We start from the raw sequence: 56631 nt of genomic DNA on the forward strand, positions 1-56631 counted from the left end.
CACCTCGGCGAGCTGCCCCTCGGATGCCCGAGGCACCGAAACACCGTCGACGAGGATGCCCAGCACCCGCGACTCGGTCTGCAGCTCGTTGTACCCGGTGAAGACGGTCTCACCCTTGCCGCGCAGCTCGCTGTACACGGACAGGTCGGCCAGCTGGCGCTTCTTCGCCTTCGCGTCGGCCTTGGCCCGCGCCTTCTGCTGCGACATCAGCGAGTCGAACGCCGCGCGGTCGACCGTGAGCCCGGCCTCCTCCGCCATCTCCAGGGTGAGGTCGATCGGGAAGCCGTAGGTGTCGTGCAGCAGGAACGCGGTGTCTCCGGCGAGTTGCGACTTTCCTGAGGCGCGCGTGTTCTCCACCGCGGTGTCGAGGATCGTCGTGCCGCTGGCCAGCGTGCGCAGGAAGGTGTCCTCCTCGGAGAACGCCAGGTGCGAGATGCGGTCGTAGTCGTTCTCCACCTCGGGGTACGTGGACTTCATCGCGTCCCGTGACGCCGCGAAGAGCGTCGGGAACGTGGCGCCCTCGACGCCGAGCAGACGCATGGCGCGAACGGTGCGCCGCAGGAGGCGGCGCAGGATGTACCCGCGCCCCTCGTTCGACGGGGTGACGCCGTCCGACATCAGCATCAGGGCGCTTCGGACGTGGTCGGCGACCACGCGCATCCGCACGTCGTCCTCGTGGTCGGCGCCGTACGTCTTGCCCGACAGCTCCGCCGCGCGGTCCAGGACCGGCCGGATCTGGTCGATCTCGTAGATGTTCTCGACACCCTGCTTCAGGAACGCGACGCGTTCAAGGCCCATGCCGGTGTCGATGTTCTTCTTGGGCAGCTCGCCGAGGATCTCGAAGTCGGTCTTGCCGCTCCCCTCGCCGCGCAGGTACTGCATGAAGACGAGATTCCAGATCTCGACGTATCGGTCGTCGTCGGTGGCGGGCCCCCCGTCGACGCCGTACTCGGGGCCGCGGTCGAAGAAGATCTCGGAGCACGGTCCCGCCGGACCCGGCACCCCGGTCGACCAGTAGTTCGTGTCCATCCCGAGACCCTGGATGCGGTCATCCGGGAGCCCAGCGACCTCTTTCCAGTACCCGCGCGCCTCGTCGTCGTCTTCGAAGACCGTGACCCAGAGGTCCTTCGGGTCGAAGCCGAGCCCGCCGTCGGCCTCCGGCGTCGTCAGAAGCTCCCAGGCGTACCTGATCGCCTCCTTCTTGAAGTAGTCGCCGAACGACCAGTTGCCGAGCATCTGGAAGAACGTGCCATGCCTCGGCGTCTTGCCGACCTCATCGATGTCCAGCGTGCGGATGCACTTCTGCGAGTCGGCCGCCCGCGGATAGGGAGCAGGCACCAAGCCGGTGAGGTAGGGAACGAACGGCACCATGCCGGCGATGGTGAAGAGCAGCGTCGGATCGTCGCTGACGAGCGACGCGGACGGCACGATCGTGTGCCCGCGCTCGGCGAAGAAGTCGAGGAAGCGCCGGCGGATCTCTGCTGTCGACAGTGGGGCGGTCTGCATGGTTCCGTTCGTTCGGTCGGGATGGTGCGTGCTCAGGACAGGTCGGAGATGACGTCTTCCGCCTGATCGATGGCGGTGCGCAGCTCGGCCTCACGCTTGCGGTACCCGTCGCTGACGGCAGCACCGAAGTCGTGCGCCTTGCGGTCCAGTTCTTCGAAGAACTGCTTGCCCTGATCGGTCTTGTTCACCTGGTGTGCGATCGCGAAGCCGGCGGCGATGCCGACGAGGAACCAGAGGAAGCTCTTCATAGCGGATCTCCTAGTGGTCGTGAGCGTAGTGATGGTAGTCGGAGTTGTCGTACGGCTGCGGCGGCGCAGCTCAGTGCGGGGATTCGCTGCCGGCCTTGCCGCCCCGGCCGAACCGGAAGGCGGCGCGCACAGCGGCGCTGAACCCGGCCAGCTTGATGAGCGGACCGCCCACGGTGGCGGCGAAGAGGGCGACCAGTGCCGAAACGTTGCCGGTGACATCCTCCACGTTGCGGGTGATGGCATCCACCCGCGCCAGCTGCTTGTTCGTCTCGCGCAGTGTCTCGGTCGTCTCCTCGAGGATGGGCGTGATGCCGTCGCTGACCTCTTTGATGGAGTCGGTGGTCTGGTCGAACACCTTGCCCAGCTTCACGAGCGGGATCGCCATCAGCGCGACCAGCACGGCGAAGACGCCTGCGGCGATCAGGCCCGCGATGTCTCCACCTGACACGGTGCACCATCCATTCCGGAACGGGAATATACGTGAAGGGCGGGTCGCGTGAACGACCCGCCCTCCAGCGTAACGGCATGGCTAGCGCGCCGCGTAATACTCCACCACGAGCTGCACGTCACAGGTGACGGGCACCTCTGCACGCTTCGGACGGCGCACCAGGCGGGCCTGGAGCTTGTCGAGCTCGACCTCGAGGTACGCGGGGGTCTTGGCGAGCACGTCGGCGTTGCCACCTGCGGCGGCCACCTGGAACGGCTCGGTGCCCTCGGAGCGCGCCTTCACGTGCACGAGCTGGCCCGGCTTCACGCGGAACGAGGGGCGGTCGACGATGCGGCCGTCGACCAGGATGTGGCGGTGCACCACGAACTGGCGAGCCTGCGACATCGTGCGGGCGAAGCCGGCGCGGAGAACGAGTGCGTCGAGACGCATCTCGAGCAGCTCGACGAGGTTCTCACCGGTCAGACCCTGCGTGCGGCGGGCCTCTTCGAACGCGATGCGGAGCTGCTTCTCGCGGATGCCGTACTGAGCGCGCAGACGCTGCTTCTCGCGCAGCCGCACGGCGTAGTCGCTGTCAGCCTTGCGCTTGGTGCGGCCGTGCTCACCGGGAGCGTACGGACGCTTCTCCATGATGCGAGCGGCCTTCGGGGTCAGGGCGACGCCCAGCGACCGCGACAGGCGGGTCTTGCTGCGGGAACGTGATGACACGTTTTTCCTTTCGTAGTTCTTCTCGCTTGTGCTGCCTCCTGCGGTGTGAGTACCGCGGCAGCCATTGGCTGATCCGGCGACGCATGTCACATCGACATGCGCGGTGTCCTGCCGTCAAGGGCATGGCACCGCCATGGTCGCTTTCGCAATGGGAGGGATGGCCGGGGATGCTCGGCTACAGAGCGCTTCCCTGTCGAAAAGGATGCCCGCAGCCGCACGGAATCCTTCTTCTCGGCCCGTCAATGGTAGCAGAGCCGAGCTGGGGATCACTTCCCCTTCGTGATGCGTCGCAGCTTCGCGAGCCGCGCCGCGATCTCCCGCTCATTGCCGTGCTCCGTCGGTGTGTAATAAATGGAGTCCTTCAAGGCATCCGGCAGGTACTGCTGACGCACGACGCCCAGCTCGTCGTCGTGGGGGTACACGTACCCCTTGCCATGGCCGAGCCGTTTCGCGCCGGGGTAGTGCGCGTCGCGCAGAGGCTTCGGAACACGGCCGATCTTGCCGGCACGCACGTCGGCGATCGCGGCATCCAGCGCCATGTAGGCGGCATTCGACTTCGGCGCCGTCGCGAGGTGCACAACGGCCTGTGCAAGGGGAATGCGTCCCTCCGGCATGCCGATGTACTGCACCGCGTCCGCGGCGGCCACCGCGACGCCGAGTGCTGCGGGATCGGCCATGCCGATGTCTTCGGAGGCGAGAACGATGATGCGCCGGGCGATGAACCGCGGGTCCTCCCCCGCCTCGATCATGCGGGCGAGGTAGTGCAGTGCGGCGTCCACGTCCGACCCGCGGACCGATTTGATGAACGCGCTGATCACGTCGTAGTGCTCGTCGCCGTTGCGGTCGTACCGCAGCAGCGCCCTGTCGACGGCGGATGCCACGAGTTCGGCGGTCACCACGGGCTTCGCGGCCTCGTCCGCGCCCTCCTCGGCCCGCTCAGCGTCCTCGCTCCCCCGCGCGTTGTCGACGGCCGAGTTCGCCGCCGCCTCCAGCGCGGTGAGCGCACGCCGTGCGTCGCCCGAGGCGAGCCGGATCAGCGCCGCGCGGGCCTCGGCGTCGACCGTGACGGCATCCTTCAACCCGCGCTCGTCGGTCAGGGCACGGTCGATGAGCGTTCCGAGGTCGTCGTCGGAGAGCGGCTCCAGCGTGAGCAGCAGGGAACGGGACAGCAGAGGAGAGATCACCGAGAACGACGGATTCTCCGTCGTCGCCGCCACGAGGATGACCCAGCCGTTCTCGACGCCGGGCAGGAGGGCATCCTGCTGCGCCTTCGTGAAGCGATGGATCTCGTCGAGGAACAGCACCGTCGAGACGCCGTAGAGGTCGCGGTTGGACTGCGCCTCCTCCATCACGGCGCGCACATCGCGCACGCCGGCGGTGACGGCCGACAGCTCGACGAAGCGGCGGCCGGAGGAATGCGCGATGACCTGGGCCAGTGTCGTCTTTCCCGTGCCTGGCGGTCCCCACAGGATGACCGAGACGGAGCCGCGCTCCCCCGTCGTGTCTCCCGCGAGCGTGACCAGCGGGGAGCCCGGGGTGAGCAGATGGCGCTGCCCTGCGATCTCGTCGAGCCGGCGAGGGCGCATCCGCACGGCCAGCGGGGTGGCGCCCGCGCGCAGCCCCTGCTGTGTGCTCGGCATGCGCTCAAGGATAGAAGGTGCGTCCGACGAAGAACTGTTGGACGAAAGAGTGAGCGGCGCAGGCGCGATAGAGTTCGTTTCTGGGATCGGCCCGGCCTCGGTCCCGGGCCGCCACGGCCCCCGAACACCCTGACTCGGCGCTGTCGATGCGTCGAAGTGGAGGATGCCCGTGTCCGCGAAGAGGCAGAACGACCGTGAGGCGCGCCAGGCGCGCGAACGCCTGCGTGCGTATCAAGCGCGCCAGGCTGTGCACGAGCACACGAAGAAGCGGCGGGTGCGCGACAACATCATCGCGGGAAGCGTCGTTGTCGTCGTGCTCGCGCTGGCGGTCGTGCTTCAGCTCACCTACTTCGCCGCAGGTCCTGGCAAGCCGGTCGCCTCACCGAAGGCATCCGCGTCGTCCACCGCGACGCCGGCGCCCGCCGCGACCGGGAAGAACGAGGGCGATGTTCCATCGAAGAGCATCGCCGACGGGCGCACCTGGACCGGAACGCTGACGATCAACGGCATCCCCCTCGGCGTCTCACTCGACGGAGCGAAGGCACCGCAGGCCGTCTCGTCGATGATCTCGCTCACCAAGAAGAACTTCTTCGATGGAACCGTCTGCCACCGCCTCACCACCGGTGCCACCTTCAAGGTGCTGCAGTGCGGCGACCCGAAGGGCGACGGCACGGGCGGCCCCGGCTATAGCTTCGGTCCGATCGAGAACGCGCCGGCCGACGGCAAGTACACCGCGGGAACGATCGCCATGGCCAGGCAGAGCGGAAACGCGCATAGCAACGGAAGTCAGTTCTTCATCGTCTACGGCGACACGACCATCCCGAACGACAGCGCGGGCGGATACTCCGTGATCGGCAAGGTCACGAGCGGACTCGACAAGCTCAAGACGGATGTCACCGACAAGGGCGTGCAGGGCGGCGGCGACGATGGCAAGCCCGTCGTCAGCCCGAAGATCGATTCCTTCACACTCCAGTAACGGCCTGGTTTCGACCCAGGGGTGCGCCTTGGGCGGTGCAATAGGCTTTGTAGTCGTACAGCGACGGTCACCCCCGGCCGTCTTCGAACAGGTGAGGCTCGTGTCAACTACTGATCAGCACCCGTGGGGTCGTGTCGACGAGGCCGGCGTGGTCTACGTGCGCACCGCGGACGGTGAGCGTGTCGTCGGCGAGTATCCGGATGCATCGGCGGACGAGGCGCTCGCCTACTTCGAACGCAAGTACGCCGACCTCGCCGGGCAGGTCGGATTGCTGGAACAGCGGGCGCGTCGTGGCGCTCCCGCCGCCGATGTGGCGAAAGCCGTCGCGACGTTGCGCGGCTCCGTGGCCGCAGCGAACGCCGTGGGCGACCTCGCGGCACTCGATGAGCGGCTCGCCAAGCTCGGCGGCGCGGTCGAGGAACTCACGGAGCAGCAGTCCGCCGAGGCGAAGGCTGCTGTCGACCAGGCCATCGCCGACCGCACGGCCATCGTCGAGCAGGTCGAGGCGCTGGCGGCCGAAGATCCGGCGAAGACGCAGTGGAAGCAGGCGAGCGCGCGCCTCGACGAGCTGTTCTCGGCGTGGCAGAACCACCAGCACGATGGACCGCGCATTCCGAAGAACGACGCCAACGAACTGTGGAAGCGGTTCAGGGCCGCGCGAACGACGCTCGAACGCAATCGCAAGGCCTTCTTCGCCGAGCTGGACTCGCAGCACAAGGATGTTCGAGCCCGCAAGAGCGAGCTGATCGAACGGGCCGAGGCGCTTGCACCGCTCGGAGCGGACGGCGTGTCGCAGTATCGTTCGCTGCTCGACGACTGGAAACGTGCAGGCCGCGCAGGCAAGCGCAACGACGACGCGCTGTGGGCGAGGTTCAAGGCGGCCGGCGACGTACTGTACGCCGCCAAGGCGGAATCCGACGCGGTCGAGAACGAGGAGTACCAGCACAACCTGGAGCAGAAGCTGGCACTGCTCACCGAAGCGGAGCCGCTTCTGAAGGCCACCGACCGCGGCGCTGCTCGGGCCGCGCTGTTGTCCATCCAGACCCGATGGGACGCGATCGGAAAGGTTCCCCGCGACCAGGTGAAGTCCGTCGAGGAGCGTCTGCGCAAGGTCGAGACGGCTGTGCGCAAGCTGGACGACGAGCACTGGGAGCGCAGCAACCCGGAGAAGAAGGCGCGCTCGGAGGGACTCGCGGCGCAGCTGACGGATGCCATCGCGAAGCTCGAGGACGAGCTCGAAGCGGCGAAGGCCTCAGGCGACGCCAGGGCGATCAAGGATGCGCAGGAAGCGCTGGACGCACGCAAGGCCTGGCTGTCGGCCCTGCGCTGAGTGGCTCGCCCTCAGTTCTCCACCGTTCGCCCAACGCTTCGCCTTCTCCACCGATGCCCGCTTGCGGCGGCGACGGCCGTCGCCGCAGCGCGACCATGGGGACATGGCGCACGCGATGGCATCCGTACTCTCTCCTGGCCCCCTCCCGCTCGCTGAGCTGCACGCCGCCCGGCTCGACGGCGAACTGTTCACCGTCGACGAGCGGTTCTCCCCCGTCGACGAGGTCGAGACCGCGTGGCTGCGCGCGAGAGCGTTGCGGAGCGTCGCCGGATCACGCATGATCGCCGAGCTCGACAGCGCCATGTGGGTGCACGGGCTGCTGGCGCTCCCTCCGTCGATCCACACCATGTGCGTCCCTCGGTCCGACCGCGTCAAGTTCCCGCCGTCTCCGCGGTTCGCGCTCCGTGAGGTGACGCACGAGTACGGCGACACGGCGGAGATCGCGGGACTGCGCGTCACGGTCCCCGCGCGCATCCTCTACGACCTCGCCTTCGTTGACCGCGAGGACGACGGTGCCGCGGCGCTGAGCATCGTCGAGCGCGACCCGCAGCTCGTGCTCGCATGCGCTCGACGCATCTCGCAGACGCCGAATCTCCCTGGCAAGGGCCGTGCCCTGTCGCGATTGGAGGAGTGGGCCCGGTCGGCTCGTGAACTCAGCCGGCGCTGACCCGGTACACGTCGTAGACAGCGTCGATCCTGCGCACGGCGTTGAGCACCCGGTCGAGATGCGTGGTGTCGCCCATCTCGAAGACGAACCGACTGAGCGCCAAACGGTCGCTCGAGGTGGAGACGGTGGCCGAGAGGATGTTCACATGGTGCTCGGAGAGCACGCGAGTGACGTCCGAGAGCAGCCCGGCCCGATCGAGGGCCTCCACCTGGATCTGCACGAGGAAGACGCTCTTCGACGACGGCGCCCACTCCACGTCGATCATGCGTTCCGGTTCGCGCATCAGCTCCTGCACGTTGTGGCAGTCGGCCTGGTGCACGCTCACTCCGGAGCCGCGCGTGATGAAGCCGACGATCGGGTCGCCGGGTACCGGTGTGCAGCACTTGGCGAGCTTGACGAGGATGTCCGGCGCCCCGCGCACGAGCACACCGGAGTCGCTGTTGCGCAGCCTGCGCCCGCGCACCCTGGCGGGCGGCGGCAGCTCCGTGACGTCGCTCTCCGTCTCCGACTGCAGTGACGCCACGACCTTCTCCAGCACCGACTGGGTGCTGACATGCCCCTCGCCGATGGCGGCGTACAGCGCTGACACGTCGTCGTACTTCATCTGCGCGGCGACCTCGCCGAGCGAATCCTGCGTCATCAGTCGCTGCAGCGGCAGGTTCTGCTTGCGCATGGCGCGGGCGATGGCATCCTTGCCCTGCTCGATCGCCTCGTCGCGCCGCTCCTTCGTGAACCACTGTCGGATCTTGTTGCGCGCCCGTGGGCTCTTCACGAAGTTGAGCCAGTCCTGGCTCGGACCGGAGTCCGGGTTCTTCGAGGTGAACACCTCGACCACATCACCGGTCGAGAGCGGCGACTCCAGCGGGACGAGGCGTCCGTTCACCTTTGCGCCCATGGTGCGGAGACCGACCTCGGTGTGCACCGCGTACTCGAAGTCCACGGGAGTGGCGCCGGAGGGCAGCCCGATCACCCTGCCCTTCGGGGTGAAGACGTAGACCTCCTTCGCACCGATCTCGAATCGGAGCGAGTCGAGGAACTCGCTGGGATCCGCTGTCTCTGCCTGCCAGTCCGAGATGTGCGCGAGCCACGCCATGTCGGTATCGACCTTGCCGATGTCGTCGGACTTGCCGCCGGCGACGCGCTCCTTGTACTTCCAGTGCGCAGCGACACCGAACTCGGCGCGCTGGTGCATCTCCTCGGTGCGGATCTGGATCTCGACCGCACGACCCTCCGGCCCGATGACCGTCGTGTGCAGCGATTGGTACAGGTTGAACTTCGGGGTGGCGACGTAGTCCTTGAAGCGGCCTGGCATCGGCGTCCACCTCGCGTGGATCTGCCCGAGAACGGCGTAGCAGTCACGCACGGAGTTGACGATGACCCGGATGCCGACGAGGTCGTAGATCTCGTCGAACTCGCGCCCGCGAACGACCATCTTCTGATAGATCGAGTAGTACTGCTTCGGCCTGCCGACGACCTTGCCGCGGATCTTGGCAGACTTCAGATCGTCGTTGATGGCATCCGTCACCTGCTGAACGACCCGTTCCCGCTCGGGAGAACGCTGCTTGACGAGATTCTCGATCTCCACGTAGAGCTTGGGATACAGCACGGCGAACGAGAGATCTTCGAGCTCCCACTTGATCGTCTGGATGCCGAGCCGGTGTGCGAGCGGAGCGTAGATCTCCAGGGTCTCCGTGGCCTTGCGAGTGGCCGTGGCGGGCGGCACGAAGCCCCAGGTCCGCGCGTTGTGCAGGCGGTCCGCCAGTTTGATGATGAGCACGCGGATGTCCTTCGACATCGCCACGATCATCTTGCGCACCGTCTCGGCCTGCGCGCTCTCGCCGTACTTGACCTTGTCGAGCTTGGTGACGCCGTCGACCAGCATCCCGATCTCGTCGCCGAAGTCGGCGCGCAGTTCGTCGAGCGCGTAGTCGGTGTCTTCGACCGTGTCGTGCAGCAGCGCGGCCGCGATCGCCTTCGAGCCGATGCCGAGATCGGCGAGGATCTGCGCTACCGCGACCGGATGGGTGATGTACGGCTCACCGCTCTGTCGCGTCTGCCCCGAGTGCGCGCGTTCGGCAACGTTGTAGGCGCGCTCGATGAGGGCCAGGTCGGCTTTCGGATGGTGCAGCCGCACGGTCTTCAAGAGCGTGTCGACCGCGCCGGCCGGCTGCTGCGCCCTGGAGAAGATGCGCGGCACGAGACGGCGCAGGGAGGCGGTTTGCTGTGTTGTCGTGTCGACCATCAGCATCGCCTCCCGAGTCTCATTATCGCGACTCGATGCCGACCTCGTCGGCGGGGCCGCCCACAGCGCACGCCGGTTACCGCATCTGCCCGGCTTCGGCGCCCACGACGTCGCCGCCGGATGCCTGCCACGCCACCATGCCGCCGGCGACGTCGACGGCTGCGTAGTCGGCATCCACCAGTGCGTTCGTGACCATGCGAGAGCGCTGGCCGACGTGGCAGATCACCGCGATCGTGACGTCGTCGGGCAGTTCGCCCTGTCGCAGTCCGAGCTCGCCGAGCGGGATGTGGTGGGCGCCCGGCGCGTGCCCCGAGCTCCACTCGAAGTCCTCGCGCACGTCGAGGAGCCACAGGTCGCCGGACGCGACGAGCGAGATCGCCTCGCCTGCCGTGACCGACTCCCCCGGCTCGTGCGTCACTTGGCGGAGACCACCTCTGTGACCGGCGACTTCGCCCTGGCCGCCAGCACCTTGCGGTCGTGCTTGACGATCTCCTTCTCACCTCGGCGGAAGTCCGCATAGAGCGGTGCCGCGATGAAGATCGTCGAGTAGGTGCCGATCAGGATGCCGATGAAGAGCGCGAGAGAGATGTCCCGCAGCGTATCCGCTCCGAGCACGAATGCGCCGATGAAGAGGATCGCAGCCACCGGCAGCGCCGCCACGACGGCCGTGTTGATCGACCGCACGAGCGTCTGGTTCACGGCGAGGTTCACCGACTCGGCGAACGTGTGCTTCACCGCGTCCTTGTCCTGTCTGGTGTTCTCACGGATCTTGTCGAACACCACGACGGTGTCGTACAGCGAGTAGCCGAGGATCGTGAGGAAGCCGATCATGGTGGCCGGCGTGATCTCGAACCCGACCAGCGCGTAGATGCCGGCGGTGATGATCAGGTCGTGGAACAGCGAGAGGATCGCGGCCGCCGACATCTTCCACGTTCGGAAGTACAACGCCATGGCGATGAACGCGAGCAGCAGGAAGACGACCAAACCCTGGATCGCCTGCCTGGAGACATCCGCCCCCCAGCTCGGGCCGATGTAGGTGGATGCCACATTGCTCTGCGGAACGCCGTACGCCGATCCGAGGTTCGCGGCGACGGCCTTGGTCTGGTCGGTCGTCAGCTGGTCGGTCTGCACCCGGATGCCCTGGCCGCCCGTGCCGTTGGTCACGCTGACCTGCACGACGGCGTTGGGCTTGACGTCGTGCACCGCCTTCTCCGCCAGTGACTGGTCCGTCGTCTTGACGGCGGAGACGGTGAACTGCGATCCGCCGCGGAAGTCGATGCCGAAGTTGAATCCGCCCTTGGCGATCGGGATGATCACCGAGACGACGATGAGCACGGCCGCGATGATGTACCAGATCTTGCGCTTGCCGACGAAGTCGATCGAGCGCGCACCCGTGTAGAGATCGTTGCCGAACTTCTGAAAGCGTGTGGCGGCCATCAGGACTCCTTCTCGTCCTTCTCGGTCTTGCTGCCGCCCGCGGCGACGAGTTCGGCCTGCTTGCGCTCCGCGATCGTCTGGCGCTTCGCCGCCTCACGACTGCTGGCAGCGCGCTTCGTCTCGCTGACGGTGGTCGAAGTCCGGAATTGCGCTGCACCACGGTAGACGGCGCCGAGGGCATCCGGATCCAGGCCGGACCACTTGTTGCCGCTCGCGAAGAACCGCGTCCTCGCCAGCAGCTGAAGGGTGGGATGCGTGAACATGATGACGATCAGCACGTCGAGCACCGTCGTCACACCGAGGGTGAAGGCGAAGCCCTGGACGTTGCCGACGGCGAGCACGTACAACACGATGGCCGCGAGCAGGTTGGTGGACTTGGATGCGTAGATCGTTCTTCGGGCACGCTTCCAGCCCGCCTCGACGGCGGATTCGAGACTTCGCCCGTCGCGCAACTCGTCGCGTATTCGCTCGAAGTACACGATGAACGAGTCCGCCGTGAAGCCGATCGCGACGATCAGGCCGGCGACGCCGGCGAGCGAGAGACGGTAGTCGATGCGCCACGACAGGATCGTGATCACGAGGTACGTGAGCAGCGCCGCGACGACGAGCGAGGTGATGGTCACGAGTCCCAGCAATCGGTACTGGAAGAGTGTGTAGATCACCACGAGGATCAGACCGATCGCTCCCGCGATCAGACCGCTGAGGAGTTGCGCGGACCCCAGCGTCGCGGAGATGGTGTCGGAGCTCTGCACCTTGAAGCTGACGGGAAGCGCGCCGAACTTCAACTGGTCGGCCAACGTCTGCGCCGAGCTCTGGTTGAAGCTGCCGCTGATCTGAGCCTGGCCGTTGGTGATCGCACCCTGCATGGCGGGCGCCTCGAGAACCTTGCCGTCGAGCACGAACGCGAAGCGTGCGCGGGGGTCGCTGGAGTCCTTGCTGTAGTACCCGTACAGCCGGGTGCTCACGGTTCCGAAGTCCTTCGTGCCCTGGCCGTTGAACGTGAGGTTGACGACCCACTGACCGGTCGAGTTGCCGCTGGAGTCGGTGGCCAGTCCCGCGGTGGCGTTCGTGATCTCCGAGCCCTCAACCTCGACGGGCCCGAGCAGGTACTTCGCGGTGAGGTTGTCGTCGCACGTGATGAGCGGCTTGTCGGCGGGTGCCACGTTCGTGGTGCTGTTCTTCAGCGACGAGCAGTTGAACGCGTTGTACTGCGCCTGAAGCGCCGGCGTGATCCACGCCGTGTCGCTGCCGTTCGTCGGTTTCGACGTCGGAGTGGACTGCAAGGTGGGAGCCGGCGAGGGGTACGGCGTCGTCTTGCCATTCGTGCCGACGAAGGTGTTCGTGGGCGCCCCCGTGAGAAGCACGGGACGCAGCTCCATCTTCGACGAGGACTTGATGCGGTTCAGCGTCGCCTGGTCGGGGGTTCCGGGGATCGACACCACAATGTTGTCGCTGCCCTGCGTGCTGACCTGCGCCTCGGACACGCCAGCGGCGTCGACACGTTCGCGGATGATCGAGACGGCTTGGTTGAGCTCGTCGTTGCTGATCGTCTGGCCGCCCTCGAGCTGCGGCGTCAGGATGATCTCGGTTCCACCCTCGAGGTCGAGACCCAGCTTCGGCAGCCACGTCGCGGTCGAGAACAGCACGCCGCCGCCGAGCACGAGCCCCAGCACGACGACGATCACGCCGAGCCAGATCAGCGACCGCGAGGCACTCTTGACCGGAGACGACTTTGCCACGGAAGTACTCTTTCTATGCTCGCGCGACGGCCGTCATCGACCTCGCACGGAGGGAGGGACTACTCGTCGGTCTTCTTCGACTCAGGCGTCTTCGAGGCGGTGTCGACATCCTCGATCCGCTCCCCGAACTGCGGCTTCTCGTCACCGACGGTGCTCTCGGTCTCGGTCTCGACAGCGTCCGCCGGCGCCTCCTCAACGGTGTCGGGCGTCGTCTCGACCCGGCCGATCGTCTGGCGGTGCACCGTGAGGATATGGCCGGGGCTCGTCTCGAGCTCGACCTTGTTGTGCTCTTCGTCGATGGACACGATCGTGCCGAAGACACCGAAGTTCGTCATGACGGTTGCGCCGGGAACGACCTGTTTCTGAAGCTCCGACTGCTGCTTCTGCCGCTTGCGGCTGCTACGGAACATGAAGAAGATGAGGGCCGCCAGGATGACGACCATGACTATGGTCAGGATGTTCTGATCCAACGAAAGAACCTTCCGGAATGAGGGGGCAAGGGTAACAACCACCTCATTGGTATGGGGGCTGCAGGCTAACTAAAGATTATAGGTCATCGGTGAAGAGGGCTTGCTGCGCGCCGGCAGTGGACTTCCTCGGTATTCCCAGGTGATCCCAGGCCGCCGGAGTGGCCACCCGGCCGCGCGGAGTGCGGGTGATGAGCCCGATCCGCACGAGGAACGGCTCCACCACCGACTCGATCGTGTCGGCCTCCTCGCCCACCGAGACGGCCAGCGTGTTCAGGCCGACGGGCCCGCCGTCGAAGCGCGTCAGGATGGCCTGCATCACGGCCCGGTCGATGCGGTCCAGACCGAGCTCGTCGACGTCGTAGAGCTCCAGCGCGGCGCGCACGGCGTTGCGGTCGGCGCGTCCGCCGTGCACGAGCGCGTAGTCGCGCACGCGCCTCAGCAGGCGGTTGGCGATGCGCGGCGTTCCGCGGCATCGTCCCGCGATCTCGGCGATGGCATCCTTGTCGATCTCGAAATCGAGGAGGACGGCGGCACGACCGAGCACGCGTTCGAGTTCGGCGTCGTCGTAGAACTCGAGATGGGCGGTGAACCCGAAGCGATCGCGCAGCGGGTTCGGCAGCAGCCCGGAACGGGTCGTGGCGCCAACCAGCGTGAACGGTGCGAGATCGAGCGGGATGGACGTGGCCCCAGCGCCCTTGCCCACCATGATGTCGATGCGGAAGTCCTCCATGGCGAGGTACAGCATCTCCTCCGCGGAGCGGGCCATGCGATGAATCTCGTCGATGAACAGCACCTCGCCGGGAACGAGCGATGACAGCAGTGCGGCGAGGTCACCGGCGTGCTGGATGGCGGGCCCGCTCGACATACGAAGCGTGCGGCCACTCTCGTGCGCGACGATCATCGCGAGCGTCGTCTTGCCGAGACCGGGAGGACCGGCGAGCAGGATGTGGTCGGGTGTTCGCTCCTGCATCCGGGCGGCGGTGAGCAGCAGCTGCAGCTGCCCGCGCACCTTTGACTGCCCGACGAACTCCGCCAGCGACTTGGGCCGCAGCGCCCCCTCGAACGCGAGCTCCGCCTCGGACTGAGCCTCCGGTGCCGTGAGATCGTCGCTCATGCCTGCTGCCTCGCGGTCGGTCCGAGTCGCGACAGGGCGAGTCGCAGAAGCGACTGCACGGTGTCGCGCTCCGGTTCGGGATGCTCGTCGACCAGTTCACGGACCACGTCGGTGGCCGTCTTCTCGGCCCAGCCGAGGCCGACGAGAGCGATGACGACGCTGTCGGACACGTCGGAGCGCGGGATCTGCGTCACGTTCTGCACGGGTTTGGCTGGTGCGAACAGTTTGCCCGTGAGCGAGACGACGATGAGCTTCGCCGTCTTCGGGCCGATGCCGCTCACCTTGCGGAACGCACCGTCGTCGTCGGACGCCACGGCGAGCGCGATCTCGTCCGGTGACAGAGCGGCCAGCACTCCGAGCGCCGACTTGGGGCCCACTCCCGAGACGCCGATCAGTGACTCGAACACGCCGAGGTGCTCCCTGGCGGGAAAGCCGAACAGGGCGACCGACTCCTGCCGAACGACCATCGAGGTGTGCACCGTGGTCTCCTCGCCGACCCGCAGGCTCCTCGCGTGATCCGGGGTGACCTGAACGGCGTATCCCACTCCCCCGACGTCGATGACGGCGAGGCCGTCGGATGCCTGCAGCACGGTTCCGCGAAGGGAGGAGATCACCTCGCAAGCCTATGGGCGATTGAGGCTCGGGCGTTGAGGGCTTGCCCTCATCGCCCGAGCCGATTGAGTCCGTGAGCGGCCTCAGCCGCGATATGGGTCGCCCCCGACGCTCCCGCCGCCTTCTCGGCGGCGCGCCACGCCTGCTGCGCCGGAGTCAGGGGCGAAGAGCCGGCGTCCTCGGCGACCAGGGGTGCGCGCCAGGCATGGCAGATCGCGATGGCGAGGGCATCCGCCGCGTCCGCCGGTCTGGGGATCTGCTCGAGCCCGAGGACCTTCGCGACCATGTTCTGCACCTGGCGCTTCTCCGCCGTGCCGTACCCGGTGATCGCCGCCTTGACCTCGGTCGGCGTGTGCAGGCCGACCGGCAATGAGCGGGATGCCGCGGCGTGCAGCGCTACGCCGCTGATCTGCGCCACGCCCATCACCGTGCGTACGTTGTGCTGGGCGAAGACGCGCTCGATGGCGATCGCGTCGGGCCGATGCTGGTCCATCAGCGCGGCGATGCCGTCGCCGATCGTCAGCAGCCGCCGCTCCAGCGGGGCGTCCGGTGCGGTCCTGATGACCGTGACCGCGACCAGTGTCGCACGTCTGTCCTGCGTGACGTCGACCACGCCGATGCCGCAGCGGGTCAGTCCTGGGTCGATCCCGAGTACCCGCACGGCATCTTTCCGCATCCGACCGTCCGCGCGATCTGAAGGCGCCGTCTCTCTACTCGTCGTCTTCGAGTTCGGCCTGAACCTCGGGGCTGAGGTCGAGGTTGGTGTAGACGTTCTGTACGTCGTCCGAGTCCTCGAGCGCGTCGATGAGGCGGAACACCTTGCGGGCGGTCTCGACGTCGACCTCGACCTTCACCTGCGGCACGAATTCCACGTCGGCGGAGTCGTAATCGATGCCGGCATCCTGCAACGCGGTGCGGGTGGCGACGAGGTCGCTGGCCTCGGTGAGCACCTCGAAGCTCTCCCCCTGCGGCGTGACCTCTTCCGCCCCGGCGTCGAGCACCGCGGTGAGCACGTCGTCTTCGGTCGTTCCCTCGCCGGGAACCACGATGACGCCCTTGCGGTGGAAGTTGTACGAGACCGAGCCGGGGTCGGCCATCGTCCCGCCGTTGCGGGTCATGGCCCTTCGCACGTCCGCCGCAGCCCGGTTCTTGTTGTCGGTGAGGCACTCGATGAGCAGCGCGACGCCGTTCGGGCCGTAGCCCTCGTACATGATCGTCGCGTAGTCGATGCTCTCGCCGGTCAGGCCGGCACCGCGCTTGATGGCGCGGTCGATGTTGTCGTTCGGGACCGAGGTCTTCTTCGCCTTCTGGACGGCGTCGACGAGCGTCGGGTTGCCGGAGAGGTCGGCACCGCCGATCTTGGCGGCCACCTCGATGTTCTTGATGAGCTTGGCGAACGACTTGGCACGGCGTGCGTCGATGACGGCCTTCTTGTGCTTCGTGGTGGCCCACTTGGAATGCCCGGACACAATGCTCCTGAGTTTCGTGAAAGATCCGATCCATTCTAGAGGCGACTGAGGCGAGAGTTGAGCGAGCCTGCTCGCTCGACCGAGCCGATGAAGCCTTTGAGCGGCGAAGCCGCGATAGGGCAGCGTCGTCCCATGCCTCCGGCGTCTGCCCGCATGGCATGATCGACCGGTGAAGATCCTCTCGGTCCAGTCCGCTGTCGCATACGGTCACGTCGGCAACTCCGCCGCCGTCTTCCCCTTGCAGCGCATCGGGGTCGAGGTTCTGCCCGTCTACACGGTGACCTTCTCGAACCACACCGGGTACGGCGCGTGGCGCGGACCGCTCATCGCCCCTTCCGATGTCGCTGAGGTGATCGCTGGCATCGAGGATCGCGGAGTCTTTCCCGAGATCGACGTGGTGCTCTCCGGCTACCAGGGCAGCGACGGGATCGGCGACGTCATCCTCGACGCCGTCTCACGGGTGAAGGCAACCAATCCGAACGCGATCTACGCGTGCGACCCCGTGATGGGAAACGCGAAGTCCGGATGCTTCGTCGCGCCGGAGATCCCCGTGCTGCTGCGCGACCGGGTGGTGCCATCGGCGGACATCGTGACGCCGAACCAGTTCGAACTCGGATACCTCACCGACACGCAGCCCGACACGCTCGAGTCGACGCACGCCGCCGCCGACGCGCTGCGAGCGACGGGACCCGAGGTCGTGCTGGTCACCAGCGTCGAGCGGCCGGACCGCGAACCCGACACGATCGAGATGCTCGCCGTCGACGCGCGGGGCGCATGGATCGTTCAGACCCCGCTCATCCCGATGAAGGCGAACGGATCCGGAGACGTGACGGCTGCGCTCTTCACCGCCCACTACCGCGAGAGCAGGGATGCCGCCGACGCACTCGCCCGCACCGTATCGAGCGTCTACGACCTGCTCGCACTCACGAACGAGCGCGGCTCCCGGGAACTGCTGCTCGTGGAAGCGCAGGAGTTTTACGCGCATCCTCGGCTGCAGTTCCCCGTTCGACAGGTCCGCTGAGCGGGAAGCAGGAGCGCTGAGTCAGGCCGACCAAGCGTCGGCGATGGCCTGCCGCACCTCGCCGAGAAGCTGCGGCAGCGCCTTCGTCTTGGCGATGATCGGAAGGAAGTTGGCGTCGGCGCGCCACCTCGGCACAACATGCTGGTGAAGGTGCGAGGCGATGCCTGCACCGGCGATCTCGCCCTGATTCATGCCGATGTTGAACCCGTCGTTGCGCGACACCGAGCGGATGACCCGCATCGCCGTCTGCGTGATCGTCGCGATCTCGTCGGTCTCCTCGGGCGTCGCCTCGTCGTATAGCGACACGTGACGGTACGGGCACACCAGCAGGTGGCCGCTGTTGTACGGGAACAGGTTGAGCAGGGCGTACGCGTGCACGCCTCGATGCACGATCAGCGACTGCTCGTCTGACAGCGAGGGAGCCACGCAGAACGGGCACTCCCCGGCATGCGGTGCCTGCTGGCCCTGCTGGATGTAGACCATGCGGTGCGGCGTCCACAGGCGCTGGAACTCGTCGGGCACACCCGCGAGCAGCGACAGATCATCCAGCTGAACCCGCTGAGGGTCGTCCCCCTCCGCCGGATCGTACGAATCCAGCGTCAGGCGGGCCATGCCGTGACGACCTGCTCGTGCTCGCGGATGGACCGGAGGATGCGCTCGATCGCGTCGTCGATCGGAACACCGTTGAGCTGAGAACCGTCCCTGAACCGGAAACTGACGGTGCCCGCTGCACGGTCCTGCTCCCCCGCGATCAGCTGGAACGGCACCTTCTGCGTCGTCGCGTTGCGAATCTTCTTCTGCATGCGGTCATCCGAACGATCGACCTCCACTCGCACGTCGTGCTCGCGAAGGCGGCGCGCCACCTCTTCCAGGTAGGGCGCGTACTCGTCGGCGACCGGGATGCCGATCACCTGCACGGGAGACAGCCAGACCGGGAAGGCGCCGGCGTAGTGCTCGAGCAGGATCGCGAAGAATCGCTCGATCGACCCGAGGAGCGCGCGATGGATCATCACCGGCCGCTTGCGTGTGCCGTCGGCGGCGGTGTATTCCAGCTCGAACAGCTCCGGCTCGAAGAAGTCCAGCTGCACCGTGGAGAGCTGCCAGGTGCGGCCGATGGCGTCCCTGGCCTGCACCGAGATCTTCGGACCGTAGAAGGCCGCTCCGCCCGGATCGTCGACCAGCTCGAGTCCCGATTCCAGCGCGACCTCACGCAACGTCTCGGTCGCGTCCTCCCAGACCGCGTCGTCGCCGACGTACTTCTCCGGATCCTTCGTCGACAGCTCCAGGTAGAAGTCGCTGAGCCCGTAGCCGCGCAGCGTCTCCAGCACCAGCTCGAGCTGAGTGGCGATCTCCGCCTTGACCTGCTCCGGGGTCACATAGGCGTGCGCGTCGTCCTGCGTCAGCCCGCGCACTCGGGTGAGGCCGGAGAGCGTGCCGCTCTTCTCGTAGCGATAGACGGTCCCGAACTCCGCCAGTCGCAGCGGCAGTTCTCGATAGCTGCGTCCGCGCGCCCGGAAGATCAGGTTGTGCATCGGGCAGTTCATCGGCTTCAGGTAATAGTCCTGGCCGGGCTTGATCACGGTGCCGTCGGCATCCGTCTCCTCGTCGACATGCATGGGCGGGAACATGCCGTCCGCGTACCACTCGAGGTGCTTGCTGATCTCGTACAGGTGCGCCTTGGTGATGTGCGGCGTGTTGACGAGCTCGTAGCCATTGCGCAGCAGTTGCTTGCGGAGGTAGTCCTCGATCTCGTAGCGGACGATGCCGCCCTTCGGGTGGAAGACCGAAAGACCAGAGCCGATCTCGTCCGGGAACGAGAACAGGTCGAGCTCGGCTCCGAGCTTGCGGTGGTCGCGCCGTGCTGCCTCCGCCATGCGCTCCTGGTACGCGCGAAGCTCATCCTTGGTGGGCCATGCGGTGCCGTAGATGCGCTGCAGCTGGGGGTTCTTCTCGCTCCCGCGCCAGTAGGCTGCGGCGACGCGGGTGAGCGCGAATCCGTTGCCGATCAGCCGGGTGTTCGGCAGGTGAGGACCACGGCAGAGGTCTTTCCAGATGACCTCGCCGGTCTTCGGGTCGACGTTGTCGTAGATGGTCAGTTCGCCGCCGCCGACCTCGACGTCCTCGTTGTCCTGCCCGAGCGCGTCTGCGGATGCCGACCCGCCCTTCAGTCCGATGAGCTCGAGTTTGTAGGGCTCGTCGGCGAGCTCCGCACGCGCCTCGTCGTCGGTGACGACCCGCCGCACGAAGCGCTGACCCTGACGCACGATGCGTTCCATCGCCTTCTGAAGCGACTTCAGATCCTCCGGCGTGAACGACTCCGCGACCTCGAAGTCGTAGTAGAAGCCGTCGGTCACGGGCGGACCGATGCCCAGCTTCGCCTCCGGGTTGATCGACTGCACCGCTTGCGCGAGCACGTGCGCCGTGGAGTGGCGCAGGATGTTCAGGCCGTCCGCCGAGTCGATGGTCACCGGAACGACGTCGTCTTCCGTCGTCACCGTGGTTGCGAGATCCTTCAACTCGCCGTTGACGCGCATGGCGACAACGGAACGGTCGGGGAAGAGCTCGAAACCGTCCGGCACTGTCCACTCCTGAGTCGGTGGGGCGAAAAAGGGATGCCCTCTACTCTAGGGGCGATCCCGATATCAGCCCGCCGCCTCGGAGCATCCGTTGCAGGGCGCCGCGAGGCCGAGCGCCGGGGCCAGCCGCGCGAACCCGGCCGTGAGTCCGTCGGCGAGATTCTTTCCGACGTGAGCGACGCCGGGGAGCGTCAGCAGCGTCACGTGCATGCCGGCAGCCGTGGCCGACGCCGCCAGGGAGCGTGTCGCTGGTCCGAACGCCGTGTCGAGCGCTCCGGTCGTGATCACCGCGTCGACTCCCGAGTACGAGCCCGTGTGCGCGGCGAGGATGGCCTCCGGCTTGTCCGCAGCCCAGGCGCTGCGGTCACCGGCGTACACCGATTGGATGACCGTTTGCGAGTAGTGCATGCCCGGGTACTCCTCGGGCGAGACCGAGAGCACGTTGCGGAAGGCATCCGGATCCTGCGCCGCGAACTTGACAGCGCAGGTTGCACCGTTGGAGTAGCCGGCGATCACCCAGTACCGGGGGTCCTGGATGATGTGCAGATGCGACTTCGCCCAGTCGAGGACATCCGTCTTGACGTAGGTGGCGGCGTCTCCGCGAGCGGCGGAATCGGCGCAGGCCGGGTCGCCGCCCGTCCCGATCTGGTCTGCGACGACGACGATCGGTGCGAGACCTTCATGCTGGCTCGCGAATCGGTTCATGACGGCCGAGATCGGGTCCGGATTCGGTGTACCGGGGTATCCCATCATCATGATCACGAGCGGCAGCGCCGGCGCATCCTTCACGAGGGCCGCGGGCGGCAGGTAGAGGCCGGCCGGACGTGCATGGAACCTCGACACCGGCGCCGGGATGGTGACTGTGCCGACCCGCCCGACGGTCGGCATGTCGTGCGGCGCAACCCAGGTGGCGGCCAGGGGCTCTCCGGCGGTGGGCGAGGAGGTCGCATGCGCTTTGGGCAGCTTGATCGGATGCCGAACGACGACGCCGAGCAGGTCGCCGACGGTCGGGTTGAGACCGAACACGGCGTTCACCTGCACGGTGCCGGTGATCGCGAAGACGGCGATGCCCACGATGGCGATCGCCCGCCTCCGCCACCGCGTCTTCCACAGGCTGACGATGGCGAGCCCCACAGCCGCGAACGTCGCGATGCACCACGTGGCGACCTCGGCCGGCAGCGGTATCTCGAACATCCCCGTCGCGTCGGCGATGACGACGAACACGAACGCGATGAGTGCTCCCGCGAGGATGCCGGCGGCCGCGAGGATCATCCAGCGCGGGCTCGGCCGGCGCAGGACCAGTAGCAGCACGAACAGTGCCGACAGAACGCTGAGGATCCACGGAACGGGGCCGCCGATGATCTGCGTCGTCAGCAGTGCGTCCATGGCATTCCCCCTCGTGGTCGGGGTCAACGGTATGTGTCGATGGTCGCGGTCACCTGCGCGGCGCGGTGCCTGGGGCTGAGAGTTCCATCATTGGCGCCTATCCGGATTCCGAGTGAATGCCGGGTTAGTCGCATCGAGGCACGCGAGGAAGCGCAGAAGCGGCCCGGACGAATCCGGGCCGCTTCTCGTGAATCTCTGTGCGCGATACTGGGATCGAAAGAGAATCCTAGGCAATCCAGACATCCCCGGAAACTCGGGCAATTCCCTGGTCAATCGCCATATCTGAGATGGAAACTAGTGTAAGCTAGTGGAAACAAGATGAAGTTGAAACGGGCACATAGTGGGCACGCCGGGAAGCGAGGGTCGAGCAGATGGCACGAGCCGCTGACGGAACGGTCCGCAAGCTGGCGTCGGGCCGCTGGCAGGCTCGGCTGACCTTCCCTGACGGTGTTCGGCGCCCAGCACCCACGACGTTCCAGACGAAGCGCGATGCGACTGCCTGGCTACGTCAGCAGGAAGCCGATGTAAGCCGCGGCGTGTGGCAGGCACAGCAGCATGCGGCGAGCATGGCGGTCACTTTCGAGGACTACGCCGCTCGCTGGATGAAGAACCGACGCGTGAAGGGTCGGGCGCTCAAGCCGAAGACTCTGGAGACGTACCAAGACCTGCTCGACAAGTTCTTGCTGCCCACCTTCGGCTCGAAGTCGATGCACTCCATCGAGCGGGACGACGTGGAGCGTTGGTACGACCGCACTGCGGTAGACACGCCGACGTATCGCGCCAAGGCGTACTCGCTGCTGCGCACAATCCTCGCGGGCGCTGTGGAGGACGGCCACCTACCCATGAACCCTGCCCGTATCCGAGGCGCCGGGAGCGTGGAACGCGCCCATGACGTGCAGCCGGCCTCCATCGAAGAGCTCGACGCACTCACAGAGGCGATGCCACCGCGCTATCGGATGCTCGTGCTGTTGGCAGCGTGGTGCGGTCTCCGGTTCGGAGAGCTGACCGAGCTACGTCGTAAGGACATCGACACCAAGCGCGGCATCGTGCATGTCCGACGAGGTGTCACCCTCGTGGGGGGCAAGTTCGTCGTCTCGACTCCGAAGACCGCCGCTGGAATCCGCGATGTGGCTGTGCCGCCGTTCCTGCTCCCCCAGCTGCGCGAGCACCTGTTGCGGTTCACCGCTCCTGGCTCCTCGGGGTTGCTGTTCCCGGCGAAGAACGACCCCGAGCAGCACATGCGTCAGAGCGCGCTCACGAGGGTCTTCTACCCCGCGCGCGAGACGGCCGGACGGCCCGATCTGCGGTTCCACGATCTGCGCCACACCGGGGCCGTGAACGCGGCGATCGCAGGGGCGACGCTGGCCGAACTGATGGGACGCCTCGGACACTCCACCGCGTCAGCAGCCATGCGCTACCAGCACATCGCGGCGGACCGGGACGCAGAGGTCGCCAAGCGCTTGTCGGCGCTGTACGAGGCGCACCACACGAAGCAGGCGTGACGCTCAGACTCCCCGGACGCTGCGCTGCAGCACCTCTGGGGAGTGAAGGAGAGATAGCCATGCCCGACGAGCCGATCACCGCTCCCCCGGCGCTTGTGCCGAACCTGGCCGAGCCGGACCGATATCGCCCCGAGGCGCCTGACGACCTCGTTAGCCGGGCGCGGGAGTTCATCGCGTCGGCGCGCTGGGTGTGGGCGAAGACGATGCCTTGGGCGCCGCACTGGTACGTGCTCCGCAGGCAGTCACGGCGTGACGGATACGACGCACTGCGCGCCCTGATCCGTGAGTACCACTACCCGCGTGTGTGGAGGAAGCGCACGTTCCGTGGCATCACGTTGTCCGGCCTGCACCTGTGGATCATGGACGACGACCCCGGCACCGACAACGGCGGCACGGTGTTGATCAACGCGAAGCCCGCCGCAGCCGACGACTGGCCAGACGAGCAGCCGAAGCTGTTCGAGCACAGCTGAAGCTGGAACACGGAAACGGCAATCTGAGCGCCTGGGATGATCGGGCAGGCATCAGCACTACGGCTGTGGTGTTACTGCCCGCTACAGGGCCGCCTAGCGCCCTGCTGTGCCTTGTGAAACAATTGGAACTAGGGAAAAGTCACCGGTTGCCCGGTTCGCTCGACCTATCCGCCGTGTACGACGAGATCACCGCACGGACCAACGGAGACGCGGGGATAATCTGCTATCCCAACCCGCCGCAAAGATGCGGTTCTTACGCCCCGCGGGAACTCGGCCAGATGGAGACCGCCTCGAAGATCGAGGTGGGACGCAGGGGCGCTGCGAAGACAGGGAATGACTCAAGGAGTCATTCATGTCCACCATCTCCGATCTGAAGACCATCGCGTTCATTGCGTCGTATCTCGGCGTCACCGACCGCTCCGTACGCAACTACATCAGCCAAGGCCTCTTCCCGGGCTACCGCATCCCCGGAACTCGCGGCGTCCGCATTCGCCTCTCCGAGGTTCAGCGAGCGATGAAGACGATCCCGGCTGCTCGGGTGCGGAACAACGCGACCCTCTTCGGCCCGAAGGCCAGAATCTATGACTTGCCGCCGCAGCCGGTCCGCGTCGAGGCGGTCGAGGAAGGCGAGTAGCCGTGGAGCTCGAACCGATCGTCGATCCGGCAGCCCCGGGCCGGACGGAGCCGGAGCACGCCTGCGAGACGTGCGGGCGCTTCTTCAAACCGTGGCGAGGTACACCGGGCCGATTCTGCACCACAGGATGCTGGCTGGAGGCGAGAGCCCTTGCCCGACTGAAGGCGCGCCCCACGCCTGAAGCTGTGCTCCGTGAGGCGCAGCAGGCGCTCGCGAGGGCACGGGCGCGCGTAGAGGCGGCCGGCGAGTCGACGGGAGGCCAGCCATGAGCGTGCAATCAGTCGGCAACCTCGTGCTCCTGCAGAGCGCTCGAAGCGAGTTCGCGACCTCACTCGTGAGGTGGGCTGCGACCGAGTCGAAGTTGCAACAGATGCTCTTGCCGACCGCCCTGGTCGATGTGTGGATCCGAGGATTGCATGCAGCCGGAGTGAACGCGAATCATGCCAAAGAGTGGGGGCGCAGCAAGTGGCCGTCGGAGCTGCCGTTCGTGATCGAGTTCCCGTGCCCATATGGCCACCGCAGCACCGACAAACGCCGCCTCGCTACCGTGCGACTGCTCATCGAGGACAACGGCTGGCCGGTACTGGACAAGGAATCCGAATGCGGATGGTGCGGTGCCGATGTTCTCGAAGAGTGGCTAATGCTGTGCCCTCGTTGTGTGGCTGGCGATCAGTCGCCAGAGCATCTTTCAGCAGGGCATCTCGATATGGAAGGTGACACGGAATGGGATGAACTCGGGATCGAGCCCGAGGATGACGACTATCGCAGCCTGTGGTTGCAATCAACTGGCGACTCGGTTCTAGGTTCCACCGCTCCGCTGGCCTTCGTGCTCACGGAAATGAACCGACGAGCAATGGTCGCCGAGGCGACGTGGTGGGTGGCCCATAGTGAAGAAGCAAAGGCCGAGTACGTCGCCACGCACGGTTCTGATAAGGAATGGCTGGCGCGAGACCATGTTCTCTGGGGTCAACGCGTGCTCGCAATCGAGAGTGCCACCAGAAAGAAACCCTCAGCCGCATCCCGTCCTGCCACGGAGACGTCCCGGGAGAAGAAACCCGAGTGGACTCCGGCGTCCGCCGTCGGCTGGATGAAGGATCAAGGCATCCAGCCGGGGCTCACCGTGGTCGAGGCCTGGAACCTCGCGAAGCAGGTTGAGCCGCACCCGCCGAAGCGAGCCGTCGAAGCTGGTCTGTCCCACTGGAAGTCGAACCCATGAGCGCCACGCAACGCCGGCTGTCTCGTCCTATTCGTCCCATCCCGTCCCGATTATCCCGCCACTACTCCGTAGGAGTAGGCGGGATATCGGGACGGGATGGGACGAGGGATGAGACAGACGGCTTAGCGCTCGCGCGGCGCCATGGAGTACAGGCCGGTGGCACGGAGAGCAGCGACCTTCGCCAGGGCGTTGTCTCGCATCGATCGTTGCGAGGGGGTGAGGTCGTCGGCGAGGGCACGAGCGTGAGCGACCGCCTGGACGATGGGATTCGCCCGCATCGGGTTGTACGCGAAGCTCATGGTCCTGGCCGCCCAGTCGCTCTGCTGGCCGCCCTGCTTGGAAGTCTGCTGCTCGCTCACGGTGTTCTCCTTCGATTGGCTGCCTCAATTGGGCACGAAAAGAGTATCGCGTTCTGCTATGCTCGGCATCATCAATTCCGGGCGGGACGTAGTACGCACGGAACGGGGAGCCACGCCGCGCGAACACGCCGCACGCTCCACAGAATTCGCCGCTGGCGCCCGCGAGGGCCATGGTTGGGCCGGGCTCGATTACGAATCGAGGTCGACCATGCCCACGTCACCAGCCACCGTCACCACCGACCGGCTCCGGCCGGATGCTGTCACCGAAGCACGGCTGAGTTCTCGGGCCAGCGCGCAGCGGATCGCCGCCGGCCTCTCGATCCCGTGCCCGGTGTGCGCCGCCAAGCCCGGCGAGCATTGCTGGCGCAACGGCCACGGCTTCCACTTCGAGAGGTGGCAGCGAGCCCTCGGCGTTGCTGTCCGGCCTCAGGCACGGCCGGACGTTCAGCACCAGCTCGTGGATGCGATCGGCCGGGACGAGGCTTCCCGCGAGGCGCGGGAGCGGATTCATCGGCGCCGCACCCTACAGGCCGAGGACGACGCCGGGGAGCACGACGGGTTCCTGCGGCGCCAGCTGAGGAGCACGCGATGAGCGAGCAGCCGACCCCACATCCACAGCCCATCGTGTACGCGGACGTGCGGCACGCGGACGCCGAGGCGCGCGAGATGCGCGACAGAGTGCTGCGCGCTCGCGCCGACGTGATCGAGTCCCGGGGCCGCCGTGCTCGGCAGCTCGAGCGAATCCGCGAGGGCGTGCCCACGAAGTTCGCGACGGCGCTGGGCGTCAGTGACGAGAACGGCTCGGCTACGCAGACGTTCGCCCGAATCACGACCAATGCCTCAGGCAAGAACGATGCCGGCTGCGGCTGCTCGAAACCCGACTTCAGCTCCATCAAAGAGCCGACCGTAGTGGAGTTCATCATGACCGACTCACAGGCCCCTTCCCCTCCCCGTGGAAGGCGGCACTCCGCAGGTTCGACCTCCCTCGGAGTGCCTGCGTCCCCCGGTGCGTCTGTGATCCGCGCCGGGGGGCGCACAATCGATCAGCAGGGCGCCGCGCTGGCGGCGCGAGTGCGAGCTACCCAGAAGTTCGCAGCGAAGGCGCAGGTCGTCGTGTTGTTCGACGACCAGGGCCAGGTGCTCGGCACCGCGGACCCGGCCAAGGTGCAGGTACCGGACGGCAAGAAGCTGGTCGCGGCTTTCACCCAAGAAGGCCAGTTCCTCGGGCTGGTGAGTCCGAAGGACGTCCAGATGGTCGCGAACTCCACCACCCAGCAGCAGCCCGCCGATCAGCAGCAGCAGCCGCAACCACAACCCCAGATGGCATCCCGTACTCGTGTGGTGCGGCGGAATCCGACCTCGGGGATCTGGTGAGATGAGTCGCAGAAAGCCGAAGCGGAAGAAGACGGTCGAGCGCCCGTCGCGCCCGGCCGAGACTGAATCGGCCCGGTTCGGTCAACCCAAGCCCCTCCCGCCCGCCGTTCCAGCGCTCGGGGGCGGGAGGCCCAAGACTCCGCCGCCGTCCACGCTCCCGAGAAGGCACCAAAATCGATGAGCCCTCTAGCAGTCGTCACCCACCCGGGAACCGTCAAGCCGCGCGATCTGCGGCGTTGGCAGAAGAACGAGGCGCAGCCAGTGCTCGCCTGCGCCGACTGCGGAGTGCTGATCGTGGACAAGCTCGCCACCGCGGATGAGGTCGTTACGGCGACCGCCGTCGAGCAGCGGCTGCACGTGGGCGATCGGGAGCCGGTGGTGATGGCGCTTCCCGAGCCTAGGCAGTTCCGGTTCGGCCTGTGCGACGCCTGCCGTCAGCGCCGCGCACGAGCCGAGGAGATCATCGCGAAGCGGCCGATGCTGGCCCGCTCTCTCGGGGACAAGAAGTACGCGCTGAGCGCGATCGATGCCGTGCTGATCGTGTTCGACGTGCTCGAACAGACCGGCCAGGAGCAGCTGATCGACGCCAAGATCGACGCGCTGCGGCTCGCGCTGAAGAACCTCTCGAACGCTGGCGGACTGGCCCGGTGGTCGTCGCGGTTCGCCCCGGTGATCAAGATCGGGGCGGACCCTGAGCAGGCGGGCACGCACCGATGGGCCCACGTCACCGAGGCACAGCTCGAAGTGATGCGATCCGACTTCGCGCAGTACCTGCGGGCACGGACGTTCCGCCCCGAGATGGTCGAGCCGCCGGAGGGTGAGAACGGCCACGTAGCGCTACGCGGATGCTTGCTGTGCGGCGTATCGCGGGCTCCCAGCACGAGCAGGGACGACCAGCCGTGGGGTCGGCTGCGAAGCACGCAGGAGGCCGTGCTCGGTGGAAGAGGAAGGCCGGAGAAGACCTACGGGTACCTGTGCCCGGCCTGCGACAAGGCCACGGATCGGATCGGCGGAGCACTTGGGATGAACGCGCTCGAAGAGGCGGTCTACAGCTTCCTCGAAGTGTCGCCGAAGCTGGGCGAGTTCGAGTTCGGCCGCAGTCGTGCGGAGATCATCGGGCTGAAAGCATGGTGCGTGACCGGCCAGCCGCCGAGCACGGAGGCGTGGGCGTTCCTCGACGGCCTGGGGCTCGAAGAGATTAAGAAGCAGCTTCAGAAGGCCTGAGCCACGCTGCCCTTGGCCCTCGAATCTGAGATGGAAACTCGTGCGAAACGGGCACATAGTGGGCACGGAAATCAGAAAAGGCCGGGAAAACCCGGCCTGATCTGCACTTTGTGTTGTGCGCGATACTGGGATCGAACCAGTGACCTCTTCCGTGTCAGGGAAGCGCGCTACCGCTGCGCCAATCGCGCCTGTGAAGGCTTGTTGCTTTGTCCGACCGAGGTCGAGAGTGGAGGTGGCGACGGGATTCGAACCCGTGTATACGGCTTTGCAGGCCGCTGCCTCGCCTCTCGGCCACGCCACCGTGTGTGGGTTCGTGTGGATTCCCACATCCATGCATCGGCCGGCGGCCGACTCACACTCGAGCGGATGACGAGACTCGAACTCGCGACCCTCACCTTGGCAAGGTGATGCGCTACCAACTGCGCCACATCCGCGTTTGCTCGCATTTCTGCGTGCCTTGAAACTGTAGCCGATCATCCATCCGATGTTCAAACCGGCGCGGGGCGCGTGTCGCCCCTCGCGCGTGTCGCCGAGAAGGACTCGCCCGGACCGCCCGGCGAAGTGCGTGGCCGCCTCATCGTCGGCTAGTATCGGTACCCGCGGCAGTCGAGAAATCGGATGCTCGCGGGCGATTGGCGCAGTTGGTAGCGCGCTTCCTTCACACGGAAGAGGTCATCAGTTCGAGTCTGGTATCGCCCACAAACGGAACACCATAAGAAGAAGGACCCGGCAATTGCCGGGTCCTTCTTCTTATCAGGCGGAGTCTGTGCCGCTCACACGTTCTCGAGCACGTAGCCTTCCTCGCCGTGGACGATGGTGTCGACGCCGGCGATCTCGTCCTCGGTCTTGACGCGGAAGCCCATCGTCTTCTGAATGGCCCAGCCGATCGCGTACGCCAGCACGAACGAGTAGATCATCACGCTGAACGCGCCGATGGCCTGCGCTCCGAGCTGCAAGAAGCTGCCGCCGTAGAGAAGGCTCGAGTACGGCTTCGTCGGGTCGCCGTCCACGTGGGTGAGGCCGAAGATGCCGATGTACAGCGTTCCGATGAGACCGCCGATGAGGTGGATGCCGACGACATCGAGCGAGTCGTCGAAGCCCAGCTTGAACTTCAGCTCGATCGTGAACGCGCAGACGGCCCCCACGAGCAGGCCTAGCACGATCGCCCAGAACGGCGTCAGGATGTTGCAGGCAGGGGTGATGGCGACAAGGCCGGCGACAGCTCCGGATGCCGCGCCGATGGAGGTGGGCTTGCCGTCCTTGATGCGCTCGACGACGAGCCAGCCGATCGTGGCGGCGGCCGGGGCGGCAAGTGTGTTGATCCAGGCCAGCGCTGCGATCCCGTCGACCGCGGCCTCGGAGCCCGCGTTGAACCCGAACCAGCCGAACCACAGGAGCGCTGCGCCGAGCAGGGTGAGCGGCACGTTGTGCGGCTTGCTCATTCCTTTCTGGAACCCGACCCGTTTCCCGAGCACGAGCGCCAGAGCAAGGCCCGCCGCGCCGGCATTGATGTGCACGGCGGTGCCGCCGGCGAAGTCGTTGACGTGCAGGGTGTGCGCGATCCATCCGTTGCCGAGGTTGAAGACCCAGAACGCCACTGGGAAGTAGACGAGCGTGACCCAGATGCCGGCGAAGACCATCCACGAGCCGAACCGCGCCCGGTCGGCGATCGCGCCGGAGATCAGCGCGACGGTGATGATGGCGAACGTCGCCTGGAACCCTGCGAATGCGAGGCCGTTCAGGTCCGGCGTGGTGCCGTCCTTGCCGAGCAGGCTGGCCAGCCCCCAGTCCGGAGTCCCCAGCCATCCAGGAATCAGCGGCTTGCCGAACGCGAGTCCATAGCCGTACAGCACCCACAGGACACCGACGATGGCGATCGCGCCGAAGCTCATCATCATCATGCTGATGACGCTCTTCGCCTTGACCATTCCGCCGTAGAAGAAGGCGACGCCGGGCGTCATGAGCAGAACGAGCGCTGCTGCGACGAGCAGCCACAGCGAGTTCACACTCGTCTGCGCATCGTAGGCGGCCGCTGCGTGCAACAACATGGGGTCTCCCTCGTACTGAATGCCGGTGTCTTCATCACCGCGGCCTCGGGTGCCGCATGCCTGGTGAGGTGTCGTCAGTCTGCTGCCGGCAGATTTCGTGAGAGAGGTTCGTGTGTTTCGCGCCCGTTACAAGGAAAGCGCGGTTGTAAACAGCGTGTTTCGAGGGCCCAGCAGCGAGGGCTCAGTCGTGCGGCGGGAGCTCGCCCGACGTGAGCGCGATGAGCCGGGACACCGCCCGTAGATACTTCTTGCGGTAACCGCCCTGAAGCATCTCGGCGTCGAAGACATCGTTCAGCGGCACGCCGCTGGCCACGATCGGGATCTCGGCGTCGTACACCCGGTCGACGAAGGCGACGAAGCGCAGCGCCTCCATCTGATCGTGCAGCTGCTCGACGTCGGCGAGCGCGATGACGTCTACGTCGGTGATCAGCTTGATGTACTTCGATGGATGCACCGTTGCCAGGTGATCGACGACGTCGCGGAAGCGGTCTGCCGTCACGTGCTCTCCCCTGGCGGAGATGGCGTCGACGACCCGTCCCAGCGTCTCGTCGTCGACCGTAGCCGCGACGCCGGAGACGTCGCGTCTGCGGTAGTCGAGACCGTCGATGCGCACGGTTTCGAAGTGCGACGACAACGACTGGATCTCCCTGAGGAAGTCCGAAGCCGCGAATCGTCCCTCGCCGAGCGCCTGGGGCGGCGTGTTCGACGTGGCGGCGATGCGGGTGCCAGAGGCGACCAGAGCGCCGAGCAGTCTCGTCATCATCATGGTGTCGCCGGGGTCGTCCAGCTCGAACTCGTCGATGCAGATCAGCTTCGAGCCGCGCAGCAGGTCGATCGTCGGCTGGAAGCCGAGCGCGCCGACGAGGGCCGTGTACTCGATGAACGTGCCGAAGTACTTGGGTGCAGGGGCCACGTGCCACAGCGCGGCGAGCAGGTGTGTCTTGCCGACGCCGAAGCCGCCGTCGAGATAGACGCCCGGCTTGTGCTCCACCTGTTTCTTGCGTCCCCAGCCGAAGAATCCGCCCGGCTGCGGCGGCTCCCACACGCGCGCGAACGATCGGAGTGTCTGCACCGCAGCCGCCTGAGAAGGGAAGTCCCGGTCGGGACGATACGACTCGAACGTGGCAGTGTGGAACTGCGGCGGTGGAACGAGTTCGGCGGCGATCTCGCGGCCCGTGATCGACGGCGTCACTTCGGTGAGGCGATCGGCGGCGGGAAGCGCATGCGCGGCCATCTGGTTCCTTAACGTGTCGAAGTCTTACAGTGCCCCTGCGGTTGCCATGCGGTGGCGCGTAAGTTCGCGTCAGGGACAGGCGACAAGCCTAATTGAGGTGAGGATCATGCGAGCGTGCTCGTGCCGAGCCGATCGAGCCCTTGAGCGGCGCAACCGCGACAGCCGTGAGGCGCTTCTGCCCTGACAGAGCAGTACCCCTACTACGAGGAGGAAACCATGACCGTGGGATTCGACGATTCCGCGAAGTTCGCCGAGTACGCACATCCCGAGAGGCTGGTGAGCACGGAATGGCTCGCCGAACACCTCGGCGATGAGGGTCTCGCGGTGGTGGAGTCCGACGAAGACGTGCTGCTGTACGAGACCGGACACATCCCGACCGCGGTCAAGATCGACTGGCACACCGACCTGAACGACCCCGTGCTGCGCGACTTCGTCTCGGGCGAGCGATTTGCACAGCTGCTCGGAGAGAAGGGCATCTCCCGCGACACCACCGTCGTGATCTACGGAGACAAGAACAACTGGTGGGCCGCTTACGCGCTCTGGATCTTCACCCTGTTCGGGCATGAGGATGTTCGCCTCCTCGACGGGGGACGCGACAAGTGGATCGCGGAGGGTCGCGAGATCACGACCGAGGTGCCGACGCCTCAGGCGGTCGAGTACCCGGTGGTCGAGCGCGACGACTCCAAGGTGCGCGCGTTCAAGGAGGACGTGCTCTCGCACCTCGGGCACGGCCCGCTCATCGACGTGCGCTCCCCCGAGGAGTACACCGGAGAGCGGACCGAGATCCCGGGCTACCCCACGGAGAGCGCGCTGCGCCCCGGCCACATCCCGTCTGCAGCGTCCGTGCCGTGGGCGCGTGCCGCCGCCCCGGATGCCACGTTCAAGAACCGCGAGGAGCTCGAGGCCATCTACAAGGGCGAGGCCGGCCTGCAGGACGGCGACGACGTGATCGCATACTGCAGGATCGGCGAGCGCTCGAGCCACACGTGGTTCGTGCTCACGCACCTGCTCGGGTTCACCAACGTGCGCAACTACGACGGCTCCTGGACTGAGTGGGGCAGCGCCGTGCGCGTGCCGATCGTGAAGGGCGCCGAACGCGGCGAAGCCCCGGCCGCCTGATCCGCCTGAGACATTGAGACCCGTCTGAGACAATGGAAGCCTGATGACGAACGCCACGCTTCCCGCGAGCCTGCAGGAGATCAAAGAGGAGTTCCTCGCGCTGGAACTCCGCGACCGCCTGCAGTTGCTGCTGGAGTTCTCCAACGAACTGCCGGAGCTTCCGGAGCGCTACCGCGATCATCCGGACCTCTTCGAGCGTGTCGTCGAGTGTCAGTCCCCTGTCTTCATCTTCGTGGAGGTGGATGAGGACGAGGTCGTGCACCTCTACGCGACCGCTCCGAAGGAGTCGCCGACCACGCGCGGCTTCGCCTCGATCCTTGCCCAGGGCCTGGCGGGGCTCACCGCCGATGAGGTGCTGGCGGTCCCGGACGACTACCCGCAGGAGCTCGGTCTGACCGAAGCGGTCTCGCCGCTTCGCGTGCGGGGAATGACCGCTCTTCTCGGGCGCACCAAGCATCAGGTCCGGCTGAAGCGCGGCACCTGAAGCGAAGCACGGAGCTCGACGCGGGATCCGGCGACTACGCCGGGTCCCGCGTCCCGTCCAGCGACATTGTCTCGTCCAGCGATCCCGTCAGTTCGTCGAGCCACGACGAGACCGCAGAGGTCCAGCGCGTGCTGTCGTAGTTCCAGAGCTTGGTGTGCTTGGCCTGCTCGAACGGCACGAACGTGACGATGTCGCTGCGGATGTCGGCCAGCCGGTGCGAAGCATCCGCCGGGACGTAGCCGTCGTCGTCGCTGTGCATCAGCAGCACCGGAACGTCCAGTTCGTGTGCGCGCATCGTGAAGTCCAGCCCGGCGAGCCCGACCGGCGCGTCCTGTCCGACGACACCGGTCGCCCACGCCGAGTCGAGCAGCACGAGCGCGCCCTGGGCGACGCCACGCGGCAGACGCATGAGGCCGGCCTGGTAGTCGAGCGTCTCCGGCCAGTCCACGACGGGCGAATCCAGCACTATCCCCCGCACGCTGTCGGCATGAGCGGACCGAACGGATGCCTGCAGCACGATGGCGCCGCCCATCGACCATCCGACGAGGACGACGTGCCGTGCGCCGTTCGCGAGCGCGTACGCGATCGCCGCGTCGACATCCCGCCACTCCGTAGAGCCAAGCCCGTAGCGGCCGTCGGAGCTGGACGGCGCATCGCCGTCGTTGCGGTAGCTCGCGACGAGCGAGGTGAAGCCCTTCTCGTGGAAGACCGGGATGCCTCTGAGTGCCTCCTGGCGCTGGGTCCCCCGCCCGTGCACGTGGATGGCCCACCGATCCGTCGGTCGCTCCGCGGGGAAGAGCCAGGCGGGCGCCGTCCCGTCGTCTACCGTCACATCGACGCTCTCGACCGGTAGCCCCAGATCGCCTGGCGAGGTGTAGTACCAGCTGCTGAGACGACCGTGCCGGGCCGTGCGCAGATCACCCCAGACGACGGACTCGACCTCGCGCGTGACGGAGCCGTCGTCACCGAGCCCGACGATGTCGCCGATGCGGGCGTAGCCGCGATCGTCCGAGAACCAGAGCCCGTACCGTCCTGGAACGCGGAGCGCGTCGGCGGTGCCGGTCAGTGTGACCGTGGACAGATCGGACGCGACGGAACGGATGTCGGCGTCCTCCCGTTTGCGCCTCGACGGGGTCACCACCATCTTGGCGACGACGGTCGCGGCCGTGACGTAGCCGGCCGCGGCCACGACGCCGATGGCCCCGACGACGGCGAATGGAACGAGAACCTTGGTCAGCCGGCCCACCGACACTCCCCTCCGGTGCGAAGGCGGCCGCACGGCGCGGCGTGCCTTCGGTCAACTCCCGAGCCGAAACTCTAGTCTGCCAACGTGTCCCCTACACCCGCGGCCCCCGGCATTCCTGCGGAGTTCGCTGCCGCGGCCGACTCCGTGCGCCGCTTCGATGCTCGCAAGGAGCTGAGCATCGACGAGATCCCCGCACCGACGGGATTGGCACCCTATGCGATCGCGCTGGCCGCCGATATCGCGCCGGTGCGGCACGGCCGGGACTCCGACCTCGGCACCGGTCGCTTCGTGCTGCTTTACGACCCGTCGGCCCCCGAGGAGTGGGGTGGAACGTTCCGCGTGGTGTGTTTCGCGCAGGCACCGCTGGAGACGGACATCGGTCTCGACCCGTTCCTCGCCGACGTCGCCTGGTCGTGGCTGATCGACGCGCTCGATGAGCGAAGCGCCGACTACACGTCCGCGTCCGGTACGGCGACGAAGGTGATCTCCACCGGCTTCGGGGAACTGGCCAAGCAGGGCGACGGAGCACAGCTCGAGCTGCGGGCCTCGTGGACGCCCGGCGGTCTCGACATGCGCGCCCACGTCGAGGCGTGGGGCGACCTGCTCTGCATGCTCGCAGGCATCCCTCCGCTGCCGGACGGAGTGCGACTGCTCACCCAGCGGAGAACGTCGCGTGACTGAGTACCACGTCGTCGACACCCCTTCCGAATACAGTCGGGCCGTCGAGGCGCTGCGGGCCGGCACCGGCCCCGTCGGCGTGGATGCCGAGCGCGCGTCCGGATTCAGGTACTCGCAGCGTGCGTATCTCATCCAGATGTTCCGACGCGATGCCGGGGTCTTCCTGTTCGATCCGCCTGCACTCGGCGACCTCTCCGCGCTGCAGGATGCCGTGGGTGACGTGCCCTGGATCCTGCACGCCGCCAGCCAGGACCTCGCCTGCCTCCGTGAGGTGGGACTCGACCCCGCGACCATCTTCGACACGGAGCTCGGCGCCCGGCTGCTCGGCTTTCCGCGGGTCGGGCTCGCAACGATCGTGCAGGAACTGCTCGGCATCCATCTGGCGAAGGAGCACTCCGCGGCCGACTGGTCCACTCGCCCGCTGCCAGCACCGTGGCTGACGTACGCCGCGCTCGACGTTGAGCTTCTCGTCGATCTGATGGAGGCGGAGCAGGAGCTTCTGCTCAAGGACGAGAAACAGGAGATCGCGGCACAGGAGTTCGCCTTCGAGCTCTCGCGGAGTCCCAAGCCGGCACGCAACGAGCCCTGGCGCCGGCTCTCTGGTGTGCACTCGATCCGTGGGCTCCGCAACCTCGCGGTGGCAAGGGAGCTGTGGCATGCAAGAGACGAGCTGGCGCGGAGCAAGGACATCGCGCCCGGCCGACTCCTGCCCGACGCCTCGATCACTGCCGTCGCCAAGACCCTGCCGGGGAGCAAGCGCGAGCTCGCCGCCCTCCGCGAGTTCACCGGGCGAGCAAGCCGCACCGAGATCGACCGCTGGTGGGATGCGGTGAGTCGCGGCCGCACCACAGACGACCTTCCCGTGCTGCGTTCCAGCGGTGAGAGCATCCCGCCACCGCGAGCATGGCCCGACCGCAACCCGGAGGCGAGCGAACGGCTGCGAGCGGCACGCGCCGCCGTCAACGCGCGTGCCGAGGAACTGCGGATGCCCGTCGAGAACCTCCTCTCCCCCGAGACCCTGCGGCGCCTGGCCTGGTCGCCGCCCGAGACCGTCGACGAGTCGACGATCGCCGCAGCCATGCAGGAGGCGGATGCCCGCCCCTGGCAGGTGCGCGCCACAGCAGGCATCGTTGCGGCAGCGTTTGTCGAAGCGGGCCAATCCCCCGTCGAGCCGCCGGAATCCGCTTCGTAGGAACGCGCAATCGATTCTCCGCGGCAGGGGCCGGTTTCTAGGATCTTCTGCGTAAGAGGTTCCGAATGCGGGCGCCGCCTGCCGTCGGGCCTCTGATGACCTGACATGGGAGGCGAAGTGGCCGAAAGAGCTGACGTTCTGTTCGTGGACGGGGTGCGTACCCCGTTCGGACGGGCAGGTGACAAGGGCATCTACTGGAACACCCGGGCCGACGACCTGGCGGTGAAGTCGATCGTCGGGCTGCTCGAGCGCAACCCGGGCCTGCCCAAGGACAGGGTGGATGACGTCGCGATCGCCGCTACGACTCAGCAAGGGGACCAGGGTCTGACACTCGGACGCTCGGCGGCGATCCTCGCGGGGCTGCCCACTACGGTGCCCGGGTTCGCGATCGACCGCATGTGCGCCGGCGCCATGACCGCTGTCACCACCACGGGATCCGGCATCGCCTTCGGACAGTACGACGTCGTCATCGCAGGCGGCGTCGAGCACATGGGACACCACCCGATGGGGCAGGGCGTCGACCCGAATCCCCGGTTCGTGGCCGAGAAGCTCGTGGACCCTGCGGCGCTCAACATGGGCAACACGGCAGAGCGCCTGCACGACCGCTTCCCGCAGCTGACGAAGGAACGGTCGGACCGGTTCGGGATGCGCAGCCAGCAGAAGCTTGCCGCCGCGTACGCGACAGGAGACATCCAGGCCGACCTCGTTCCGGTGTCGTACCGGAGCGAAGAGGGCTGGGGTCTTGCCACCGAAGACCAGGGCATGCGGCCCGACACCACGATGGAGGGCCTCGCCACCCTGAAGACGCCGTTCCGTCCGCACGGGCGGGTCACGGCCGGTAACGCGTCTCCGCTGACGGACGGTGCCACCGCCTCACTGCTGGCCTCGTCGCGCGCGGCGAAGGAGTTCGGCCTCACCCCGAAGATGCGCATGGTGTCGTTCGCGTTCGCGGGCGTCGAGCCCGAGGTGATGGGCATCGGGCCGATCCCGTCGACGGAGCGCGCCCTGAAGAACGCGGGCCTCGGCATCGACGACATCGGCCTGTTCGAGCTGAACGAGGCGTTCGCCGTTCAGGTCCTGAGCTTCCTCGACCACTTCGGCATCGACGACGACGACCCGCGCGTCAACCAATGGGGTGGTGCGATCGCTATCGGGCATCCGCTGGCCGCCAGCGGGGTACGGCTGATGATCCAGCTCGCGCGCCAGTTCGAACAGCACCCCGAGGTGCGCTACGGCCTGACCGCCATGTGCGTCGGCCTCGGCCAGGGCGGCTCGGTGATCTGGGAGAACCCGCACCACAAGAAGTACGGAAAGTGAGCACGGGCGTGACCGACTATTCGAAGATCGACTTCTCCGACCTGCTGGCGTTCGCGGACGACGAGGTCGTGACGCACAACTACGTGCGCGACGTGAAGCTGGCATCCGGCAAGGTGCTCGCGCTCGTCACCATCGACAACGGGCGCGACCACACCCGTCCGAACACGTTCGGCCCTGTCGGACTGCTCGAGTTGGGCAAGACTTTCGACGAGCTGACGCAGCGAGCGTCGCGTGGCGAGATCCACGCGGTGGCGACGACCGGAAAGCCGTTCATCCTCGCCGCCGGGGCCGACCTCTCCAAGGTCGCCGAGGTGCCCAGCCGCGACATCGCGAAGCGGTTGGCCCAGCTCGGGCACTTCGTGTTCAGCAAGCAGGCATCGTTCGGCGTGCCGAGCTTCGTGTTCATCAACGGGCTCGCGCTGGGCGGAGGGTTGGAGCTGCCGCTCAACGCCGACTACCGGACCATCGACGCCTCCGCCGCAGCGATCGGCCTGCCCGAGGTCTTCCTCGGTCTCGTGCCCGGCTGGGGCGGCACGTTCCTCCTGCCGAACCTGATCGGCATCGAGAACGCCCTGCGGGTCGTGATCGAGAACCCGCTCAAGCAGAACCGGATGCTCAAGGCGCAGGACGCCTTCGAGCTCGGCATCGCGGACCGACTCTTCGCCCCGGTGAACTTCCTCGAGGACTCCATCAAGTTCGTCGACGGCGTTCTGGGCGGCACCGAGAAGGTGGAGCGCAAGAATGCGCCGGGCAGGCTGGAGCGCCTCGCGAAGTGGGACATCGCCATCAAGATCGCGCGCGATCAGGTGGCATCCAAGCTCGGTACCGTCCCGCTCTCGCCGTTCAAGGCGCTCGACCTGCTGAAGGCGGCGAAAGGCGGCGACAAGGAGGCGTGCTTCGCGCTGGAGGATGACGCGCTCGCCGATCTCATCGCCGGGGACCAGCTGCAAGCATCCATCTACGCCTTCAACCTGGTGCAGAAGCGCGCGAAGCGGCCGGCCGGCGCTCCCGACAAGGAGCTCGCGAAGAAGGTCACGAAGATCGGCGTTCTCGGCGCCGGGTACATGGCCAGCCAGTTCGCGCTGCTCTTCCTGCGCAGGCTGCAGGTGCCTGTCGTCATCACCGACATCGACCAGGAGCGCGTCGACAAGGGCGTCGGTTACATCACCGACGAGATCGACAAACTGCTCGGCAAGGGCCGCATCGGCTCCGACGAGGCGAACCGGCTGCGTTCGCTCATCCGCGGCACGACCGACAAGAGCGAGTTCGCGGACTGCGACTGGGTCATCGAGGCGGTCTTCGAGGAGCTCGGTGTCAAGCAGGACGTGTTCGCCGAGATCGAGAAGATCGTCTCGCCCGAGGCGGTGCTCACCACGAACACCTCGAGCCTGTCCGTCGACGAGATCGGCGCGAAGCTCGAGCATCCGGAGCGACTCGTGGGCTTCCACTTCTTCACGCCGGTCGCCGTGATGCCTCTGATCGAGGTCGTGAAGGCGCCGAAGACGGATGACGCCACATTGTCGACCGCGATGGTCACCGCCGCGAAGCTCAAGAAGAACGCCGTGATCACGGCCGACACCCCCGGCTTCGTCGTGAACCGCGTGCTGGCCAAGCTGCTCGGTGAGGCGATGTACGCGGTGGACAGCGGCACGCCGTTCGAGACCGTCGACAAGGCGATCGCACCGCTCGGGCTCCCGATGTCGCCCTCCGTGCTGCTCGATCTGGTCGGGCTCCGGGTGGGCGCGCACGTTCTCGACACGCACCACGCCGCGTTCCCCGATCGCTTCCACCGCAGCGAGAACCTGCACAAGCTCGCTGACTACGGCAAGCTGCTGGAGAAGGACGGCAAGGGCAACGTCAAGGGCTTCGACAAGGGAGCGTTGAAGGTGATCGCCGTCGGCGACAAGCCGCTGACCGAGGAGCAGATCCTGACGCGCGTGCAAGACGGCCTCGCTGACGAGATCCACCGCATGCTCGAGGACGACCACGTCGTGGCCGCCGCCGAAGACATCGACCTCTGCATGATCCTCGGTGCCGGCTTCCCGTTCCAGATGGGCGGGATCACGCCCTACCTCGACAGGGTGGGCGCCAGCGAGCGCGTGTTCGGCGACACGTTCCACCACCCGGTGCTGAAGGGCGTCGGCGCGTAGGTCCTCTGCCAGTAACGCGGGCCTCGACAGCTTTCTTGTGATGTGATCGCGGCTTCGCCGCTCAACATCACTCAATCGGCGAGGTTATGGATGCTCGCATACATAACCTCGCCTCAATCGGATGTCGGGGCCCGCGTTACGTTCGGTGGATGACTCGCTTTCGCTACTACGTCGCCTCCAGCCTTGACGGGTTCATCGCCGACCGAAAGAACGGCATCGACTGGCTCACCGCGTTCGGCTTTGCGGAGTTCACGGCCGACTACGAGCGGTTCATCGCGGAGATCGGCGCGATCGTGATGGGCGCATCCACCTACGAATTCATCCTCGGCGAGGGGCCGGACGCGTACACGTACGACGTTCCCGCCTGGGTGTTCACGCACAGAGATCTCCCCGCGGTGCAGGGGCGGGATGCGCGATTCCATGCCGGCGACGCGGCACCCGTCGTCGACGACATCATGGCCGCCGCAGGCGACCGTGACGTCTGGCTGGTCGGGGGCGGGGATGTCGTCGCGCAGTTCGCGAGGCTCGGCAGGCTGGACGAGCTCATCGTGACCGTCATGCCTGTGGTGCTCGGCGGTGGCGCCCCGTTACTGCCGGTCGACCACGACCTCGGGCTTCGGCTCACGGAGCGCACCGACTTCCCGAGCGGAGCCGTGGGGCTGCGTTACGACGTCGTTCGCTGAGAGGACCGCGCCGGGCGGCGCTGTCACTCCTTGGCGCGGACAACGATCGGCTGGGCACCCGTGTCGCCGCTGACGCCGCGCGCGTACGGGAGCTTGGAGCCGAGCACCATTCCCATCACGTCGTGGGCGATGTGCTGCGGCGTCATCCGTGCGCGATCCAGGATGTCCGCCCGCGCACCATGCTCGAGGAACTCGTCGGGCAGACCCACCTCGGTGACCGCCGTGTCGACGCCTGCCTCGCGCAGGTCCTGTCTGATGCGAGTGCCGATGCCGCCGACCCGGATGCCGTCCTCGATGCACACGACGAGACGGTGCCGCGCGGAGAACTCGATCACGCTCGCGGGAACGGGCACCACCCAACGCGGATCGATCACCGAGCATCCGATGCCCTGTGCCGACAGTCGTTGTGCCACCTCCAGGCCCGTGGAGGCCATCGCTCCGACCGCGACGATGAGCACGTCGCGGCCGTCGTCCTCGCGCAGCACGTCGACACCGTCTGAGGTGCGGCGCACGGCCTCGATCGGCTCGGGCACTGCGCCCTTCGGATAGCGCACAACCGTCGGTCCGTCCTGGACAGCCACGGCCTCGCCGAGCTCTTCCCGCAGCCGCTCACCGTCACGCGGTGCGGCGATCCGGACGCCCGGCACGACCTGGAGCGTCGCGAGGTCCCAGATGCCGTGGTGGCTCGGCCCGTCGGGACCCGTCACGCCCGCGCTGCTCAGCACGAACGTGACGCCCGCCTTGTGCAGGCCGACGTCCATCAGCACCTGATCGAACGCGCGGTTCATGAACGTCGCGTAGAGCGCCACGACGGGATGGAGGCCACCGAACGCCATGCCCGCCGCGCTGGTCGCCGCATGCTGTTCGGCGATGCCTACGTCGATGACGCGTTCCGGGAACCGTTCGGCGAAGCGGTGCAGTCCCACGGGGCGCAGCATCGCTGCCGTGATGCCGACGAGCCGAGCATCCTTCTCGCCCAGTCGCACGATCTCGTCGGCGAAGACCGATGGCCACGACGTGCCGCTGGCCTGTGCGATCGGTTCCCCGGTCTCCGGGTCGATCGGTGCGACGCTGTGGAACTGGTCGGCAGCGTCGCGCAGGGCGGGCTCGTAGCCTCGCCCCTTCTGCGTGATCGCGTGCACGATGACGGGCGCGTCGTAGTTCTTCGCCTGTTCGAGCGCCTCCATGAGGGCGGCGATGTCGTGGCCCTGCACCGGACCGATGTACTTGATGTCGAGGTTGGAGTACAGCGCCTCGTTGTTCGTGAAGCGGGAGAGGAAGCCGTGCAGGCCGCCACGTATGCCCCGGTAGACGGCACGGCCGGGAGCGCCCAGCTTGTCGAACGCGGCCCGGCTGGTGAGGTAGAGGCTCTTGTAGCCGCGGCGGGTGCGCACCGTGTTGAGAAAGCGCGCCATGCCGCCGATCGTGGGAGCGTACGACCGGCCGTTGTCGTTCACGACGATGATCAGTCGGCGGTCGTTGTCGTCGCTGATGTTGTTCAGCGCCTCCCACGTCATTCCGCCGGTGAGCGCGCCGTCGCCCACCACGGCGATGACGTACCGCTCGCGCTGACCCGTCATCGTGAAGGCCCTCGAGATGCCGTCCGCCCACGACAGCGAACTGGACGCGTGCGAAGACTCGACGATGTCGTGCTCCGACTCCGACCGCTGCGGATACCCGGCGAGTCCACCGGTCTGACGCAGAGTCGAGAAGTCCTGACGCCCGGTGAGCAGCTTGTGCACGTACGCCTGATGCCCGGTATCGAACACGATCGCGTCGTGCGGCGACTGGAAGACGCGATGCAGCGCGATCGTCAGCTCGACGACGCCGAGATTGGGTCCGAGATGGCCGCCCGTCTTGGCCACGTTGGAGACGAGGAACTCGCGAACCTCCGCCGCCACCTGCTCGAGCTGGTCCTTCGAGAGAGCGTCGAGATCACGGGGACCTCGGATCGTCTCGAGAAGGGTCATGCCGGCCGCCTTTCGTTCCTGCCCAACGCAGTCTACGCACCGCGCCCTTACGTCACCCCGGTGCGCGATTCGTTCATCGAAGGCGCCCCGGAGAGCACGGGTCCTGCGACCCACGCCCCTCCGGGTGCTCATCGATGGGACGTCAGACCAGGCTGCGCAACACGTACTGGAGGATGCCGCCGTTGCGGTAGTAGTCGGCTTCACCGGGCGTGTCGATGCGCACGACAGCGTCGAACTCCACGGGCTCCTTGCCGTCTGCGGAGTGCGCGGTCGGGGTGGCCGTGACATGCACGGTCTTCGGCGTCGAGCCCTCGTTGAGCTTCGTGAGGCCGCTGATCGCGATCTCCTCCGTTCCGTCCAGGCCAAGGCTCTCGGCGGATTCGCCGGCCGGGAACTGGAGCGGTACGACGCCCATGCCGATCAGGTTCGAGCGGTGGATGCGCTCGAAGCTCTCCGCGATGACAGCCTGCACGCCGAGCAGCGTCGTGCCCTTCGCCGCCCAGTCGCGGGAGGACCCCGATCCGTACTCCTTGCCCGCCAGGATCACGAGAGGAGTTCCAGCGTTCTGGTAGTTCACCGAGGCGTCGTAGATGAACGATTGGGGGCCGTCCGGCTGCGTGAAGTCGCGCGTGTAGCCGCCCTCAACACCGTCGAGGAGCTGGTTCTTCAGACGGATGTTCGCGAAGGTACCGCGGATCATCACCTCGTGGTTGCCGCGCCGCGACCCGTACGAGTTGAAGTCCTTGCGTTCGACTCCGTGCTCGCTCAGGTAGTGGCCGGCCGGGCTGTCGGCCTTGATCGATCCGGCGGGGCTGATGTGGTCCGTCGTGACGGAGTCGCCGAGCTTGGCAAGCACCCGGGCACCCGAGATGTCGACGACCGGGGCCGTCTCCACGGTCATCCCCTCGAAGTAGGGAGGCTTGCGCACGTAGGTGGACTCCGCATCCCACTCGAACGTGGAGCCGGTCGGCGTTGGCAGCGAGCGCCAACGCTCGTCACCGTCGAACACGCTCGCGTACTCACGCGTGAACATGTCCTGGTTGATGGACTCGTCGATGGTCTGCTGCACCTCGGCGGCGTCGGGCCAGATGTCCTTGAGGTAGACGTCGTTGCCGTCCTGATCGGCGCCGAGTGCATCCGTCTCGAAGTCGAAGTTCATCGAACCGGCCAACGCGTAGGCGATCACCAGGGGCGGGCTGGCCAGGTAGTTCATCTTCACGTCAGGGTTGATGCGGCCCTCGAAGTTGCGGTTGCCGGAGAGAACCGCGGTGACCGCGAGGTCGTTGCCGTTGACCGCGGCCGAGATCTCCTCGGGCAGCGGGCCGGAGTTGCCGATGCAGGTCGTGCAGCCGTAGCCGACGAGATAGAAGCCGAGGTCCTCCAGGTATCCGGTGAGTCCGGCCTTCTCGTAGTACTCGGTGACGACCTTGGACCCCGGTGCGAGCGTGGTCTTCACCCAGGGCTTCGCCTTGAGGCCCTTGCGAGCGGCGTTGCGGGCCAGGAGGCCGGCGGCGAGCATGACCTCCGGGTTCGACGTGTTCGTGCACGACGTGATGGCAGCGATCGCCACCGCACCGTGGTCGATGGTGAAGTCGCCGTCGCTCATCGTCACGTGGGTCGGCTTGGATGCCGTCAGCGGAGCGTGGCTGTGGTGATGGTGCTGGTGGATGCTGCGGGCATCCTCCGGGCTCAGCTCGCCAGGGTCGGACGCCGGGAACGACTCGGAGATGGTGAGGTCGACCAGGTCGTGATCGATCTCGGCGTAGTCGTTCAGGTCGGTGTTGAACTGCTCCTTGGCGCGGCTCAGCTCGATGCGGTCCTGCGGGCGACGCGGACCGGCGATCGACGGAACGACCGTGCCGAGGTCCAGCTCCAGGTACTCGCTGTACACCGGCTCGTTCTCCGGCTCGTGCCAGAGGTGCTGCGCCTTCGAGTACTCCTCGACGAGGTGCACCTGCGCTTCAGACCGACCGGTGAGTCGAAGGTATTCGAGCGTGACGTCGTCGATCGGGAAGATCGCCGCTGTCGAGCCGAACTCCGGGCTCATGTTGCCGATCGTGGCGCGGTTCGCGAGCGGCACCTGCGAGACGCCGGCGCCGTAGAACTCGACGAACTTGCCGACCACGCCGTGCTTGCGCAGCATCTGCGTGATGGTGAGCACCACGTCGGTCGCGGTCACGCCGGCCGGGATGGAACCGGTGAGCTTGAAGCCGACCACCTTGGGGATGAGCATCGAGACGGGCTGGCCGAGCATGGCAGCCTCGGCCTCGATGCCGCCGACGCCCCAGCCGAGGACGCCGAGGCCGTTGACCATCGTGGTGTGCGAGTCCGTGCCGACGAGAGTGTCGGGATACGCCTGGAGCTTTCCTCCCACTTCGCGGGTGAACGTGACGCGGGCCAGGTGCTCGATGTTGACCTGGTGCACGATGCCGGTCCCCGGGGGCACGACCTTGAAGTCGTCGAACGCCGACTGGCCCCAGCGGAGGAACTGGTACCGCTCGCCGTTGCGCTCGTACTCCAGCTCGACGTTGCGCTCGAAGGAGTCGAGCGTTCCGAACACGTCGGCGATCACGGAGTGGTCGATCACGAGTTCGGCGGGGGCGAGCGGGTTGATCTTCTCCGGGTCGCCGCCCAGCTCGCTGACGGCCTCACGCATCGTGGCGAGGTCGACGATGCAGGGAACGCCGGTGAAGTCCTGCATCACCACGCGCGCCGGCGTGAACTGGATCTCCGTGTCCGGCTCCGCCTCGGGCTGCCAGTTGCCGAGAGCGCTGATCTGGCTCTTGGTGACGTTGGCACCGTCTTCGGTGCGAAGCAGGTTCTCCAGCAGCACCTTGAGGCTGAACGGGAGCTTCTCGTAGCCGGGAACGGCCTCGATCTTGAAGATCTCGTAGTCCGTCGAATCCACCGTGATGGTGTCTCGTGCTCCAAAGCTGTTCGGTGCGGAAACGCTGTCGGCTGTCACGCTGCCCTCTCCTTCGTCGGCAGAAATTTATCTTGATGTCGAGATAACTCTAACACCCGCTCGAACGCGGATGCGGGGCCCATCGGGCCCCGAACGGCTCGCGCCTGATGGCTCACTCGTCGGATTCCTGCGCCGACTTCGGCGGGTAGACGGCACGTGCAACGAGCCAGGACACGAGCACCAGCGTCGCGTACAGCGGAACGCCCATGAGCAGCTTGGTGAACCCGAGGGCGACCGTCAGACCGGCGAAGTAGAGCGGCAGCTGCACGGCGAGGCGTGCGGCGAAGAGGGCGAGCCAGCACGCGGTGAGAACCTGCATGACGCGGCGCTTGCTCGCGCTCGCCCGCCAGGCGACGCCGTCGCCCATGAGGTAGCCGATGACGAGCCCGAGCAGCGGCCATCCCACGAGCATGGAGACGAGCATCGCCGCCCCGTATCCGGCGTCGATGAAGAAGCCGAGCAGGAAGTTGTTCGCGGCGTTGCCCGTGATCAGCGCGAGGATGGCGGACGCGGCCACCCCGATCAGCCCGGCGACCGCCTGCGTCACCTGGGTCTTCGTGAAGATGCGGATCAGGGTGAAGACGACGGCGACGAGCACGGATGCGCCGAGGGAGACGGGCATGGCCAGCTGCTGGGCCCACGGCTCGTGGACGCTCGTGAGCACCGTGAACGGCACCAGGAACAGGAGTCCGGGAAGGATGGTCTCGCACAGGCCTCGCGCTCCGCCCATCGCATCGAATAGGGCGCGCCCGGTCGGAGCGTCCCCTCCGGCGATGGCACCGATCCCCCCGCCGCTCGCCGCCTGGGCGATCGCCTTGCCGAGACCGGCAGCAGCGGTCGCTTCGCCCCGTTCGGCGTCGGACTCGTCGCGTTCGGCCACGATCACGCGTCGGTCGGCGTTGCCGGCATCCGCAGGGGGATCAGATCGCGCGGCGGCATCGGCTGATTTCCGCGCACGACGACCACGCTGCGGAACAGGTCTTCGATGTCGGCGGCTGCGGTCGGGTCGATCGCTGCATCGCCGGCGATCACGCCACGGAGGAACCATCTCGGCCCGTCGACACCGATGAACCGCGCGATGCGCGTCTCCCCCGGAACGCCGGGCTGGGCGACCGGGATCTCTGCCACGAGCTCCGGTCCGAACACGCCGTCGCGCTCGCTGGTGCGCCCGCCCTGGTGCTGGATCTGGTCGGCGATCTGCGCCCGGATCTCGTGCCACAGCCCGCTGGACCTGGGTGCGGCGAACGGCTGCACCTGCAGCGTCGAACCGGCGAAGTCGAGGCCGACGGCCACCACTCTTCCGGTCTCCTCCTCGACCTCCAGCCGCAGCTGCAGGCCCTCGCGCGGCAGAACCTTGACACCGCCGAGGTCGATGTACGGGCGAACCGGGTTGGCCTCGCTGTCGTCGAACGGACCCTCGATCTCGCGGTCTTCGGGCGCCGACTTCTCCCACTCTTCTGGGGCGATGTCGCCTGTGTCGCTCACGCGTTCTCTCCTGACTCAAGTGCGGTGTATCCGGTGGAGCCGAATCCGTTCGCCCCGCGCACGCTCTCCGGCAGCTCGTCGACGCTGATGAACGTCGCACGAGTCACCGGCATCACCACGAGCTGGGCGATGCGATCGCCGGGAGCGATCGTGTAGGCCGCGTCGGCATCCGTATTGAGCAGCGTGACGCGGATCTCGCCGCGGTAGCCGGCATCCACCGTCCCGGGTGCGTTCACGATCGTGATGCCGTGCCGTGCGGCGAGACCGCTGCGGGGAACCACGAAAGCGGCGTAGCCGTCCGGTAGCGCGATCGCGACCCCGGTGCCCACCGTCGCCCGTTCTCCGGGGTTCAGCGTGATGGCATCCGTGGAGCACAGATCGGCTCCTGCGTCGTCGTGGTGCGCGTACCTTGGGGGCTCCAGCGCCGTTGTCAGCACGTCGACGGATTCGATCACGTGTCGAGGGTAGTGCAGAACTCTGGTCGAATAGACGTATGACCGTGTACCGAGAGCGGCTCTGGGCCGCCCCCTGGCTTTTCGTCGCGACGGCGCTCGTGATCCCCGCCAGCATCATCGTGTTCGCGCCGATCAACATGACCGTCGGAATCGTCTGCGCCGTGCTGCTCTACGCGGGATGCGTGGCCGGCCTGATCGCCGGATCGCCGACCATCGAGGTGACGACGGGGGAGCTGAAGGCGGGTCGTGCGCACATCGAGCGCCGCTACCTCGGCGCGGCGGAGACGTTCGAGGGCACCGAGGCGACCATGCAGCGCGGGCGGCTGCTGGACGCCCGTGCCTGGTTGCTCATCCGCGGCTGGGTGAGCGGAGTGGTACGCGTCCCGATCCTCGACGAGGACGACCCCGCGCCCTATTGGCTGCTCTCCACCAGGCGCCCGAACGAGCTCGCACGGGCGCTCAACGACAGAGCCGGCGACAATCTGCCGCCGGCTCCTCATTCTTGATGAAGTCTCAGGCCGCGCACTCCACGCAGATCGGCCCCAGCTTCGTCTCGTGATCGATCTGCGAGCGGTGCTTCACCAGGAAGCAGCTCACGCAGGTGAACTCGTCGGCCTGCGGGGGCAGGACGACGACGTCGAGATCGATGTCGGAGAGGTCTGCTCCGGGAAGCTCGAAACCGCCTGGATTGTCGGCATCGTCGACGTCGACCACCCCGGACATCTTGTCGGGAACCCGCTCTTTGAGGGCCTCGATCGACTCGGAGTCGTCGTCGGTCTTCCGCGGCGCGTCGTAATCGGTTGCCATTCCCATCCACTTCTTGTTCATGCGATCCGAAGAAATCGGCGGGCATAGTTTGCATCAGGCGCCCTGGAATAGCAAACGGGCCATTGCCGATTCTTTCGGCCTTCGGTTGTGCGCTCCGATCAACTCGCGGCGCGCCCCGGTTATTCCCCGGAAATGCCGCCATTCCATGGCAGGGTTGCCTCGAACGCAACGAGGTCGAAAGAGGCGTTTCGCATGCAGGATTTGAAGGTCATCGGGATCGAGAACGGCGCTCTGCTCGCCGCGAACGACAGCGGTGAGCGATTCCGCATCGCCATCGACGAGATGCTGCAGTCGCGGCTGCGTCAGATCAAGCCCGACCCCGTGACGGGTCCCAAGGTCTCGCCGCGGGAGATCCAGGCGCACATCCGCTCCGGACTGTCGGCGGAAGAGGTCGCGTCGCTGACCGGGGCGGCCATCGGCTACGTGGAGCGCTTCGAGGGCCCGATCGTGGCAGAGCGGGAGCACATCGTGACGTCCGCCCTGGCCGTCCCGGTGCGCACCGGCGCCGACATCGACCCGCTCAGCGAGGGCGACACGTTCGGCGCCGTCATCCGCGATCGTCTCGCCTCGGTCGGGGCGACGGGTGAGCGCTGGACGAGCTGGAAGGAACCGGAGGGCGGCTGGATCGTCAAGCTCACGTTCGTGGCCGACGACGTCGACCACGATGCGCGCTGGACCTTCGAGCCGCGCAAGATGGCCCTGGCTCCGTCGAATGCCGACGCGCACACCCTCTCGCAACAGGGAGAGCTGCAGACGGGCCTCATTCCTCGGTTGCGGGCCGTCTCGCCGGTGCTGCCGGTGCCGGACGAGTCCCGTTTCGACAGCGGCGCCTTCACCTTCGACGATGCGCCGGCTGCCGGAGCACGGCCTGAGCAGTCCGGGGGCAGAGAACAGTCCGCCACTCGAACGCCGCAGAACGTGAACAACGCCATCACCATCCAGGCGATCAAGCGCGCGGACGACGAGGAGCCGAGAGACGTCCACCAGACGGCTGACCTGCTCGAGGCACTGCGCAAGCGTCGCGGGGAGCGCGAAGCGGCCGGGCTGCGCGACTCTCAGCCGCAGTCGGTGGACATCCCGCTGGACACGTTCGACTCGACGGATGTCCCCGCTCTCGCCGAGCCGCCGGTCGCGCCCCTGCCGCAGGCATCCGATCGATCCGGAACCGGTCCGGTGCGCGGCGCGAAGCGGGGACGCAAGTCGATGCCCAGCTGGGACGAGATCGTCTTCGGCGCGCGCACCGACGACGACCTGGCGTAGACGCCTACTCGAAGGCGCCGAGCCGGATCAAGGGGACCTTCCGCTCCTCCGGGGCGAACGATCCGTGCTGGCCCACCATGCGGCGGCTTTTCGCGCCCTCCGGCGTCGAGTCGTAGTAGGCGATGCGTCCCCGTGCGGCGACCAGAACGTTGCCGATGCGCGGTGCGACATCGGCGTCAACGATCGGGCCGAACCATCCCGCGTCGATCGCCTCCGACCGGGTGGCGATCCAGGCCCGATGCTCCTCCGCTTCCCGCCAGGCGGCGGCCAGCGCCTGCTCGTCGGACTCCGGCGCATCCGGGCCGAGGTAGAGCTGCAGCAGCCTCGGGTCGCCGCCCACCCGTAGGACTCCGTCGGTCAGGCGGGGAACGGCGTCGTAGAGCACGTGCGATGTCTGGGGCACGTCGAGGATTCCGTGGTCGGCCGTGACGAACGCGCCCTCGCCGGCGCGCAGCGACCGGGCGAGCCGCGCCATCGCCGAGTCGAGTTCCTCCAGGGCGACGAGCCAGGCATCCGACTCCCAGCCGCTGGCGTGGGCAGCCACGTCCAGTTCGGGAACATAGAGGTACACCAAGCGCTTGCCGCCGCGATCGAAGAGATCGCGCACGACCTCCACGCGGCGTTCCATGCTGTCGGCGGCGACGTACTCGGCACCGCGGAGCACGGCGGCGGTGTACGAGGAGGAGCGGTAGCGCTCGGGCCCGACGGCGTATGAGGGGATGCCTTGGCGTGCCGACGCTTCGAACACGGTCTCGCAGCGCTGCCAGCTCTCGGGCGCGGGAGTCCGGTTCCATCCGCTGAGGTGGTTGAACGCACGACCGGTCGCTGGGTCGTACCCGCGGTAGCCGACGATGCCGTGCTCGCCGGGCATCCGTCCCGTGCACAGCGTGGCGATCGCCGCCGCTGTCGGCGTCGGCGAGCCGCTGTCGAGCGTCGATGCCCGGTTCAGCCGCGGACCGAGGAAGCGGGCGTGCCCCGAACGAGCCCGCAGGGACTGGGCTCCCAGCCCATCGACGAGCACGACGACGGCCCTGGCGACCTGCGGAATCGGGATGCTCGGACGCGCTCCCGAGATGCTGGACAGGCAACTGGTCAGAACGTCGGCAAGGCTCGTCGATGACGGGAATCCGGCCGGTAGCATTGAGCCCACCCGGCCAGTCTGGCAGACCCGCGCGGACTGGGATCCTCCCCGCCGGAGGCGTGTGAGTACCCGGTTTCCGCCCGCAGAGATTGCACGAATGAGCCCAGCAGACAACCGCAGATCACCTCGAACCGCCGCGGCGGAGAGCACCACCCCTGAGCGCATCGAAGACATCGACGTCTCCAGCGAGATGCAGAGCTCGTATCTGGAGTACGCGTACTCGGTGATCTACTCCAGGGCGCTCCCGGATGCCCGCGACGGTCTGAAGCCGGTGCAGCGCCGCATCCTGTACCAGATGAGCGAGATGGGGCTTCGGCCCGAGCGCGCTCACGTGAAGTCCGCCCGCGTAACCGGCGAGGTGATGGGCAAGCTGCACCCGCACGGAGATGCTGCGATCTACGACGCCCTCGTGCGCATGGCGCAGGACTTCACGCTGCGGCTGCCGCTGATCGACGGCCACGGGAACTTCGGATCCCTCGACGACGGGCCGGCCGCCGCCAGGTACACGGAGGTGCGGCTCGCACCAGCCGCGCTCACGATGACAGAGGGCATCGACGAGGACGAGGTCGACTTCGTCCCGAACTACGACAACCAGCTCATGCAGCCCGACGTGCTGCCGTCGGCCATCCCGAATCTGCTGGTCAACGGAGCCAGCGGCATCGCCGTCGGCATGGCGACCAACATGGCGCCGCACAACCTGGTGGAGGTCGTCGGCGCGGCGCGCCACCTGCTGGACAACCCGGACGCGTCGCTGGACGAGCTGATGGAGTTCGTGCCGGGGCCCGACCTGCCGGGCGGCGGCATCATCGTCGGTCTGGACGGGGTGAAGGATGCCTACGCCACCGGTCGGGGCACGTTCCGCACCCGGGCGAAGGTCTCGGTCGAGCCCATCACGGCACGCAAGACGGGACTCGTCGTCACCGAGCTGCCATACCTCGTCGGTCCCGAGAAGGTGATCGAGAAGATCAAGGACGGCGTGAACGCGAAGAAGCTCGCCGGCATCTCCGACGTCACCGACCTGAGCGACCGCAGTCGAGGACTTCGCCTCGTGATCGACATCAAGACCGGATTCAGTCCGCAGGCGGTGCTTGAGCAGCTCTATCGCTACACACCGTTGGAAGACGGCTTCTCGATCAACAACGTCGCTCTGGTCGACGGCAACCCGCGCACGCTCGGGCTCCGTGAACTGCTGCGGGTCTACCTCGACCACCGCATCGAGGTGGTGACCCGTCGCTCCCGATACCGGCTGGCTCGCAAGCGCGAGCGGCTGCACCTCGTGGAGGGCCTGCTCATCGCGATCCTCGACATCGACGAGGTCATCCAGGTCATCCGCACGAGCAACGACAGCGACCAGGCTCGCACCCGGCTCATGCAGGTGTTCGACCTCAGCCAGGTGCAGTCCGAGTACATCCTCGAGCTGCGCCTGCGCCGACTGACGAAGTTCTCGCGCATCGAGCTCGAGACCGAGCGCGACACGCTGCTGACCGAGATCGCCGAGCTGGAGGAGATCCTGGCGTCCGACGACCGAATCAAGGAGGTCGTCTCCAGAGAGCTGGGCGACGTGGCCGACCGGTTCGGCACGCCGCGGCGCACCATGCTCACCTCCGCCGCTCCCTCAAGGGCGACCGCCGGGACGAAGGCGCAGGCAGTGCTCGAGGTCGCCGACGTGCCGTGCCGCGTCTTCCTCTCCGCCACTGGGCGGCTCGTGCGTGTCGATCTTCCGCAGGATGCCGAGGGAACGGCACCGCGCATCACTCCCCCTTCCAGGCGCAGCAAGCACGACGCCGTGCTGTCGTCCGTCACGACGACGAGCCGTACTGAGATCGGCGCCGTCACGAACCGTGGCCGCATCGTGCGGTTCTCCCCCGTCGACCTTCCCGGGGTGCCGGCGAACTCGGTGCAGCTCGGGGCCGGCGTGCGGGCATCCGACTACATCGGCCTGACCGACCGAGGCGAACGCGTCCTCGCTGTGGTCGCGGCGGACTCCGCCGTTCCACTCACGCTCGGCACGGCACAGGGTGTGGTGAAGCGTCTGATTCCCGGCGACTGGGCCAACAAGCCGGACTTCGAGGTGATCGCGCTCAAACCGGGCGACTCTGTCGTCGGTGCGGGCGAGGCGTCGGACTCCGACGAGCTCGTCTTCGTGACCACGGATGCCCAGCTGCTGCGGTTCGCCGCCTCCTCCGTTCGCCCGCAGGGGCGAGGCGCCGGCGGCATGGCCGGCATCAAGCTCGCCGGCGGCGCGACCGCGATCTCGTTCGACGTCGTGCCTGAGCAGGCCGCACAGGACGCCGTCGTCGTCACGATCGCGACGAGCGCCAGCACGCTGGCCGGCACCAATCCGGGAACCGGCAAGGTCTCGCCCTTCGCGGAGTTCCCTTCGAAAGGCAGGGCGACAGGCGGCGTGCGCGCCCAGCGCTTCCTCAAGGGCGAGGATCAGCTCGCGGTGGCGTGGGTCGGCGAGGCTCCCGCGCTGGCGGTATCGGGCGACGGGACTCCGCGAGCCCTGCCAGAGGCGGGTGCGAAGCGGGATGCGTCCGGCGCACCGCTCGACGCGGTGATCGGCGCGGTCGGCGCCTCCGTAGGCTGATCGGCGCCGTTACGCGTCGATGCGTTCCCGGCTCAGCTGGTCGCTGCTGGAGATGATGAATTCCTTGCGGGGCGCCACGTCATTGCCCATCAGCATCTCGAACACCTCGGCCGCCCGCTCCGCGTCATCCAGCCGTACCCGACGCAGCAGACGGTGCGTGCGGTCCATCGTGGTGGTCGCGAGCTGGTCGGCATCCATCTCGCCGAGGCCCTTGTAACGCTGCGGCGGCTCCTGCCAGCGCTTTCCCGCCTTCTTGAGGCCGGCGAGCACGGCGTGCAGCTCCTGGTCCGAGTACGTGTAGACGGTCTCGTTCGGCTTCGAACCCGGGTTCATCACGATGACGCGGTGCAGCGGCGGAACTGCGGCGAACACCCGGCCGGCCTCGATCATCGGCCGCATGTAGCGGAAGAACAAGGTGAGCAGCAGGGTGCGGATGTGCGCACCGTCGACATCCGCGTCGCTCATGATGATGACCTTGCCGTAGCGTGCGGCGTCGAGGTCGAAGGTGCGGCCGGATCCCGCTCCGATCACCTGGATGATCGACGCGCACTCCTGGTTGGAGAGCATGTCGGAGATCGAGGCCTTCTGCACGTTCAGGATCTTGCCCCGGATCGGCAACAGCGCCTGGTGCTCGCTGTCCCGTGCCCGGCGTGCCGTTCCGAGCGCCGAGTCGCCCTCGACGATGAACAGTTCGCTGTGCGCCACGTCGGTCGAGCGGCAGTCCACGAGCTTGGCCGGCAGGGAGGACGTCTCGAGGGCGTTCTTGCGTCGCTGCGTCTCCTTGTGCGCCCTGGCGGAGATGCGCGACTTCATCTCGGAGACGACCTTGTCGAGCAGCTGGGCGGACTGCGCTTTGTCATCGCGCTTGGGCGACGCGAAGCGGGCAGCGAGCCCGTCGCTCACCACCTTCGCCACGATGGCGCGTACCGCAGGCGTGCCCAGCACCTCCTTGGTCTGGCCCTCGAACTGCGGCTCCGGGAGTCGCACAGTGAGCACTCCGGTGAGGCCGGCGAGGATGTCGTCCTTCTCCAGTTTCTCCGTCGCCGTCACCTTCAGACGGCGCGCGTTCTGCTCGACCTGCTGCCGGAAGAACTTCATCAGACCCTGATCGAATCCGGCCTGGTGGCTTCCGCCCTTCGGCGTCGCGATGATGTTGACGAACGTGCGGAACACGGTGTCGTACCCGGTGCCCCAGCGGAGGGCGACGTCGACCTCGCACTCGCGCTGCACCTCCGTCGGCAGCATCGCTCCGTGCTCGTTCAGCACGGGGACGGTCTCGGTGAACGTCCCCGAGCCGGCGAGACGCCAGGTGTCGGTGATCGCGGTGTCGGGCGCGAGGTAGTCCGCGAACTCGCTGATGCCGCCCTCGTACGTGAAGTCCGTGCGCTCGGGTGCCTCGGTGCGGGCATCCGTGATGCCGATCGTCAGGCCGGGGACCAGGAACGCCGTCTGGCGTGCTCTCCCCACCAGGTCGTCGACGCTGAACTCGACGTTCTTGCCGAAGATCTGCCGGTCGGCCCAGTAGCGGATGCGTGTGCCCGCGACGCCCTTCGCCACCTTGCCGACGACACGCAGCTCGCTGCGCGACTCGAACGGTGTGAATGGCGAGTTGGGGCTCGGGTCGCCGGAATCAGCGAACACGCCAGGCTCGCCGCGGTGGAACGACATGGCCCAGGTCTTTCCGTCGCGATCCACCTCGACGTCGAGGCGCTCGGACAGCGCGTTGACCACGGACGCACCGACGCCGTGCAGGCCGCCTGACGACGAGTAGGACCCGGAGCCGAACTTGCCTCCGGCGTGCAGCTTGGTGAACACGACCTCGACGCCGGAGAGGCCTGTCTTCGGCTCGATGTCCACCGGGATGCCGCGTGCCTTGTCGCGCACTTCGACGCTCTCGTCTGGATGGAGGATCACCTCGATGTCGGAACCGTATCCGGCGAGGGCCTCGTCGACCGAGTTGTCGATGATCTCCCAGAGGCAGTGCATGAGGCCGCGGGCATCCGTCGAACCGATGTACATGCCGGGGCGTTTGCGTACGGCCTCCAGGCCTTCGAGCACCGAGAGGTGTCTGGCGGAGTAGTCGTTCGTCGCCACGGGGTCTCCAGATGTCGTGTCATGGCCGGGAACCACGGGAAAGGAGCCAGGCCATCGTTCAGGATATCGACCGCCCCCGCGCTCACCGGCGACCGACACCCAGCTGCGCCAGGTGCGTTGTCCACCGCCTACGCGCACAGCGAAATGGGCCTGGATGGAGCATGCTCACGGTGTCGACGTGCTTGTATGGAGACAACCAATCGCAAAACGTTCGGGTTTTCCAGAAAGGAGCTCAGCATGTCGAACTACGCAGGCCATGTCGCCACCCCCGGTGCCGACGAGCTCCCCACGGGCCCCGCGCTGACCGCAGCCGACCGCTGCGACGCGTGCGGTGCGCAGGCGTACGTGCGGGTGACCGTGAACGGCAGCGAGCTGCTGTTCTGCGCCCACCACGCCAAGAAGCACCACGAGAAGCTCTCCAGCATCGCGACCAACTGGCACGACGAGACATCCCGTCTCTTCGAGGACCAGCGGGCCTGACGACACACTGACATCGGGAGGCGTCCCTTCGCTCCGGCGAGGGGGCGCCTCCTTCGTCGTTCACCCGCAATAGGTGCGCGGGATGCGCCGGTCCACCTTGAGCACGATCTCCTCGCCGATGGTGTCGATCGACTCGGCCCACTCGGTCGCCGTCGGCTCGCCGTCGTCGCCCGGACCGAAGAGAACCGCCTCATCCCCCACGCCGGCGTCGCCCGCGTGCACCGACATCCAGTCCCGGCCGACGCGGAGCACGGGATGCCTGTGCCCCCGGATCCCGACGCCGACCGCGCTCGCTTCCGTGCTCCGACCGACGACACTGGACGGCACACCGTGCCAGGCACCCAGCGGAAGGACGGCCTCGCCGTCGCGCACATCGACGACATGGGTGCGCAACGACATGACCGGACTGATGCCGAGCTCGGGCTCGTGCGGACCGCCTGCCGGTGAGATGCCGTAGACGAAGGCGCCGACACGCACCAGGTCGTACCGGAATTCGGCGCGCAGGAAGGAGGCCGCGCTGGCGGCCAGATGCCGGTACTCGGGCGCCAGTCCGACAGCCTCCGCCGAGGAGAGCGCCGAGTCGAAGCGCACGCGTGCCCGATCGTCGTCCTCGTCCGACGCCTCCGAGATGTGGCTCCACACTCCGTCGACCGAGATCCGCCCCTCCGCCTGCAGCTGGGCTGCCCTGGCGACGAACGGGCGCCAGTCCTCGACGCGCACGCCGTTCCGGTTGAGGCCCGTGTCGATCTTGAGATGCACCCGAATCGGCCGGGCAGTACCCGCGGATGCTGCTGCCTCGAGCACGCCGCGATCGCCGACGCCGAGGTCGATCCCGGCGTCGTGCGCG

52 protein-coding genes and 4 tRNA genes (2 of these 56 cut by a window edge) are annotated in these 56631 nt (G+C 67.1%); 23 read left to right on the plus strand and 33 right to left on the minus strand.

From position 1 onward, the window contains the following. From alaS to ACTHNC_RS04155, 5 genes are all read right to left on the minus strand, one after another. Positions 1-1491, minus strand: the 5' portion of a protein-coding gene (gene alaS, locus ACTHNC_RS04135; RefSeq protein WP_440293394.1) for an alanine--tRNA ligase. The gene continues 1164 nt to the left of window position 1, outside the view; the window shows 1491 of its 2655 coding nt (coding positions 1-1491); its start codon is at positions 1489-1491; its stop codon lies off the left edge, out of view. Positions 1492-1538: 47 nt separating this feature from the next. After that, the gene (locus ACTHNC_RS04140; RefSeq protein WP_440293327.1) at positions 1539-1754 is read right to left on the minus strand and encodes a hypothetical protein; all 216 of its coding nucleotides are present in this window, start codon (positions 1752-1754) and stop codon (positions 1539-1541) included. Between the two features lie 70 nt (positions 1755-1824). Continuing rightward, on the minus strand, positions 1825-2202 hold the full coding sequence (locus ACTHNC_RS04145) for a DUF948 domain-containing protein (RefSeq protein WP_440293328.1): 378 nt from the start codon (positions 2200-2202) through the stop codon (positions 1825-1827). An 81-nt stretch (positions 2203-2283) separates the two neighbouring features. Then, positions 2284-2907, minus strand: a complete 624-nt coding sequence (gene rpsD / locus ACTHNC_RS04150) for a 30S ribosomal protein S4 (RefSeq protein WP_440293329.1) — start codon at positions 2905-2907, stop codon at positions 2284-2286. A 266-nt stretch (positions 2908-3173) separates the two neighbouring features. Then, positions 3174-4547 (minus strand): replication-associated recombination protein A, encoded by a 1374-nt coding sequence (locus ACTHNC_RS04155; RefSeq protein WP_440293330.1) that lies wholly within the window; start codon positions 4545-4547, stop codon positions 3174-3176. Positions 4548-4716: 169 nt separating this feature from the next. Between ACTHNC_RS04155 and ACTHNC_RS04160 the strand changes: the two genes are divergently transcribed. The 3 genes from ACTHNC_RS04160 to ACTHNC_RS04170 all read left to right on the plus strand — a co-directional run bounded on the left by ACTHNC_RS04160 (position 4717) and on the right by ACTHNC_RS04170 (position 7520). Beyond that, positions 4717-5523 carry a peptidylprolyl isomerase gene (locus tag ACTHNC_RS04160; protein WP_440293331.1) on the plus strand — a complete coding sequence of 269 codons (807 nt, stop codon included), beginning with the start codon at positions 4717-4719 and terminating at the stop codon, positions 5521-5523. 100 nt (positions 5524-5623) lie between these two features. After that, a complete protein-coding gene (locus ACTHNC_RS04165; RefSeq protein ID WP_440293332.1) occupies positions 5624-6853 on the plus strand; it encodes a DUF349 domain-containing protein in 1230 nt (409 codons plus the stop codon). Positions 6854-6956: 103 nt separating this feature from the next. Further along, positions 6957-7520, plus strand: coding sequence for a type IV toxin-antitoxin system AbiEi family antitoxin (locus tag ACTHNC_RS04170; protein WP_440293333.1), 564 nt, complete (start codon positions 6957-6959; stop codon positions 7518-7520). Here the strand turns inward: ACTHNC_RS04170 and ACTHNC_RS04175 are convergent. The 9 genes from ACTHNC_RS04175 to ACTHNC_RS04215 all read right to left on the minus strand — a co-directional run bounded on the left by ACTHNC_RS04175 (position 7507) and on the right by ACTHNC_RS04215 (position 16603). Continuing rightward, positions 7507-9762, minus strand: coding sequence for a RelA/SpoT family protein (locus ACTHNC_RS04175; protein ID WP_440293334.1), 2256 nt, complete (start codon positions 9760-9762; stop codon positions 7507-7509). The two genes, ACTHNC_RS04170 and ACTHNC_RS04175, sit on opposite strands and share 14 nt — an antisense overlap. 76 nt (positions 9763-9838) lie before the next feature. Next, positions 9839-10180 (minus strand): rhodanese-like domain-containing protein, encoded by a 342-nt coding sequence (locus ACTHNC_RS04180; protein ID WP_440293335.1) that lies wholly within the window; start codon positions 10178-10180, stop codon positions 9839-9841. After that, complete coding sequence (secF, locus tag ACTHNC_RS04185) at positions 10177-11199, minus strand: protein translocase subunit SecF (protein ID WP_440293336.1); 1023 nt, start codon at positions 11197-11199, stop codon at positions 10177-10179. The genes ACTHNC_RS04180 and secF overlap by 4 nt, the downstream gene beginning before the upstream one ends. Next, on the minus strand, positions 11199-12938 hold the full coding sequence (gene secD, locus ACTHNC_RS04190; RefSeq protein WP_440293337.1) for a protein translocase subunit SecD: 1740 nt from the start codon (positions 12936-12938) through the stop codon (positions 11199-11201). Before secD ends, secF begins: the two co-directional genes overlap by 1 nt. 59 nt (positions 12939-12997) lie before the next feature. Continuing rightward, positions 12998-13408: a preprotein translocase subunit YajC gene (yajC, locus tag ACTHNC_RS04195; RefSeq protein ID WP_440293338.1), complete on the minus strand. Its 411-nt coding sequence runs from the start codon at positions 13406-13408 to the stop codon at positions 12998-13000. A 76-nt stretch (positions 13409-13484) separates the two neighbouring features. After that, on the minus strand, positions 13485-14522 hold the full coding sequence (gene ruvB, locus ACTHNC_RS04200; RefSeq protein ID WP_440293339.1) for a Holliday junction branch migration DNA helicase RuvB: 1038 nt from the start codon (positions 14520-14522) through the stop codon (positions 13485-13487). Then, positions 14519-15136: a Holliday junction branch migration protein RuvA gene (gene ruvA, locus ACTHNC_RS04205; protein WP_440293340.1), complete on the minus strand. Its 618-nt coding sequence runs from the start codon at positions 15134-15136 to the stop codon at positions 14519-14521. The genes ruvB and ruvA overlap by 4 nt, the downstream gene beginning before the upstream one ends. 47 nt (positions 15137-15183) lie before the next feature. Continuing rightward, positions 15184-15795: a crossover junction endodeoxyribonuclease RuvC gene (gene ruvC, locus ACTHNC_RS04210; RefSeq protein ID WP_440293395.1), complete on the minus strand. Its 612-nt coding sequence runs from the start codon at positions 15793-15795 to the stop codon at positions 15184-15186. A gap of 49 nt (positions 15796-15844) precedes the next feature. Beyond that, the gene (locus tag ACTHNC_RS04215; protein WP_440293341.1) at positions 15845-16603 is read right to left on the minus strand and encodes a YebC/PmpR family DNA-binding transcriptional regulator; all 759 of its coding nucleotides are present in this window, start codon (positions 16601-16603) and stop codon (positions 15845-15847) included. A 169-nt stretch (positions 16604-16772) separates the two neighbouring features. Between ACTHNC_RS04215 and pdxY the strand changes: the two genes are divergently transcribed. Beyond that, the gene (gene pdxY, locus ACTHNC_RS04220; protein ID WP_440293342.1) at positions 16773-17624 is read left to right on the plus strand and encodes a pyridoxal kinase PdxY; all 852 of its coding nucleotides are present in this window, start codon (positions 16773-16775) and stop codon (positions 17622-17624) included. Positions 17625-17645: 21 nt separating this feature from the next. On the opposite strand, the gene ACTHNC_RS04225 is transcribed toward pdxY, so the two are convergent. From ACTHNC_RS04225 to ACTHNC_RS04235, 3 genes are all read right to left on the minus strand, one after another. Beyond that, positions 17646-18236 (minus strand): HIT family protein, encoded by a 591-nt coding sequence (locus tag ACTHNC_RS04225; protein WP_440293343.1) that lies wholly within the window; start codon positions 18234-18236, stop codon positions 17646-17648. Next, positions 18224-20158: a threonine--tRNA ligase gene (gene thrS / locus ACTHNC_RS04230; RefSeq protein ID WP_440293396.1), complete on the minus strand. Its 1935-nt coding sequence runs from the start codon at positions 20156-20158 to the stop codon at positions 18224-18226. The genes ACTHNC_RS04225 and thrS overlap by 13 nt, the downstream gene beginning before the upstream one ends. 108 nt (positions 20159-20266) lie before the next feature. After that, entirely contained in the window at positions 20267-21586 is a 1320-nt protein-coding gene (locus ACTHNC_RS04235) for an alpha/beta hydrolase (protein WP_440293344.1), read from the minus strand. 371 nt (positions 21587-21957) lie between these two features. Between ACTHNC_RS04235 and ACTHNC_RS04240 the strand changes: the two genes are divergently transcribed. From ACTHNC_RS04240 to ACTHNC_RS04255, 4 genes are all read left to right on the plus strand, one after another. After that, the gene (locus ACTHNC_RS04240; protein ID WP_440293345.1) at positions 21958-23088 is read left to right on the plus strand and encodes a tyrosine-type recombinase/integrase; all 1131 of its coding nucleotides are present in this window, start codon (positions 21958-21960) and stop codon (positions 23086-23088) included. A gap of 59 nt (positions 23089-23147) precedes the next feature. Then, on the plus strand, positions 23148-23558 hold the full coding sequence (locus tag ACTHNC_RS04245; protein WP_440293346.1) for a hypothetical protein: 411 nt from the start codon (positions 23148-23150) through the stop codon (positions 23556-23558). A gap of 352 nt (positions 23559-23910) precedes the next feature. Next, complete coding sequence (locus tag ACTHNC_RS04250; RefSeq protein ID WP_440293347.1) at positions 23911-24192, plus strand: helix-turn-helix transcriptional regulator; 282 nt, start codon at positions 23911-23913, stop codon at positions 24190-24192. Positions 24193-24457: 265 nt separating this feature from the next. Then, on the plus strand, positions 24458-25408 hold the full coding sequence (locus ACTHNC_RS04255) for a hypothetical protein (protein ID WP_440293348.1): 951 nt from the start codon (positions 24458-24460) through the stop codon (positions 25406-25408). Between the two features lie 122 nt (positions 25409-25530). On the opposite strand, the gene ACTHNC_RS04260 is transcribed toward ACTHNC_RS04255, so the two are convergent. Continuing rightward, positions 25531-25767 (minus strand): hypothetical protein, encoded by a 237-nt coding sequence (locus tag ACTHNC_RS04260; RefSeq protein WP_440293349.1) that lies wholly within the window; start codon positions 25765-25767, stop codon positions 25531-25533. Positions 25768-25825: 58 nt separating this feature from the next. Between ACTHNC_RS04260 and ACTHNC_RS04265 the strand changes: the two genes are divergently transcribed. From ACTHNC_RS04265 to ACTHNC_RS04275, 3 genes are all read left to right on the plus strand, one after another. Beyond that, positions 25826-26359: a zinc finger domain-containing protein gene (locus ACTHNC_RS04265; RefSeq protein ID WP_440293350.1), complete on the plus strand. Its 534-nt coding sequence runs from the start codon at positions 25826-25828 to the stop codon at positions 26357-26359. Next, positions 26356-27141 (plus strand): hypothetical protein, encoded by a 786-nt coding sequence (locus tag ACTHNC_RS04270; protein ID WP_440293351.1) that lies wholly within the window; start codon positions 26356-26358, stop codon positions 27139-27141. Before ACTHNC_RS04265 ends, ACTHNC_RS04270 begins: the two co-directional genes overlap by 4 nt. Positions 27142-27318: 177 nt before the next feature. Further along, entirely contained in the window at positions 27319-28365 is a 1047-nt protein-coding gene (locus ACTHNC_RS04275) for a hypothetical protein (protein ID WP_440293352.1), read from the plus strand. A gap of 116 nt (positions 28366-28481) precedes the next feature. Here ACTHNC_RS04275 and ACTHNC_RS04280 read toward each other — a convergent pair. The 3 genes from ACTHNC_RS04280 to ACTHNC_RS04290 form a co-directional block, all read right to left on the minus strand. Continuing rightward, positions 28482-28553, minus strand: a tRNA-Val gene (locus ACTHNC_RS04280). Between the two features lie 39 nt (positions 28554-28592). Further along, positions 28593-28666: transfer RNA gene (locus ACTHNC_RS04285), tRNA-Cys, on the minus strand. A gap of 60 nt (positions 28667-28726) precedes the next feature. Further along, positions 28727-28799: transfer RNA gene (locus ACTHNC_RS04290), tRNA-Gly, on the minus strand. 192 nt (positions 28800-28991) lie between these two features. Between ACTHNC_RS04290 and ACTHNC_RS04295 the strand changes: the two genes are divergently transcribed. After that, positions 28992-29064: transfer RNA gene (locus ACTHNC_RS04295), tRNA-Val, on the plus strand. Between the two features lie 74 nt (positions 29065-29138). Here ACTHNC_RS04295 and ACTHNC_RS04300 read toward each other — a convergent pair. Beyond that, a complete protein-coding gene (locus tag ACTHNC_RS04300; RefSeq protein ID WP_440293353.1) occupies positions 29139-30413 on the minus strand; it encodes an ammonium transporter in 1275 nt (424 codons plus the stop codon). Between the two features lie 181 nt (positions 30414-30594). Then, a complete protein-coding gene (gene zapE, locus ACTHNC_RS04305) occupies positions 30595-31647 on the minus strand; it encodes a cell division protein ZapE (RefSeq protein WP_440293354.1) in 1053 nt (350 codons plus the stop codon). 216 nt (positions 31648-31863) lie between these two features. On the opposite strand from zapE, the gene ACTHNC_RS04310 reads away from it, so the two are divergent. Continuing rightward, positions 31864-32766, plus strand: a complete 903-nt coding sequence (locus tag ACTHNC_RS04310; protein WP_440293355.1) for a sulfurtransferase — start codon at positions 31864-31866, stop codon at positions 32764-32766. A 43-nt stretch (positions 32767-32809) separates the two neighbouring features. Next, positions 32810-33250 (plus strand): SufE family protein, encoded by a 441-nt coding sequence (locus ACTHNC_RS04315; protein ID WP_440293356.1) that lies wholly within the window; start codon positions 32810-32812, stop codon positions 33248-33250. A gap of 34 nt (positions 33251-33284) precedes the next feature. Here ACTHNC_RS04315 and ACTHNC_RS04320 read toward each other — a convergent pair whose 3' ends face one another. Beyond that, positions 33285-34496, minus strand: a complete 1212-nt coding sequence (locus tag ACTHNC_RS04320) for an alpha/beta hydrolase family protein (protein ID WP_440293357.1) — start codon at positions 34494-34496, stop codon at positions 33285-33287. Between the two features lie 84 nt (positions 34497-34580). Here ACTHNC_RS04320 and ACTHNC_RS04325 point away from each other — a divergent pair, with 84 nt between their 5' ends. The 5 genes from ACTHNC_RS04325 to ACTHNC_RS04345 all read left to right on the plus strand — a co-directional run bounded on the left by ACTHNC_RS04325 (position 34581) and on the right by ACTHNC_RS04345 (position 40516). Continuing rightward, on the plus strand, positions 34581-35177 hold the full coding sequence (locus tag ACTHNC_RS04325; protein ID WP_440293358.1) for a DUF3000 domain-containing protein: 597 nt from the start codon (positions 34581-34583) through the stop codon (positions 35175-35177). Beyond that, entirely contained in the window at positions 35170-36366 is a 1197-nt protein-coding gene (locus ACTHNC_RS04330) for an HRDC domain-containing protein (protein WP_440293359.1), read from the plus strand. Before ACTHNC_RS04325 ends, ACTHNC_RS04330 begins: the two co-directional genes overlap by 8 nt. 117 nt (positions 36367-36483) lie before the next feature. After that, a complete protein-coding gene (locus ACTHNC_RS04335; protein ID WP_440293360.1) occupies positions 36484-37683 on the plus strand; it encodes a thiolase family protein in 1200 nt (399 codons plus the stop codon). Between the two features lie 8 nt (positions 37684-37691). Beyond that, positions 37692-39833 (plus strand): 3-hydroxyacyl-CoA dehydrogenase NAD-binding domain-containing protein, encoded by a 2142-nt coding sequence (locus tag ACTHNC_RS04340; protein WP_440293361.1) that lies wholly within the window; start codon positions 37692-37694, stop codon positions 39831-39833. 149 nt (positions 39834-39982) lie between these two features. Beyond that, positions 39983-40516 carry a dihydrofolate reductase family protein gene (locus tag ACTHNC_RS04345; protein WP_440293362.1) on the plus strand — a complete coding sequence of 178 codons (534 nt, stop codon included), beginning with the start codon at positions 39983-39985 and terminating at the stop codon, positions 40514-40516. Positions 40517-40539: 23 nt separating this feature from the next. Here the strand turns inward: ACTHNC_RS04345 and dxs are convergent, their stop codons facing one another. From dxs to dut, 5 genes are all read right to left on the minus strand, one after another. Beyond that, positions 40540-42486: a 1-deoxy-D-xylulose-5-phosphate synthase gene (gene dxs / locus ACTHNC_RS04350; RefSeq protein ID WP_440293363.1), complete on the minus strand. Its 1947-nt coding sequence runs from the start codon at positions 42484-42486 to the stop codon at positions 40540-40542. Between the two features lie 142 nt (positions 42487-42628). Beyond that, a complete protein-coding gene (gene acnA, locus ACTHNC_RS04355) occupies positions 42629-45451 on the minus strand; it encodes an aconitate hydratase AcnA (protein WP_440293364.1) in 2823 nt (940 codons plus the stop codon). 112 nt (positions 45452-45563) lie between these two features. Continuing rightward, positions 45564-46331, minus strand: coding sequence for a DUF3159 domain-containing protein (locus ACTHNC_RS04360; protein ID WP_440293365.1), 768 nt, complete (start codon positions 46329-46331; stop codon positions 45564-45566). Positions 46332-46333: 2 nt separating this feature from the next. Next, entirely contained in the window at positions 46334-46936 is a 603-nt protein-coding gene (locus ACTHNC_RS04365) for a DUF3710 domain-containing protein (protein ID WP_440293366.1), read from the minus strand. Continuing rightward, positions 46933-47391, minus strand: coding sequence for a dUTP diphosphatase (dut, locus tag ACTHNC_RS04370; protein WP_440293367.1), 459 nt, complete (start codon positions 47389-47391; stop codon positions 46933-46935). The genes ACTHNC_RS04365 and dut overlap by 4 nt, the downstream gene beginning before the upstream one ends. Positions 47392-47429: 38 nt before the next feature. Between dut and ACTHNC_RS04375 the strand changes: the two genes are divergently transcribed. Beyond that, positions 47430-47897 (plus strand): DUF3093 domain-containing protein, encoded by a 468-nt coding sequence (locus tag ACTHNC_RS04375; RefSeq protein ID WP_440293368.1) that lies wholly within the window; start codon positions 47430-47432, stop codon positions 47895-47897. A gap of 7 nt (positions 47898-47904) precedes the next feature. On the opposite strand, the gene ACTHNC_RS04380 is transcribed toward ACTHNC_RS04375, so the two are convergent. Next, on the minus strand, positions 47905-48198 hold the full coding sequence (locus tag ACTHNC_RS04380) for a DUF4193 domain-containing protein (RefSeq protein ID WP_146322659.1): 294 nt from the start codon (positions 48196-48198) through the stop codon (positions 47905-47907). A 213-nt stretch (positions 48199-48411) separates the two neighbouring features. Between ACTHNC_RS04380 and sepH the strand changes: the two genes are divergently transcribed. Beyond that, positions 48412-49479, plus strand: a complete 1068-nt coding sequence (gene sepH / locus ACTHNC_RS04385; RefSeq protein ID WP_440293369.1) for a septation protein SepH — start codon at positions 48412-48414, stop codon at positions 49477-49479. A 4-nt stretch (positions 49480-49483) separates the two neighbouring features. Here the strand turns inward: sepH and ACTHNC_RS04390 are convergent, their stop codons facing one another. Beyond that, the gene (locus ACTHNC_RS04390) at positions 49484-50620 is read right to left on the minus strand and encodes an alkaline phosphatase family protein (RefSeq protein WP_440293397.1); all 1137 of its coding nucleotides are present in this window, start codon (positions 50618-50620) and stop codon (positions 49484-49486) included. 97 nt (positions 50621-50717) lie between these two features. On the opposite strand from ACTHNC_RS04390, the gene ACTHNC_RS04395 reads away from it, so the two are divergent. Then, the gene (locus ACTHNC_RS04395; RefSeq protein ID WP_440293370.1) at positions 50718-53210 is read left to right on the plus strand and encodes a DNA gyrase/topoisomerase IV subunit A; all 2493 of its coding nucleotides are present in this window, start codon (positions 50718-50720) and stop codon (positions 53208-53210) included. 9 nt (positions 53211-53219) lie between these two features. Here ACTHNC_RS04395 and ACTHNC_RS04400 read toward each other — a convergent pair whose 3' ends face one another. Then, a complete protein-coding gene (locus tag ACTHNC_RS04400) occupies positions 53220-55304 on the minus strand; it encodes a DNA gyrase/topoisomerase IV subunit B (protein WP_440293371.1) in 2085 nt (694 codons plus the stop codon). Positions 55305-55541: 237 nt separating this feature from the next. Here ACTHNC_RS04400 and ACTHNC_RS04405 point away from each other — a divergent pair, with 237 nt between their 5' ends. Continuing rightward, positions 55542-55784, plus strand: a complete 243-nt coding sequence (locus ACTHNC_RS04405; protein WP_440293372.1) for a DUF7455 domain-containing protein — start codon at positions 55542-55544, stop codon at positions 55782-55784. Positions 55785-55844: 60 nt separating this feature from the next. On the opposite strand, the gene ACTHNC_RS04410 is transcribed toward ACTHNC_RS04405, so the two are convergent. After that, positions 55845-56631, minus strand: partial view of an alanine racemase gene (locus ACTHNC_RS04410; protein WP_440293373.1) — the 3' portion only. It continues 302 nt past the right edge of the window; the window shows 787 of its 1089 coding nt (coding positions 303-1089); its start codon lies off the right edge, out of view — the gene reads right to left on this strand; it ends in the stop codon at positions 55845-55847.

The sequence above is a fragment of the Humibacter sp. genome (assembly GCF_051954055.1).
In the GTDB taxonomy this organism is placed as follows: Bacteria; Actinomycetota; Actinomycetes; order Actinomycetales; family Microbacteriaceae; genus Humibacter.

Bases quoted from the DNA above. Each gene is read 5' to 3' on its own strand.
- ACTHNC_RS04140 (WP_440293327.1), bottom strand. From the start codon at position 1,754: ATGAAGAGCTTCCTCTGGTTCCTCGTCGGCATCGCCGCCGGCTTCGCG.
- ACTHNC_RS04155 (WP_440293330.1), bottom strand. From the start codon at position 4,547: ATGCCGAGCACACAGCAGGGGCTGCGCGCGGGCGCCACCCCGCTGGCC.
- ACTHNC_RS04170 (WP_440293333.1), top strand. From the start codon at position 6,957: ATGGCGCACGCGATGGCATCCGTACTCTCTCCTGGCCCCCTCCCGCTC.
- ACTHNC_RS04175 (WP_440293334.1), bottom strand. From the start codon at position 9,762: ATGGTCGACACGACAACACAGCAAACCGCCTCCCTGCGCCGTCTCGTG.
- secF (WP_440293336.1), bottom strand. From the start codon at position 11,199: ATGGCCGCCACACGCTTTCAGAAGTTCGGCAACGATCTCTACACGGGT.
- ruvB (WP_440293339.1), bottom strand. From the start codon at position 14,522: ATGAGCGACGATCTCACGGCACCGGAGGCTCAGTCCGAGGCGGAGCTC.
- ACTHNC_RS04225 (WP_440293343.1), bottom strand. From the start codon at position 18,236: ATGGCCCGCCTGACGCTGGATTCGTACGATCCGGCGGAGGGGGACGAC.
- thrS (WP_440293396.1), bottom strand. From the start codon at position 20,158: ATGCGCGTCAACGGCGAGTTGAAGGATCTCGCAACCACGGTGACGACG.
- ACTHNC_RS04235 (WP_440293344.1), bottom strand. From the start codon at position 21,586: ATGGACGCACTGCTGACGACGCAGATCATCGGCGGCCCCGTTCCGTGG.
- ACTHNC_RS04240 (WP_440293345.1), top strand. From the start codon at position 21,958: ATGGCACGAGCCGCTGACGGAACGGTCCGCAAGCTGGCGTCGGGCCGC.
- ACTHNC_RS04245 (WP_440293346.1), top strand. From the start codon at position 23,148: ATGCCCGACGAGCCGATCACCGCTCCCCCGGCGCTTGTGCCGAACCTG.
- ACTHNC_RS04250 (WP_440293347.1), top strand. From the start codon at position 23,911: ATGTCCACCATCTCCGATCTGAAGACCATCGCGTTCATTGCGTCGTAT.
- ACTHNC_RS04255 (WP_440293348.1), top strand. From the start codon at position 24,458: ATGAGCGTGCAATCAGTCGGCAACCTCGTGCTCCTGCAGAGCGCTCGA.
- ACTHNC_RS04265 (WP_440293350.1), top strand. From the start codon at position 25,826: ATGCTCGGCATCATCAATTCCGGGCGGGACGTAGTACGCACGGAACGG.
- ACTHNC_RS04270 (WP_440293351.1), top strand. From the start codon at position 26,356: ATGAGCGAGCAGCCGACCCCACATCCACAGCCCATCGTGTACGCGGAC.
- ACTHNC_RS04275 (WP_440293352.1), top strand. From the start codon at position 27,319: ATGAGCCCTCTAGCAGTCGTCACCCACCCGGGAACCGTCAAGCCGCGC.
- ACTHNC_RS04300 (WP_440293353.1), bottom strand. From the start codon at position 30,413: ATGTTGTTGCACGCAGCGGCCGCCTACGATGCGCAGACGAGTGTGAAC.
- zapE (WP_440293354.1), bottom strand. From the start codon at position 31,647: ATGGCCGCGCATGCGCTTCCCGCCGCCGATCGCCTCACCGAAGTGACG.
- ACTHNC_RS04310 (WP_440293355.1), top strand. From the start codon at position 31,864: ATGACCGTGGGATTCGACGATTCCGCGAAGTTCGCCGAGTACGCACAT.
- ACTHNC_RS04315 (WP_440293356.1), top strand. From the start codon at position 32,810: ATGACGAACGCCACGCTTCCCGCGAGCCTGCAGGAGATCAAAGAGGAG.
- ACTHNC_RS04345 (WP_440293362.1), top strand. From the start codon at position 39,983: ATGACTCGCTTTCGCTACTACGTCGCCTCCAGCCTTGACGGGTTCATC.
- dxs (WP_440293363.1), bottom strand. From the start codon at position 42,486: ATGACCCTTCTCGAGACGATCCGAGGTCCCCGTGATCTCGACGCTCTC.
- ACTHNC_RS04375 (WP_440293368.1), top strand. From the start codon at position 47,430: ATGACCGTGTACCGAGAGCGGCTCTGGGCCGCCCCCTGGCTTTTCGTC.
- ACTHNC_RS04380 (WP_146322659.1), bottom strand. From the start codon at position 48,198: ATGGCAACCGATTACGACGCGCCGCGGAAGACCGACGACGACTCCGAG.
- sepH (WP_440293369.1), top strand. From the start codon at position 48,412: ATGCAGGATTTGAAGGTCATCGGGATCGAGAACGGCGCTCTGCTCGCC.
- ACTHNC_RS04390 (WP_440293397.1), bottom strand. From the start codon at position 50,620: ATGCTACCGGCCGGATTCCCGTCATCGACGAGCCTTGCCGACGTTCTG.
- ACTHNC_RS04395 (WP_440293370.1), top strand. From the start codon at position 50,718: ATGAGCCCAGCAGACAACCGCAGATCACCTCGAACCGCCGCGGCGGAG.
- ACTHNC_RS04405 (WP_440293372.1), top strand. From the start codon at position 55,542: ATGTCGAACTACGCAGGCCATGTCGCCACCCCCGGTGCCGACGAGCTC.